The 41,212-nt window shown below is 45.0% G+C and carries 36 protein-coding genes and 1 pseudogene; 23 read left to right on the forward strand and 14 right to left on the reverse strand.

All coding sequences use genetic code 11. The features are described from left to right. The coding region (locus IGQ44_11520) for a hypothetical protein (protein ID HIK38604.1) at positions 1-1,199 on the forward strand (1,199 nt) is incomplete at its 5' end. Here IGQ44_11520 and IGQ44_11525 read toward each other — a convergent pair. Together IGQ44_11525 and IGQ44_11530 are read right to left on the reverse strand one after the other, a co-directional pair. Next, a complete protein-coding gene (locus IGQ44_11525; GenBank protein ID HIK38605.1) occupies positions 1,196-1,483 on the reverse strand; it encodes a hypothetical protein in 288 nt (95 codons plus the stop codon). The two genes, IGQ44_11520 and IGQ44_11525, sit on opposite strands and share 4 nt — an antisense overlap. 130 nt (positions 1,484-1,613) lie before the next feature. Further along, positions 1,614-4,349 (reverse strand): CBS domain-containing protein, encoded by a 2,736-nt coding sequence (locus tag IGQ44_11530; protein HIK38606.1) that lies wholly within the window; start codon positions 4,347-4,349, stop codon positions 1,614-1,616. Between the two features lie 71 nt (positions 4,350-4,420). Between IGQ44_11530 and IGQ44_11535 the strand changes: the two genes are divergently transcribed. After that, entirely contained in the window at positions 4,421-5,062 is a 642-nt protein-coding gene (locus tag IGQ44_11535; GenBank protein ID HIK38607.1) for a DUF3386 domain-containing protein, read from the forward strand. A 170-nt stretch (positions 5,063-5,232) separates the two neighbouring features. Continuing rightward, entirely contained in the window at positions 5,233-6,138 is a 906-nt protein-coding gene (locus tag IGQ44_11540; protein ID HIK38608.1) for a DUF4351 domain-containing protein, read from the forward strand. 37 nt (positions 6,139-6,175) lie between these two features. On the opposite strand, the pseudogene IGQ44_11545 reads toward IGQ44_11540, so the two are convergent. From IGQ44_11545 to IGQ44_11555, 3 genes and pseudogenes are all read right to left on the reverse strand, one after another. Further along, positions 6,176-7,475 (reverse strand): annotated as a pseudogene (locus IGQ44_11545) (glycosyltransferase family 4 protein). A gap of 294 nt (positions 7,476-7,769) precedes the next feature. Beyond that, on the reverse strand, positions 7,770-9,194 hold the full coding sequence (locus tag IGQ44_11550) for an amidase (GenBank protein ID HIK38609.1): 1,425 nt from the start codon (positions 9,192-9,194) through the stop codon (positions 7,770-7,772). 70 nt (positions 9,195-9,264) lie between these two features. Next, positions 9,265-11,043 (reverse strand): serine/threonine phosphatase, encoded by a 1,779-nt coding sequence (locus IGQ44_11555; protein ID HIK38610.1) that lies wholly within the window; start codon positions 11,041-11,043, stop codon positions 9,265-9,267. Between the two features lie 791 nt (positions 11,044-11,834). Here IGQ44_11555 and IGQ44_11560 point away from each other — a divergent pair. Next, positions 11,835-12,290 carry a hypothetical protein gene (locus tag IGQ44_11560; GenBank protein HIK38611.1) on the forward strand — a complete coding sequence of 152 codons (456 nt, stop codon included), beginning with the start codon at positions 11,835-11,837 and terminating at the stop codon, positions 12,288-12,290. Between the two features lie 655 nt (positions 12,291-12,945). On the opposite strand, the gene IGQ44_11565 is transcribed toward IGQ44_11560, so the two are convergent. The 5 genes from IGQ44_11565 to IGQ44_11585 form a co-directional block, all read right to left on the reverse strand. Then, complete coding sequence (locus tag IGQ44_11565) at positions 12,946-13,215, reverse strand: hypothetical protein (GenBank protein HIK38612.1); 270 nt, start codon at positions 13,213-13,215, stop codon at positions 12,946-12,948. Between the two features lie 70 nt (positions 13,216-13,285). Next, the gene (gene aroF, locus IGQ44_11570; GenBank protein HIK38613.1) at positions 13,286-14,344 is read right to left on the reverse strand and encodes a 3-deoxy-7-phosphoheptulonate synthase; all 1,059 of its coding nucleotides are present in this window, start codon (positions 14,342-14,344) and stop codon (positions 13,286-13,288) included. 134 nt (positions 14,345-14,478) lie between these two features. Next, positions 14,479-14,967: a PAM68 family protein gene (locus IGQ44_11575; GenBank protein ID HIK38614.1), complete on the reverse strand. Its 489-nt coding sequence runs from the start codon at positions 14,965-14,967 to the stop codon at positions 14,479-14,481. Positions 14,968-14,995: 28 nt separating this feature from the next. Continuing rightward, positions 14,996-15,265 (reverse strand): 30S ribosomal protein S15, encoded by a 270-nt coding sequence (gene rpsO / locus IGQ44_11580; GenBank protein HIK38615.1) that lies wholly within the window; start codon positions 15,263-15,265, stop codon positions 14,996-14,998. 97 nt (positions 15,266-15,362) lie between these two features. Continuing rightward, positions 15,363-16,121, reverse strand: a complete 759-nt coding sequence (locus IGQ44_11585) for a response regulator transcription factor (GenBank protein ID HIK38616.1) — start codon at positions 16,119-16,121, stop codon at positions 15,363-15,365. 219 nt (positions 16,122-16,340) lie between these two features. Here IGQ44_11585 and IGQ44_11590 point away from each other — a divergent pair, with 219 nt between their 5' ends. After that, a complete protein-coding gene (locus IGQ44_11590) occupies positions 16,341-16,970 on the forward strand; it encodes a CPP1-like family protein (protein HIK38617.1) in 630 nt (209 codons plus the stop codon). A gap of 36 nt (positions 16,971-17,006) precedes the next feature. Here IGQ44_11590 and IGQ44_11595 read toward each other — a convergent pair whose 3' ends face one another. Then, complete coding sequence (locus IGQ44_11595) at positions 17,007-17,699, reverse strand: pentapeptide repeat-containing protein (GenBank protein HIK38618.1); 693 nt, start codon at positions 17,697-17,699, stop codon at positions 17,007-17,009. Positions 17,700-17,928: 229 nt separating this feature from the next. On the opposite strand from IGQ44_11595, the gene recF reads away from it, so the two are divergent. Together recF and IGQ44_11605 are read left to right on the forward strand one after the other, a co-directional pair. Beyond that, positions 17,929-19,050 (forward strand): DNA replication/repair protein RecF, encoded by a 1,122-nt coding sequence (gene recF, locus IGQ44_11600; protein HIK38619.1) that lies wholly within the window; start codon positions 17,929-17,931, stop codon positions 19,048-19,050. 288 nt (positions 19,051-19,338) lie between these two features. Beyond that, the gene (locus IGQ44_11605; GenBank protein ID HIK38620.1) at positions 19,339-20,295 is read left to right on the forward strand and encodes a diguanylate cyclase; all 957 of its coding nucleotides are present in this window, start codon (positions 19,339-19,341) and stop codon (positions 20,293-20,295) included. Between the two features lie 37 nt (positions 20,296-20,332). Here IGQ44_11605 and IGQ44_11610 read toward each other — a convergent pair whose 3' ends face one another. After that, the gene (locus IGQ44_11610; protein HIK38621.1) at positions 20,333-20,854 is read right to left on the reverse strand and encodes a hypothetical protein; all 522 of its coding nucleotides are present in this window, start codon (positions 20,852-20,854) and stop codon (positions 20,333-20,335) included. 112 nt (positions 20,855-20,966) lie between these two features. On the opposite strand from IGQ44_11610, the gene cimA reads away from it, so the two are divergent. From cimA to IGQ44_11640, 6 genes are all read left to right on the forward strand, one after another. Further along, the gene (cimA, locus tag IGQ44_11615; protein HIK38622.1) at positions 20,967-22,601 is read left to right on the forward strand and encodes a citramalate synthase; all 1,635 of its coding nucleotides are present in this window, start codon (positions 20,967-20,969) and stop codon (positions 22,599-22,601) included. Positions 22,602-22,660: 59 nt separating this feature from the next. After that, positions 22,661-24,301 (forward strand): hypothetical protein, encoded by a 1,641-nt coding sequence (locus IGQ44_11620; GenBank protein ID HIK38623.1) that lies wholly within the window; start codon positions 22,661-22,663, stop codon positions 24,299-24,301. A gap of 83 nt (positions 24,302-24,384) precedes the next feature. Continuing rightward, the gene (gene acnB / locus IGQ44_11625; protein ID HIK38624.1) at positions 24,385-26,979 is read left to right on the forward strand and encodes a bifunctional aconitate hydratase 2/2-methylisocitrate dehydratase; all 2,595 of its coding nucleotides are present in this window, start codon (positions 24,385-24,387) and stop codon (positions 26,977-26,979) included. A gap of 81 nt (positions 26,980-27,060) precedes the next feature. Further along, positions 27,061-27,489, forward strand: a complete 429-nt coding sequence (locus IGQ44_11630) for a VOC family protein (GenBank protein ID HIK38625.1) — start codon at positions 27,061-27,063, stop codon at positions 27,487-27,489. Positions 27,490-27,541: 52 nt separating this feature from the next. Continuing rightward, positions 27,542-28,012, forward strand: coding sequence for an MEKHLA domain-containing protein (locus IGQ44_11635; protein ID HIK38626.1), 471 nt, complete (start codon positions 27,542-27,544; stop codon positions 28,010-28,012). Positions 28,013-28,074: 62 nt separating this feature from the next. Beyond that, the gene (locus tag IGQ44_11640) at positions 28,075-28,908 is read left to right on the forward strand and encodes an acyltransferase family protein (protein ID HIK38627.1); all 834 of its coding nucleotides are present in this window, start codon (positions 28,075-28,077) and stop codon (positions 28,906-28,908) included. Here IGQ44_11640 and IGQ44_11645 read toward each other — a convergent pair. Next, complete coding sequence (locus IGQ44_11645) at positions 28,905-29,891, reverse strand: Hpt domain-containing protein (GenBank protein ID HIK38628.1); 987 nt, start codon at positions 29,889-29,891, stop codon at positions 28,905-28,907. The two genes, IGQ44_11640 and IGQ44_11645, sit on opposite strands and share 4 nt — an antisense overlap. 119 nt (positions 29,892-30,010) lie before the next feature. On the opposite strand from IGQ44_11645, the gene IGQ44_11650 reads away from it, so the two are divergent. The 3 genes from IGQ44_11650 to IGQ44_11660 all read left to right on the forward strand — a co-directional run bounded on the left by IGQ44_11650 (position 30,011) and on the right by IGQ44_11660 (position 32,888). Continuing rightward, a complete protein-coding gene (locus IGQ44_11650) occupies positions 30,011-30,979 on the forward strand; it encodes a Gfo/Idh/MocA family oxidoreductase (protein ID HIK38629.1) in 969 nt (322 codons plus the stop codon). A 103-nt stretch (positions 30,980-31,082) separates the two neighbouring features. Next, positions 31,083-32,045, forward strand: coding sequence for a hypothetical protein (locus tag IGQ44_11655; GenBank protein ID HIK38630.1), 963 nt, complete (start codon positions 31,083-31,085; stop codon positions 32,043-32,045). A gap of 72 nt (positions 32,046-32,117) precedes the next feature. Continuing rightward, the gene (locus tag IGQ44_11660) at positions 32,118-32,888 is read left to right on the forward strand and encodes a hypothetical protein (GenBank protein HIK38631.1); all 771 of its coding nucleotides are present in this window, start codon (positions 32,118-32,120) and stop codon (positions 32,886-32,888) included. 4 nt (positions 32,889-32,892) lie between these two features. On the opposite strand, the gene rfbD is transcribed toward IGQ44_11660, so the two are convergent. Beyond that, the gene (rfbD, locus tag IGQ44_11665; GenBank protein HIK38632.1) at positions 32,893-33,774 is read right to left on the reverse strand and encodes a dTDP-4-dehydrorhamnose reductase; all 882 of its coding nucleotides are present in this window, start codon (positions 33,772-33,774) and stop codon (positions 32,893-32,895) included. Between the two features lie 492 nt (positions 33,775-34,266). Between rfbD and IGQ44_11670 the strand changes: the two genes are divergently transcribed. The 7 genes from IGQ44_11670 to IGQ44_11700 all read left to right on the forward strand — a co-directional run. Then, the gene (locus IGQ44_11670) at positions 34,267-34,392 is read left to right on the forward strand and encodes an AAA family ATPase (GenBank protein HIK38633.1); all 126 of its coding nucleotides are present in this window, start codon (positions 34,267-34,269) and stop codon (positions 34,390-34,392) included. A 93-nt stretch (positions 34,393-34,485) separates the two neighbouring features. After that, positions 34,486-34,848 carry a hypothetical protein gene (locus IGQ44_11675; GenBank protein HIK38634.1) on the forward strand — a complete coding sequence of 121 codons (363 nt, stop codon included), beginning with the start codon at positions 34,486-34,488 and terminating at the stop codon, positions 34,846-34,848. A 143-nt stretch (positions 34,849-34,991) separates the two neighbouring features. Continuing rightward, a complete protein-coding gene (locus IGQ44_11680) occupies positions 34,992-36,929 on the forward strand; it encodes a motility associated factor glycosyltransferase family protein (protein ID HIK38635.1) in 1,938 nt (645 codons plus the stop codon). Further along, positions 36,926-37,972: a pseudaminic acid synthase gene (gene pseI, locus IGQ44_11685; protein ID HIK38636.1), complete on the forward strand. Its 1,047-nt coding sequence runs from the start codon at positions 36,926-36,928 to the stop codon at positions 37,970-37,972. The genes IGQ44_11680 and pseI overlap by 4 nt, the downstream gene beginning before the upstream one ends. Positions 37,973-38,644: 672 nt before the next feature. Continuing rightward, positions 38,645-38,959: an AAA family ATPase gene (locus IGQ44_11690; protein HIK38637.1), complete on the forward strand. Its 315-nt coding sequence runs from the start codon at positions 38,645-38,647 to the stop codon at positions 38,957-38,959. Positions 38,960-39,578: 619 nt separating this feature from the next. Next, on the forward strand, positions 39,579-40,610 hold the full coding sequence (pseB, locus tag IGQ44_11695; protein ID HIK38638.1) for a UDP-N-acetylglucosamine 4,6-dehydratase (inverting): 1,032 nt from the start codon (positions 39,579-39,581) through the stop codon (positions 40,608-40,610). Between the two features lie 42 nt (positions 40,611-40,652). Beyond that, a partial coding sequence (locus IGQ44_11700; GenBank protein HIK38639.1) for an aminotransferase class I/II-fold pyridoxal phosphate-dependent enzyme occupies positions 40,653-41,212 on the forward strand: 560 nt, incomplete at its 3' end.

Genomic DNA, 41,212 nt, shown 5'->3' on the forward strand with positions numbered 1-41,212 from the left:
AAAGGGAGTTGTTAAAATTAGCCGCCGATAGCCAAGCCAATTTACAGGTGGCAGAAACAGGGGATATTGTCTATGTGTTTCCGCAAAATTTTAGGACAATTCTGAGGAATAAATACTGGCGACTGCGATGGGAAAAATGGCTGAAAAAAGCATGGGACATTATATTCTACCTAATTCGGATTTCTTTCGGCATTATCTTGATAACCTCTATAATAATCATGTTGATAGCAATAGCCGTAATCATCATAGGAATAAGTAGCGGTGGAGGAAGAGACAATGAAAACAGGAGAAATGGCGAAACAGCCAATTGGGCAGGAGGAGTGTGGTCTCTGCCGAGGATTTGGATTATGCCGGATTTCTTTTGGATATTTACTGGAGAATATGAGGAAAGATTCTACGAAAAAAGAAGGGAAATTGAATCAGGCAGTGGAAGCGGCCGGCTAAATTTCCTGGAGTCGATTTATTCTTTCCTGTTTGGAGATGGCAACCCAAATAAGGATTTGGAAGAAAAAAGATGGCAGTATATAGCAGCAGTAATAAGAAACAACAATGGGGCAATAATTGCAGAACAAATAGCCCCCTATTTGGACAACATTGATATTAGCAAAGAGACGAGTGAGGATTATATTCTACCAGTGTTAATTCGCTTTAATGGCTATCCGGAAGTCAGCGAAACGGGTGAAATTATCTACTACTTCCCAGAATTACAGGTGACGGCATCGGAAAGGGAAAAGATGGAAATACCCCCCTATTTGAGGGAAAACCTATGGCAATTCAGTATGGCCACAAGTGGACAAAAAATGGCGGCCATTGGCCTAGGAGGGGTTAATATTATTCTAGCTCTAATGTTGGGCAGCCTATTAACCCCAGGGGTGGTAGAACAGATGGGGGGTTTTATCGCCTTTGTGAATTCTATCTATGGCATACTCCTAACCTATGCTATAGGCTATCTCGCCATTCCCCTCATTCGTTATTTGTGGCTACAAAGACGTAACCGGAAAATTACACAAAGAAATCAACAAAGGGAAAGACAAGCTTATCTACTCAATACTTCTTCACGGTTGCAACAAAAGATTCTATATGCTAGAAACTATGGGCAACAAAAAATCCTGACGGCAGGGGACATGGTATATTCTACCGAAAAGGATATACTAGAACAAACTATAGAAAAACTGGATGGCAATGGGGAAGAGTCTTAGGGAGATTGGTTGCCGCCGATGGAACTGTTTTGGGGGAAAAAGATGCCAGAATCCCAAAGATGAGTATAACGGATACCTAAACCAAACCCAAACCCACCAAAGCCAAATACCGTGGAGGTAATAAGAAGAAAATAACAAAGGGCAAGTCTACGATTGTTGGCATCTTTGGCGGCTTTTTTTGCAGGGGAAGAAGACTGGGAAGGCTGATGTTTTTTCGCCACAGGGGGGATTTCTAATTTAGGAGATTTTGACATAATATTGGGGATTACGGTTACTCTTTTCATGATTTCCAGCAAAAAGATTACTCAATCGATCGCTATAATACATCACACTCGTGCTCATGGGTGAATTATTCCGGATTAGGGATTGGGAGTGGGAGGTGGAGCTTTATGATTGTAAACCAGTACATGGGGATTAGGGAAGGGGATATTTACGGAGGAGATAGTCTATAGCTTCCTGGCGGGAGTGGATAAGGCCATCTAAAAACAGGGCGCGGATTTCCTCTAACATCTTCTTGAAGGCTTTTCCAGGCTTGTAACCTAACTGTTTTAAGTCATCGCCATTAAGGGGCGGTTTCCGTTGACGCCAGTGCATTAAATAATCCCAAATACAACGTCTAATGAGTTTATCACTTTGGAGAGCGACCAGTATTAAAGTGAGGGGGGGATAGTTATCAAGACAGAAGACCTTTTCACTTATCCTCTCACAGGTGGGTAGGATTTTATGGATTGTTTCCCTGTCGGCAGGTAAACAACGAAGACGTTGGATACTGTCTTGGGGCAGTTGTAAACTCTCAGCCACATTTACCCCCTCGGGGAAACTAGCTAGGATGACCTCCAAACGTAACAGCCAGGGGGAAACAGCAGTAGAAGGGGGTAGAGTTTGATACAATTTCAACCAGCGCTCAAGAAAACGGAGTTGCCACCAAACAGTGGGGGTAAGCTGGCAATGACGATGGATACAACGCAACGCACCAATTTCCTGAAGCAGTCTTAAAGCAGACTGCCAGTAGGGGGCGGAGAGAATATAATACAATTCTGTCCGTAGACGGGTGGTTAAGGCGGGAAGTGGTTTGTTTTCCAAGGAAACCCTCTCAAATACGCCGCAGTGGATGGCATAGTCCATGTATCTGCGAGTCTCTTCTTCTATTGTGAAGTTAAGCCTTACGGCAAAACGTACAGCCCGATAAATTCTGGTAGGATCTTCAATAAAGCTATTGGGATGTAAAACCTTTATCCTCCTCAGACGCAAATCCCTGACGCCACCAAAGAAATCCAATAATTCACCAGAATTAGGGGAAGTGAGACGCACCGCCAGGGCATTTATGGTAAAATCCCTTCTATACAAGTCTTGACGGATAGAACTAGATTCTACCTCGGGATTGGCAGCAGGATAAGGATAAAATTCCGTGCGCGCCGTGGCAATGTCCACCCATAATGAGCCCAATTCTGGATCTTTATGCCATAATAGGGCAGCCGTTTGAAATTCTCCATGAACACTCATACGAGCCTGGGGATAGATTTTTCTCAATGCTTTAGCTAAATGCACACCGGCTGCGGGGGTTGTCGCCTGGTGATAACCGTCCACTACTAAGTCAACATCTTGTAGATACACAATCTCTTTATCCTCACTGAGGAGTAAATCCCTAACCGCGCCACCGACAAGATACAGGTGCCATCCCTGTTGTTGGGCGCATTCCGCCGCTGCTTGTAGTAGTCGCCAGAGTGGGGGAGAAAGTTTATTAGCCAGGGAGAGGAGAAGACAGGAAACCATGGGGAGATTGGAGGGGGAATGGGAGGGCCGTAGATGAGGGTGACAGGAGTGGAGATGACGCAAAACATCGGTGCGGGTGACGATGCCTACTAGTTTTCCCCCTTCCATCACCGGCAGTCTGCCGATGTCATTTTCCACCATCAACTGTTCTATTTCTGGTAAAGTGGTATTAGGATGGATAACATGGACATTTCTCGTCATATAGCCCTTTACCGGAGCATGGGCGAAACCGTGGTGTAAAGCCAAATCGATATCTCGACGGGAAATAATACCTACCAGTTGCTGTTGGGAGTCTACTACTACTAATCCCGAATGTCCATATCTCAGGAGTATCCTCTGTGCCTCGGCTATGGTGGTATCTGGTAGAATGGTGCGCACGGGGTAAGACATCAAATCCTTGGCAGTTAGGGGGGTGGGTATTGCCTTTTTTACCCGGTAGACTACTCTTTCCAGGATTTCCTTGGGGTTATGACAGCGTATGGTGAGGGAAGCGGCACTTTTATGACCCCCTCCTTGGAATTCTAGAAATATTTGGCCTAAGTTGACACTTTCCACACTGCTACGGCCGATTATTGTCAATTTTCCTGGTTTTCCGTTTTTGGCGCCGTAATAATGGGCAAAGAGGAGAATATCGGTTTCGCTCAAATCACGGATGCGGCTGACGAAGGTGGACAAACCAGGGATATAATGGGGAGTGCAAACCAGTATCCAGCCGATGGTATAACCGTGGATGGTTATAGTTTCCAGATTTTTGAGGGCACTGGGCAATAATTTTCTCAGATTTGGTGCTATTGTAGGCTCTACAAATTCTGCCAAGACTTTTAGATTGACACCCTGACTCATTAACCAAGCCAAAGCCGACGCATCCCGAGGGGTGGTTTGTTCAAAAGTAAGTGAGCCTGTGTCTACGTGGATCCCCAGCGCCATAGCAGTGGCCTCTATACTATTCAGGCTGAGGGATTTTTGTTGCAAAAGTTCACAAATAATAGTGGTACAGGCACCGACTTTTTCTATATACTTGACCACAATGGGGGTTTTTTTGTCATTATTCAGAGGCGGGGTTAAATCCTCTGTCTCTTCGTGGTGGTCATAGATAACCACTGATTCTATATTGTCTAATTGTAGCCATTCTTGAGCCTTGCCGAGACGTTGAGGTTTCTGAGTATCCACCACCAAAAGACGACGGAGAAACAGGGGATTAACGCTACGAAATTCCACTAGGGGAAACTCATCCCGGTGAAGGCTTAAAAATTTTGTGACGGAGGGATGTGCCCCATTTACCAGTAGTATTTTCGCCCCGGTATAGAGTTTGGTCAAACCGACGGCGGCCCCTAGGGCGTCAAAGTCGGCGTTTTGATGACATATTATTAAGTCCATGCACCATTAATTACCATTTAGTGATAAACAGTTATAATCGGATGGAAAAGCAGTATCATATAGGAGTATATATGACGCAAACCCTAACGGCAGAAGAGGTTTTCCGCAAAGCCTACGAGAATCGATACGTCTGGGATGAGAATTTCCCCGGATACACCTGTGACATCACACTCAAAACTCCAGAGGGTACTTATACTGGAAAAGGTCAAATCACGCCCGATCTTAAGTATAGCGTTTCTGGCATTGAGGATGGGCCGGCCAAAAAGGGGATGGAGCAACAACTGTGGGAGATTACCATTCACCGGGTAAATGATAGCTTTGAAAAGGCCCATGGAGAAAACACCTTTTCCTTTGGCCAAACTGATGCGGATGGGGCGGTAGAAATTCTTGTGGGTGGGGCTGCTGCCGGTAACAAATACAAGGTCAAGGACAATGTTGTCACTCTAGTTTACCGCAAGGTTGGCAACTTGTATGTTACCATCAACACCTTTGAGGTTTTACACACAGAAAAAGGCTATTTATCTGTTGCCTATGATTCCGTCTACACAGATGTGGAAACTGGGAAGCAAAGGGGACCAAGGAGTATTTTTCGGGATAAATTTGAGAAAATAGGCGACTACTATATCTTAACTAATCGTCAGATAACAAAGGAAGAAAACGGGAAAACGTCAGGGACAGAATATACCTTTTCCAACATAGTTTTGGGAACATAAAATTCCTAAATTAATATTTAGATATCACGCTGTTTATCTGCCGCATAACAGGTAGCGGCGTGTTTTTTTTTATTATTTCTTCTTATTTATTCCTTGCTCATTGACAGTAAAAGAGAGGAACATTTTGGGGGATAATTACTGTCACAATCAAACCACCGACACACCAACTAATGAGTCAATTTTCCCATGACGAGTTTGTAAAAGAATATATTCCCCTGTTGTATTCAGAATACGGGGAAGTGAAAGCCGGGGCAACCCTTAGCAGCCAGAGACAGGAGATAGACATTCTCTTTTATCCTAACAAGCCCCTTCCCTCTTTTCTCGGCCTGTTGGGAAGGATAGTCTTCGACTGTACAGTTTTGGAAGTATACCGCAACCCGGTAGTAGGAGAACAAATCCGCAGTTGTCTGGGAAAATTAATAGAGCTACATAATAGCCAAAGAGGACAGGCAAGACTAGACAATAGTTCCACAAAAACTCTGGCCTTCCTTTGGATAATTACACCCACCATTTCAAAGTCAATACTCAAACAATTTGGGGCTTTTTCACCACAGGGATGGGAAAGGGGGGTATATTTCCTGCCACCTGGGTTAAATACCGGCATTATTGCCATCCACCAGCTACCAGTGACAGATGACACTATCTGGTTGAGAATTTTGGGAAGGGGAAAAGTACAACTCGAAGCCATAAGAAGGCTACAACAATTCCCTTCTTCCTCCCCCTACCGGGAAGAGGTACTAGAATTGGTCTATGGCTTGTTGGCTAAACTGGAAACCAGAGACAAAAGCAAACAAGATAAAGGAGAGGAGGAATTAATTATGACTTTGAGAAGCCTTTTCCAGGAAAAAGTTACCCAAATCCGACAACAAGGGTTACAAGAGGGCTTGCAACTGGGAAGACAACAGGGGGAAAAACAAATAATCCTGCGTCAACTTGCCCGAAAGTTGGGGGAAATTCCCGAACCATTGAAGGAGAAGATAACGGCTTTACAGACAGAAAGACTAGAAAGACTGGCAGGGGATTTGTTGGAGTTTAATAGCCTGGAGGATTTAACAAGCTGGCTGGAAAAACAATGAGTCAATTTCCCCATAAGCCAAAAGCTATTTCTGGGAACTAACAATTAATCACCTGGTGGTAGAGTTGGAGGATTTTTTGTGCTTTATTAGGCCAAGCAAATTCTCTTGCTCTTGAGATTGCTCCCTCGGACATTTTCAATCTTGTTCCCTCATTTTCTAGCAAAAATTCTATTTTTTCTGCCAGTTGTTGAATTACATATTGTCTGGAAATTGGCTCTATTTTAAAGCCCGTTTCTTCAGTCACGTATTCGCCAATACCGCCATTATTAACAACAATACAGGGCAGTCCACAAGCCATTGCTTCTAACACCACAGCCCCTCCAAATTCCCTTACCGAGGGGAAACAGAAAATATCGGCCATTTTGTAAAACTGGAGGACCTTTGGCCAAGTGACCCATCCCGTAAATTGGACTAGGTTTTCCAGATTTAGTACTTTCACTAACTTTTGAAGGTAATTTTTCTCCTCCCCATCCCCCACTATGATTAGAGAAATTCGTTTTTTCCAGTGGATTTTTAAGTTAGCAATTGCCCTTATTACCATATCCGCCCCTTTGTATGGTACAAGCCTTCCTACAAATAGAATGTTGATTTTCTCATCGTTTTTTTTTTCTGCTCCTTGGTTGATAAAAGAAATCCTCGCTGACCCCATTTTCATACAGCAGTACCATTCTGTCATCAGGAAGATTGAATGTCTCTTTTAGCATGTTTAAGGTATAAGTGGATCCAGCTAGTATCTTAGTAGCTTTTGTGTAGGTTTCTCTGTATCCAGGTACTACAAATCTGCCTATATCTCTCAAAAAATTGAGGCTGGCATTTTCTTTTTTTGCCACCTCGGAAAAGCCTGGGGGAAAGGGCAAACCCCCATTAACTGGTCCAAGAATGAAGGGAATTTTGGACTTGAGACAGGCCTTTATCACTTTAAAGGGGTATCTGGGTATCACGGGGGTTATACCATGGACAATATCATATTTCTTTTCAGCAATAGCCTGTTTGAAATGCTGATAAACTTTTTGGTTAAATTCTGCATAAACGGGATAAGTAAGAGCATGACGGAGCGGCCAGTTTACACCTCCTCCAGTTTTAGAAGATATAATAGAAGCTAGTCTGTAATACATGCTAATAAATCGGCTCTCGTTAGTGTAAAATATCTTGCTGTGGTCTATATCTTTTTGTTTTTCCAATGCCCTTTTATTTCTCTGGTGAGTAACTAAAGTAACATCTGCCAGCCGGCTAATTTCTCGGTAGAATTGATAGCCCTCCAGAGGTACAGAAGATAGTTCTGGATTACACTGTTCAATGACTAATAAAACCCTTAACCTGTCCCGGCGATTATCCATGAAGCTACTGCTAAGATGAAGTTACAATTCTGTTGTTATTTTAACTGGCAGGCAGATAAAGCTGAGCCGCGAATGAGAATATATCTACCATGATTAAGGGAAAATAAAAGGAATAAAAAAGCCGATTTTATTCCCCTTTTTATTTCCCGAAATATCACAATGCAGTGTCATAAAAGACCAATTATGACATGGAGTCTGAGGCATTGGAAAACGCTAAGGGATGTTCTCCCGGGGTAATAGCCTCGAAAAAAAAAATACTACTTAAGGACTTGACAAAAAGAGAAATGTATGTTTTCATGGAGGGGAGGATAAGAATGGGGGTAGTGTGGTCATTCTCGGGGGCAGGGACATTTCTAGCTGATGGGCAAGTTGGAGGAGCAGGGAGTCCTGGGCCGGTTTAGCCACCAATTGGATGCCAAGGGGGAGTCCATCAGTGGTAAAACCAGTGGGGAGAGAAATAGCGGGTTGTCCGGTGGCGTTGAAGGGGGGACAGGGGTTAATCCAACGGATAATCTCAGAAAGGATTTCCTCTGGCGGTTTTTCGGCCCAGGCGCCTATTTTGATGGGAGGGGACAGGTAAGTGGGTAACAGTAGAATGTCAAATTCTTGGAAAAAGGAGAGTATTTGGCGGGAAATCTGATGCATTTGTGCCAAAGCCCTCAGGTAGGTGCCTAAATCGGGGGCGTTGGCTAAGAGCCACTGATTCATGGGGCTGAGAATGGAGGGGGAAATCTGTAGAGCTGCAAGGGTGGACTGCCAAATGAGTCTAAAGGGTTCCACCAGGGGGGTAAAATCGGGAGAGACGGGAATAATTTGATGCCCCATACCCTCCAAAATACGGGCAATGGACTCCACCTCTTGTTGTACTGAGGGGTGGGTTGTAGTTGAGGGCAAAACGGAGGTGGTAAAGGCGATTTTAAGGGATGAGGGGGGTTGAGAAATAGAATCCAAAAAGGGAGTGGGAGGACTAGGCAGCCAGTAGGGATCCCCTACCACATAACCGCTGAGGATGTCAAGGAGGGCGGCACTGTCGGCTACTGTGCGGGTGAGACAACCATGGGTGGCAATACCGCCGGGATATTCTCCAACTGGTGCATTAGATATACGCCCCCGAGATGGTTTCAGTCCCACTATACCACAACAAAAGGCGGGACCGCGAATGGAGCCACCTCCGTCAGATCCTGGTGCCAGGGGTAACAAGCCAGCGGCCACTGCGGCGGCTGCCCCCCCTGATGAGCCTCCTGCGGTGTGTTCTAAATTCCAGGGGTTACGACAGGGTGGTAAACCGGGGGATTCTGTGTAGGGGAGAGTGCCAAATTCCGAGGTGGCGGTTTTGCCTATGATAATAAAACCGGCGGCTTCTAGTCTTTTGGTGATTTCCTCTGAATAAGTGGCAACTTGTTTTCTGGATTGCAAAAGGGCATTGCCATAACCGGTGGGCATCCCCTCTACGGCATATAAGTCCTTTATAGCCGTGGGTATGCCGAAAAAAGGCGGCAGGGAGGACCTGTCTTTTGTTTTACCTATTATTTCTGTTTGTAGTCTAGCTTTGGCCAATGCCCCCTCTAAGTCTATATAGGCAAAACAACCTAGAGATTCCGCGTACTTTTCTATCCTACTGATATAACACTGCAACAATTCTAGAGGAGACAAGTCTTTTTTTCTGATTAAATCTGCTAGTTGTAATGCGGAAAGCTCTGTTATTTCCTCTCTTTGCATCTATTGATACCCCGAACGAATTGGTGTTAGTTTGAGCAAAAGGGAAGAAATAAAATCTTTTAGTCATAGATTAGCGGTAAAAACCAGCCATTCCCTCCAAGTGGGGTTGGACTTTTATGCGAACTAAAACACAGGTGAGATTATCATGGCCATTTATTTGATTGCCCAGGTCAATGAGTTGGGATGCCCCCTCATCTAAACTGGCCCTGGAACTGATAAGAGGCAGAAGGGTTTTCTCCCAGTGGTTTTCTAGCAAATTGTTATCATAGAGGCCATCAGAACACAAAACAAGGAGGGTGTCCTCTTTGATGTCAAAAAATTGGATTTCTGGGTGGACATGGCTACTATCCCTTGGGCCAAGGGCCTGGGTTAGCTGATGGGCGTCGGCGCGGCCATAGGCGATTTCTGGTTCTACCCCCTGCTGTATTTCCATTTGAGCTACGCTGTGATCTCTGGTCAACTGTTCCAAACCCCACTTCCTGGTAACCCGATAGACGCGACTATCGCCTACGTGGGCAATGGCCACCTTGGTATCCTGCAGCAAAACCATAGCCACGGTAGTACCCATGCGTCCGGCCCCCACTTGACCCTTATTCTGGTTGAGGGCAAAAATAGCATCGTTGGCCATTAGAATCCCCTTGCGGATAGTTTCCTCAGAGGGCAATTGATTTTCCGTCCAGTGTTGTTCAAAATAGCTGGTCAGGAATTGTACAGCGGCAGCACTAGCTACTTCGCCACTAGCATGTCCTCCCATGCCATCACAGACAATATACAACCCCCTAGCACTGACATATGTTCCTTTGGTAGTCTCCGACTTGCGGATGGAGGTTTCCATGGCAAAGTAGTCCTCGTTGTGGGTACGACGACGGCCGACGTCACTTAGGGCGGCATCTGCGACACTGAAAAGACGCATGGGGAGGACTAGAGTGGGTTGCTCGTCGCCTTCTTCGGGGAGGTTGACGCGGGTGGCCTCTACAGAGGCCGCTTCTTCTCCTCCCATGGCTTCGGCCACCGTTTTTAACACATCGTCTTCAGAGGGAATATTTAACGATTCTTCTTCGAGGAAGGATTCGATTTCCAATTGTTGGGAAAACCCATCCAACTCTGAGCGTAGTTGCTTAGCGGATTCTATAACCCCTGATTCGATTTTGGTCATCAACTCCTCAATCCAGGTTTGGTATTTCTCGTCCAAATCCAGAAGCAAGTCGGCCCAGGTTTGTACTAGTTGTCGCAAAAGGGGTGGGTTTGAGGCGGCATCCAGATAAATCCTATCCAAAAGGAGATTTTCTCCGTCTTCAGTCTTGAGGTTTTCCAACACCAGCAGGCTGTTACGGCAATTGAGTTTACTGAAGACTCGCCACAGTTTAACCATGTGTTTTAGCAAGTCCAAAACCTGTTGGGGTTTAGGTGGTTGCTGCTGCCAGTATTCACTGAGACACCGGGCATTACTGTGTTGGCCTATTATGACAATTTCTTGGTCTGATTCTTTATCTAGCCAGGCATCCAGTAGTTCTGGTACAGTGGGGTTATGTTCCGCCAGGGTAAGGTAAATAAAGGCCAATTCTGGAATCCCAGCTTGTTTAAGACTTTCTTTTTCAAAATCATCAATAGTCTCCAAATTCTGATCCAAAATGGTTTTAGCCGAGGGATCTGTGTCCAGGACAGGGATGCTAAAATACTGACGGTTGTCCACGGTGGCGTAGGGAGAAAGGGAGGAGGGGGGGAGGGGCGCCGCTAGGGTATATCGTTGGGAGGAGTCGCCGGGGAAGGGAAAGGGGATACGAAGGGGTTTACCCAGGGGGCAGGAGATAATTCCTTGATAGGTATTTGTTTCTGTGCTGGCGGGCATAGGAGTACTTCCAACTATTTACTAATTCACCTATTATAGGAGCAAGGGGGGGGGGGGGGATTAGAGATGGGGGGGAAGGAGGAGTGGGGAAAAAAGGCCCCCCGGAGAGGGTTAAAATCGGGGCATGCCGAGCCGGGGATGGATTGGATTTGCCCTATCTCCATTTTTAATCTTACTGGTCTGCTGGACGGCGAGGGGCTTTACATTTCGTAAAATATCGTCTTGTTGGGGCTTCCCGGGGGGAAGAGAGCCACGATATGCCCTGATAGAAGCCTGTTTGATTGGGATTTTGTCTGCCTTGGCGGCCTTAGTGCTAAAAGGGAGCCCAACCCGTTGGACTCTTATGGTTTGGAATTGGTATCCCATTAGGGCGCCTTTTTTGTTCTACTAGTCTAGAGTTCATTTTGGGGCCCTTTGGCGAGGCTCTTTGGCTGGTGAAGACTTTTTGCCCCAGTGCTGCTATTGTCCGTCTAACTTTATTACTCCTGTAATATAACATTTTTGTATTTTAAAGTAATAAAAGATATCCCTGGGGACGATTTTGGCATTGGGCGCGGTATTAACCCTAGGACTGTGAATATATTGGAGCAGCGGCCGGAAAGTCAACTCTTCCCAATTGGTCTCAAACGGTTTATACCGGTATGTGGGATTGACAGGACTGGGCTTGGGGAGAGCCTTCCCGTGATGCAACAGGGCTCATTTGGTACGCTGGGAACTTTTCTATGATGAAGACGTCCTGCAAACCTGGGCAAATAAATGCATGGCTTTCGCTCCTATATAGGGAGGTAGTTATGCAGTGGCAGAGAATTAGCAGATTAGTGGGCTTCTTGCTGGCCGGTTTGGTTAGTGCGTCACCTGCTTTGTCTGCTCCAATAGACATTATTCTTTACACAGGTGGGGACGACTTAAGGGGCGGCAGTTTCTTTAATTTTTACATCAAGCTTCAGGGTCAACCCCTGCGTCAGTTCAGAGATGTCAATCGTAGGGCTAACTTGCCAAACGGATCCCTAAATCGCTACCGGTTAGATTTACCCGAACTTACTTCTCCCGATCAGGTAGAGTACTGCGAGATTGAGCATGTAAGCCAAGAAAGTTTTCCCCAGACTGCAGACAACTGGAATCTCGACATGGCAATTGTTCTCTTTCGCCCCCAAGGACGAGGGCCATCGGTTGTCCTCTGTGAAAGGCTAAGTCCTCACCGGTTTACTGGTGCTAGTCGCAGATTAGTTATGCAAAGAGCTTTCTAACTCTCTAGTTTCTCTCAAGAGCTTCCTTGATGACAATACCGTTGTTTTATGACAAACGACCTTGACTCCAGGGGGATTCCAAGCAGGCTAGCAATAATGCAACCATTATCTACCTGGTATCTACCCGGGAATCTCCCCTCCTCTTCCTGGGCTTGTACTGGGTTTTGAAGAAAAACTCTAGAGTAATCAAGAAACAGTGGGCAGTTTGGTTAGGAAAAGTTATAAGTTGGGTTTAAAGGCGAATCGGGTGGGCACATCAGAATATTCGGGATTGAAACACACTATGGATGTGTGGTCATGAGGCTTTTGCAGTGGCGTTTCACCAAACCCTTGAAGCAACTTTCTAGGGTGTCATTGGGTGCTGGGGTGTTCCTATGGTTGTTCACTCTGCCCGGTAACAGTAGCGCGGCAAAAACTTTCCAAATATACGATGTTTCACTTTCTGCGCGTGTCATGCACGCAAGACCCGTAACCTGCGGACGCCCCACCCATGCCAGCAAATCGCTGGTTGTCATCGCCGTGGATAGAGACACACGTATTCTTTCCCCAGATGGGAGGCAAATACATCTTCGCCAGCTTCGGCCTGGTATGCATGTCCGCGTTAGGGGCGAGCAGACCAGTCCAGGAAGTATTCTTGCTGCTGAAGTAAGGCTAGCTAAAGGGGAAAATTTAATATGTAACAAGCAGATATAATGCTATATCCCTTGCCTAACAACCTTTGAGGATTATCATCTACAAAAGCAATCTCTGTAGTACCGTGTTTCAGCGGGCAGGGTTGGCGCACAATTTTCCCGCCCTTGGCCTTAATTTTTTCACAGGTGCCGTAGGTGTCCTCGAATCCCAGTCGTAGTTGTTTTGCCCCCATTTGTAAGTCAGTTAAATTGCGGCAATCTTTTAATCTTTGTAATAAAAAGAATCTGGGCAAGTTCCTCTCCCCGGTTACTCGCCCAGAAATTAAACACCACGGTTATGATTGTTGCTTTGCTACCAGAAGCTCAGAGACAGACGGGCTGTGGAGTCTCCCAGCGATTGAGGGTTTTCCCGATTACCGCCAATTGTTGCATTAATTCGGAAAATGCCTGTGGAGTCAAAGACTGAGGGCCGTCAGAAAGGGCTTTGGAGGGATTGGGGTGTACTTCTATCATCAAGGAGTCGGTTCCCGCTGCTACGGCCGCCATAGCCATACTAGGTACAAATTCTGCCTTGCCGGTGCCATGACTGGGGTCGATCATGATAGGCAGATGAGTAATTGAACGTAATACTGGTATTACTGATAGGTCGAGGACATTACGAACGTACTCGGAATCAAAGGCGCGAATGCCTCTTTCGCAGAGGATAACATTAGGGTTGCCGGCGGCAAGGATATACTCGGCGGCCATTAGCCATTCGGTTATGGTAGCAGACATCCCCCGTTTAAGCAAGACAGGTTTAGACTGTCTCCCCACCTTTTTCAGCAGGGAGAAATTCTGCATGTTTCTAGCGCCTATTTGAAGGATGTCGGCGACTTCTGCAATTTTTTCCAAGTCGGCAGCGTCCATCACCTCAGTGACTACCCCCAGGCCAGTGGCTTCCTTGGCGGCTGCTAGTAGTTCCAGGGCACTCTCGCCGTGTCCTTGGAAGGCGTAGGGAGACGTCCTAGGCTTGTAGGCCCCCCCTCTCAACAATTTGGCTCCCGCCTGTTTTACCCTTTTGGCGGTTTCTATGATCATTTCTTCATTTTCTACCGAACAGGGGCCAGCCACTACTACTACAGGATGCCCCATACCGAACACCACATCACCATTTGGGGTGGGCACTACCACTTCGCTGGGTTGTCCATGACGGAATTCGAGGCTAGCACGTTTGAAGGGCTTTTCTACCCTCAAGACACTCTCTATCCAGGGGCTAATCTCCTGGATGTGTTCGGGGTTAAGGGTGGCCGTTTCGCCTACCAGGCCGATAACCACCTTGTGTTTGCCCACTATCTTCTCCGGTGTCAACCCCCAACCGGCTAACTCTTCGCTCACCCTTGTGATTTCTTCTTCGGGGGTTCCTACTTTCATTACTACAATCATACTGACAAACCTCTGTTAGCTAGTTTAGTCCGCTAAAATACTGGTCAATTTATCGAGGGGTTCATGGCGGTAGCCGGCGACTACTGCTACTACCACTGGTTGCAGTTCCCCTGTCTTCCCAATTGTTTACTATATTAGTCCTTGTTCACGGCTTTTTGACGATGTTCTCGCCAGGCCGACACGAATCTGCCAAAATTGAGCTTAAATTCCGACCATCCCCACCAACTGCCCACTCTGTCTTCATCCCAACTGGCAGAAAAAATCCCATAACTGAGGCCCAACACCCCCAGCCCAAACAGGCCCAACGTCACCAATAAAACCGCCGTGTTGGGCACTTTAAACCATTCCTGGGACACCAAGGCATAAAAAACGAAAAAAGAAAGAACCCCCATACTAGTGGGGACTCCACTGAACAGTGCCATTCTTCTTACCATTCTTTTGCTTACCACCTCAGGGATGCCGTAGGTGAAGCGGTTGTACCGGTGTTTACTTTTTTCTTGTGCTACCCCGACATTCTCCCTTTGACTTTTGGTCGGGCTGCCAGCCTTTTTGTCTCCTGCTTTTCTTTTTTTGTTGCTTTTCGGCTCAAAGGGTAATGAATTTTTAGTATTAGGAGATGACATGGTCTTTAGTGGACTATGGAAGTGGATTTTAACCACGGATACCCAGTTGTTGGATTAGTTGTTGATGTTGTTGTGGATTTTTTCTTCTGAGGTAGTCTAACAAACCCTTTCTCTTACCGATGAGTTTCATTAACCCCCGGCGGGAAGCGAAATCTTTTTTATTGTTTTTCAGGTGTTCGCTGAGCCGATTAATTCTCTCCGTAAGCAAGGCGATTTGTATGGGGGATGAACCGGTGTCAGTCCCGTGAATTTGATACTTGTTAATTATCTCCTGTTTTTGCTCTTGGGTCAGACTCATTTTTTCCTTTCTGGCACACAAAACCTAAAACACTGTGATCTAGGATTATATCACATATTATGGTCAGGCGGTTAGGGTGCAGGGATGTAGTAGGGGGTTAGGACGTGGGGGGGTTAGGATGTGGGGTAGACGAGGGGTTGTTGTCATCCTGTTTCCCGGGATAGTCGAACTTGTAGCCCACACCGCGAATGGTAGTAATAAACTTGGGATGGGAGGGATCTTCTTCTATTTTGCGACGAATCTGGCCGATATGCACATCTACCACCCGATTGTCACCCATTGGTGTACTTTGCCATACTTGTGCTACCAATTCCTCTCTTGTCCACACCCGATTTGGATTGCAGGCCAGAAAGTATAATAAGTCAAATTCCAAGGTTGTCAATACCACTGGATTTCCTCCCACGGTGACTTCTCTGGTGACAGGATTGATGGAAAGTCGACCAAAATCCAACACTTTAGACTTGGTTTGTTTTAAAGGGAAATTGCGTCTTCTTCTTAGAATTGCCTGCACCCTAAATTCTAATTCTTCCAGGTCAAAAGGTTTAGTAAGATAGTCATCTGCTCCAGTTAGAAAACCTTTTTTTTTGTCTTCCAAGTCGGTGCGACTGGTTAGCATTAGAATAAATACATCACTGTTTTTCTGCATCTCGGCGCAAAGATTGTAACCGAGTGTATCTGGCAGATTTATATCCAGGATTACTAAATCCGGCTGGAATTTTTTAAAGATTTCTATGGCGGTTTGTCCGTCATTAGCCGACTCGACTTGGTATTTTTTTTGACTAAGGAAACGACTGATTAAGTTGGCGATGTGAACATCATCATCCACTACAAGAATCTTGGCCGAGGTTGTTTCCATAGGGGGTTGGAAAATCTAGTTTTGCTTGCTAACACCGGTGATAGCAGTTGGCTTTTTTGTGTGTTCCGCCGCACAATATTAAACCCACTAACTATCCTACAACATCTAGCCCTATTGGTAAACAATTTGTTAACTAAAAGAGGCCATAGGGTGATTCAAATATAATGGATCTTAATACGGCTTGAAGCCAAAAAACCGGCAAAGGAGGTAACTGTTAGTATGAACAACTTGAATCCTTACGAACAGTTGGGCGTTAGGGAGGATGCTTCCTTCGAGGAAATACAACGGGCTCGCAAAAGACTACAAGAGCAGTACAGCAATAACCCCCAGGTTTTAGAGTCCATTGAGATTGCCTATGATGCCATTATTATGCAGAGACTGCGTCTGAGACAAGAGGGGAAGATAAAAGTGCCTGATCAGATTCGTTTTCCGGAAAAAATGCAGGAAAATAGGAATATACCCCCTCTTGTTGAACCCATTAATGTCCCTAGTTTTCCCGTTTTTTTAAGGGAATTATGGGAGCCTAGTTCTGGCAGAAACCTATTAATAAGCGGCCTAATTTTTCTAGTTTTAATTTACTCCGCCTTCTCCTCCGCCACGGGGGAGAATCTCCCGCTTTTTTTGACGGGGGGAGTAGCAGCCTGTCTGGTATTTTTGTTTCTGAAGACCAGGCTTTTTTGGCGAGCATTCTTCGTCACTTTTATCAGTTTTATTGCCTCTGTTGCCGGAGGTTATTTGTTATTTCACCTAATAGCCAATACGGGCCTTCAGTTAGGCATTTCGGCGGACGCTTTTGCTACATTATTTACCCTGGTAACTATGTGGTTTGTGGGTAATTTTCTCCGCTAAATACGCTAAAAACGCCAATATAAATTATCCCTTTTTTTACTGGTGAATAGAACCATCGGGCATGATGGCGCCTTGTAGATTGCAATCTTCAAGGTTAGCCCCCATCAAATTTGCCCCTTGTAAATTGGCCTTTCTCAAATCTGCATGAGAAAGATTGGCATATGTTAAAGAGGCGCCCATCAGATTCACTTTCCTTAAGTCCGCACTAGTAAAATTGACATAACTAAGATTTGCCTCTGCCAAATTGGCCCGTTGTAGTTTTGATTTTTCCAGGTTACTTCCTTTCAAATCCGCTTGATAAAAATTGGCTCTTTTGAGATTGGCATTGACGATATTGGCTTTTACCATTCTACTCCCCACGAAAGAGGCCCTGGCAAAATTACTCCTATTTTTCTTCTCTTCCCCACTGAGGTTAGCAAGGGTTAAATCTGCATGTTCAAAGTTAGCTTTCCTAAAATTACCCCCTCTCAAATCCGCCCTAACCAGTTGGCTGAAGGAAAGATTTGCCCTTTCCAGATGGCTATTTCTTAAATTGCTACCCCTGAGATTACTCCCAATTAAAGTTGCCCTCCTTAAGTTAACTCCTGCTAAGTCTAGGTGTTTTAACTTAGCTTTGTTCAAATTGGCTCGAGACAGGTTTTTTCTTCCCAAAGATAGTCTCTTGTCGTTAAAATTATAGGCGGAAAAATCACATTTCACACATCTATTGCTTACTTTTATTTTTTCCACATCCCCCCTGTCATAAGCCAGAGCAGGGTAGGCATTTCTTGCATTTATAAATAGGAAGATTATCAAGAGTAATAACGCCGTTGTTTTCTTCACTTTTACCTCCATAATATATTTTTTGAAATTCTCTATTTTCTGTCTCTTATATCACACTTTTCTCAGACAATTTTATCATTTAACAAAAATTAACATATACTGGATTAGAGACTGGCTAGAAACTTTTGTGCAGGGAATGTTTCTGAGGAGATTGAATTTAAGTCACTTCCGGAATTACAGAGATGCGGAATTGTCTTTAGATAGTAGAAAGGTGATAATTGTAGGGGATAATGCCCAGGGAAAATCTAACCTATTAGAGGGGATACAATTCTTATCAACTCTCAAGAGTTATCGCACCAGCCGGGAGCAAGATTTAGTTTATAATCAACAAGGTAATGCTGAAATTGGTGCGGACATTATTCGCCATCATGGAGATTATAATTTGGGGATAAGAATTCCCGTAAAAGGGAAAAGAGAATTATGGGTAAACGGGCAAAGACTGTCACGGCATATCGATTTTTTGGGAATAGTGAATACGGTGTTGTTTTCCAGTCTTGACACAGATTTGGTTAGAAACGCGCCGGAATACAGAAGAGAGTGGCTCGACAACTTGCTGTTACAATTAGAGCCAATATACACTGCTATTCTGAGAGAGTATAACCAGGTAATAAAACAGAGAAATAGTCTTTTGAGATTGTGGAGAAATAGAGGCATAACTAACTCGGAGATGTTGGAAATGAGAATATGGGAAGAGAAGTTAGCGGAAAATGCTTGCCGGGTTATGAGGAGGAGAAAAAGGGCGATAGAAAGACTAAAACCCCTGGCCCAACTCTGGCACAATAAATTGAGTGATGAGAAAGAAAAGCTGGAAATAATATACCAACCAAATGTAGAATTTGAGGAGGAAGAGGAGGTGGAGAAAATAAGGGGTAGAATAAGAGAAAAATTAGAGATGAAAAGAAATACAGAAATTCAATTTGGCGCAACTTTAGTAGGGGTGCACCGGGACGACATTGGCTTTTTTATCAATGGGAAAAGTGTCAGACATTATGGCTCTAGTGGACAACAAAGAACTCTAGTGTTAGCCTTGAAACTGGGGGAAATACAACTGATTGAACAAGTGGTGGGGGAAACACCATTATTACTGTTAGACGATGTGATGGCCGAGTTAGATTTGCAACGCCAAAACAACTTATTACACTGTCTTGGCAGCCGTTTTCAAACCTTTATAACCACTACCCATCTCAACCATTTCTGTGACTCCATAATACAAGATGCACAAATTGTCAAGGTTGAACAGGGGCGTTTATTATACTAGTGGGGATGAAAGTGTTTTTATGTCATGGAGGTCTATTCTACAGGGTTATATTCGCCTTATGCTCTAAACTGTAAGACAAGTGTATCTCATTACACCCCAAGGGGAACGTCTTATAAAATATGGGCAAGAGGGAATAACAGAAACACAGATTGGGCAGTTTTATTCTGCAGTGCAGTTGCCTTAGTGACGTGAGGGGGGTTAGGAAAAATGCATTCCAGGCAACCAGAATCTGAATCCCAACCTTTGGAGGAGGTATTAGCAGGGGAAGAGGAAGAAAAACAGACTCCTATGAGTAGCTATAATCCCAAAAATTGTTTGATTCTGGCAGTGGATGACAATTTGTTGAGTAGGGCTCTGTTGGAGAACATTTTACAGGCAGAGGGGTACAGGACTAAAATAATGGCGGACAGCGAAGAGGTGTTGGTGTATCTAGAGTATCATAATCCCGACCTAATTTTGTTGGATTTAGTAATGCCAAAAATTGACGGTTTAAGGCTATGTAGACAGATAAAAAGTAATCCAAAGTGCAAGGATATACCCATAATTTTCATCACCGCTAGTGAAGAGAAAGAAAACCTCCTTCAGGCCTTTAAGATTGGTGCGGTGGATTATATAACAAAGCCTTTTCACCCTCAGGAATTGTTGGCGAGAGTGAGAACCCATTTAGACCTAAAATTTACCAGGGATGAGTTGAGAAAGGCCCTCAGGGAGTTAGAGAAGTTAGCCACCACTGATGAGTTAACCGGGGTAGCCAATCGTCGCCACTTTAGCAGCATAGCTGAGAGAGAATTTAACCTAGCAAAAAGACAAAAAAGACATTTTTCAATTCTGGTTTTAGATATTGACTTTTTCAAAAAAATAAACGACACCTATGGACATGCAGCCGGGGATTATGTAATCAAGTCAGTGGCCTGTTACTGTAACCAAACCATAAGGAAAGAGGATATACTAGCCCGTTGGGGAGGGGAGGAGTTTATTATCCTCTTGCCGGAGACCGCGTTACAAGACGCAGTACGGACTGCCTGTCGCCTGCGGGAGGGGATTGCCAATCTAAATTTAGAATTTGACTCTCATCCCATCGCGGTGACGGTTAGTATAGGCGTGTCCTATTTTCATGAAGCAGATGCCAGTCTAAATGATACCATCATCAGGGGCGACCAAGCCTTGTATAGGGCAAAGAATCTTGGCCGCAACGTGGTGGTAGACGAGAATGGGATTCCCTACAAACGTTGGTACGGGGATTAGAGCACAGGGGGACGTCACTGGCTCTTGTAAGAGCTTACTAAACATCCGCACTATCGTTGCCCATGTCAATGTCCAGAAAATTTGTTTTTTCCCCGTAAAAAAGGGACAATTTTTCCTTGAGACGGTGATAGGTGTCCCAGTCGGATTTTCTTTCAGCTTCCTTCATCCCCATAAAAAGATACTTGAAAGCCTCCTCACGGGCCTCCAGATAGCGGTGTTGACGCCATTTTAGGATAAAGAGACAGCCGGCATACATATCCATGAAGACATAGGCTTCCTCGGGGCGTGTCTCCATGGCCTTTTTTAGCCACTGATGGGCTGCATTATACTGCTCCAGGTGGAAACGAATGATGCCAATGAAGTAGAGACAGAGGAATTTTTCCCTTGAATCGTCTGCCAGTAGTTTTTCGAGGCGGATGAATTCCCGGGCAAACTGGTTTAGTTTTCTCCTGTTTACTACTCGTGGCGGATTGTCTTCCGAAAGGCAATCGGAGGTGAAGTACCTGTGTACTAACCGGTGGAACAACTCCCGGTTTGCCTGTTGAGATAAACTGACCATGCTAATTGTTTAATTCGGTTTTATTCATTCTAACCCATTTGCCAGTCTAGAAGAAAATCAGAAGGGAGTTTTAAGTTAAGATAAATTATGAGACGACACAGTTGAGGGGGCGATGAGGGAAAAAAGAATTTGGGTATATGACACAACCCTGAGAGATGGCGCCCAGAGGGAGGGAATAGCACTGTCTTTGACGGATAAACTCAAAATTGTGCGCAAATTGGACGAAATGGGCATTCCCTTCATCGAGGGGGGATGGCCAGGTGCCAATCCCAAGGATGTGGAGTTGTTTCGGCAGTTGCGAGTCACGCCCCCGAAGAAAGCGGAAGTGGTAGCCTTCTGTGCTACTCGTCGTCCGGGAAACAAGTGCGAACAGGATTCCCTCCTACAGGCCATTTTGGAGGCCGAAACCAGATGGGTGACTGTTTTTGGTAAGTCCTGGGACCTCCATGTTACTCAGGGACTACAGACAAGTTTAGAAGAGAACCTGGCGATGATCCAGGAAACCATTGCTTTTTTTAGACAAAGGGGGCGCCAGGTGATATACGATGCGGAACACTGGTTTGACGGTTATAAGGCCAATCCGGACTACGCCTTAGCCACCTTAAGGGCCGCCATAGCCGGTGGAGCCCAATGGCTAGTATTTTGTGATACCAATGGCGGCTGTCTTCCCCACGAAGTTTCTTCTATCATCAGTGAGGTTGTGGCCAAACTCTCCTCGGATTTGACCCACAATATAGGACTAGGTATTCATACTCATAACGATAGTGGAACGGCAGTGGCCAACGCCCTGGCGGCGGTGTTGGCAGGGGTGACAATGGTACAGGGGACCATTAACGGCTATGGGGAAAGATGTGGCAATGCCGACTTGTGTACCCTGATACCCAATCTACAATTGAAATTGGGGTATAAATGTTTGGAGGACGAGCAACTACAAAAGTTGACGGCAACCAGCCGTTATGTGAGTGAGATTGCAAACCTAGCCCCGGATGACCATGCGCCCTTTGTGGGGAAGTCAGCCTTTGCCCATAAGGGGGGCGTCCACGTGTCCGCAGTACTCCGTAACCCTGTGACTTACGAACATATTGAACCAGAAAGGGTGGGCAATGCAAGAAGGATAGTGATTTCCGAGCAGGCAGGCCAAAGTAACGTAATCTCCAAGGTGAGGGAACTGGGTTTGAATCTGGACAAACAAGACCCGCGGCTGAGGGAAATATTGCAGAAATTGAAGGATTTGGAATATGAAGGGTACCAGTTTGAAGGGGCTGAGGCAAGTTTTGATTTGTTAATTCTCTCCTGTGTGGGACTGAGAAAGAAATTCTTCACCATCAAGGGATTTCAAGTCCACTGTGACTTGTTGGCCCCAGAGGATAACTCTTCTTTTAGCCATTCCCTAGCCACCGTCAAGGTATTGGTGGACGGACAGGAGTTATTAGAAGTGGCAGAAGGCAATGGGCCAGTGTCAGCCCTGGATCATGCCCTGAGAAAGGCTCTTATGCAGTTTTATCCGGAAATAGGCCAGTTCCACCTCACCGACTATAAAGTCCGCATACTAGACGGATCAGCCGGAACTTCTGCAAAAACAAGGGTTTTGGTGGAATTCAGTAACGGCGAACAGAGTTGGACCACCGTGGGGGTTTCTACTAACATAATCACTGCTTCTTATCAGGCGGTGGTAGAAGGGATTGAATATGGTCTATTGCTCTCCCATGGGACAATCAATAACCCTGGCAAACAGCTTGCTCTGTAATACTTTGTGACACTGAGATCCGGTTTTCCTCCGTTGTATTGTTATTATTTTTCTGAACTATGACCTCTTTACCTGAATGCACTAGACACAGACTACAACGTCTACCCCTTATACCCCATGTGTGGGAGGGTGGTCGTCTTCCTGTGGAGGAACTAATGGCCTCCCCCCAACAAGGAGTCTCTGGCCAGAAGAGTGATTGTATTATATGGTTGGACGGGTCGGAGGGTTTAGTGCGTGCCATGGACATTGTCAAAGCCAGTGTGGGGAAGGAGGCAGTGGTAAGGGCCCTACTAAAAGCTATTGAAAACCCCCATAACCCCGCCAAACCTGGACGCCCCAAGAAAATTGTAGTCAAAGACAGGGAGTTGCAGTTCCTTTTACGAGGCGTGTTGCAAAACCTGGACATAGAAGTAGACTGGAGCCCCCAATTGCCCCTTTTAGACGAACTTTGGCTTAATTTCCAAAATAGTCAATCACAATGCTGTGCCTACATTTCTCCCGAGTTGTTCAACAGGTTAGGGGAATTAGCCTCCTCCCTCTGGCCATTACAACCCTGGCTACTGTTGTCAGAAGATGAAATCCTCCGGGTCGACATCAATCGTTGGCATGTAGACTCTTTATATGTGAGCGTCTTGGGAATGATGGGGGAAGAAAGGGGCATAGTTTTATATCGCACCTTGGATTCTTTAAAACACTTCCGCCAAAGAATAGCCCATTTGGCATTGGAAAGATACAGTCTACCTCAACAGGAGGAGGATGATGACGAGTTGGAGTCCATTTTCCTACAACAAGACTGTTGGTTTGTCAATTATAACCCCTCCCAAGAGGAACAAACAAGTACAGTGTGGAGGTCGGACTATCACGGGGAGGAGGTGTCTATAGTTTTTGGCAGCATCCACCCCTATGAGGGAATTCGTCCCATTAAGGAGGATGAGGAAATTTTCCCCATCTACGTTGCCCTATCCGCCTTAGCCTCATTTATTGAACAACATGAAGACGATTTGGCAGAGGAGACTATTAGACTCATCCGGGAAAAATACCCCATACAATCCCCCGAAGATGACAATTCCACCTGTTGGGTGTCCGTGTCTACTATGCCCGATTTAACTAGGGAACTAGAACAAATTCTAGATGATGTCCAACAGGACTGTAAACAGGCCTTGGGGGAAGAAGAGGAGGAAGGGGGAAAAAATATAGCCCTCCAAGAAGACCTAATTCCCGAAGACACTATTGTACTTTTAGAAACAATCCCCAGTTTCCTACTATCTCGTCTCCACAATAACTCTTATACAGATACTAATTGTCCTTCTTCGCTGTCCGCCCAAACCCTCGCCTGGATTCACAATCTTGCCGCCAAAACTGACTTCCCCGTAATTATCCTCCAAACCACCAAACCAAAGGCTAGACAACTGTTATGCCGTCTGGAAGCGGAAAAGGGGATTGTTAAAGTCATTTTCGCCAACGGCGGAGCGTCAGACCATGAGACTTTAGGTGTATTACAGACAACCATAGGGAACTTTTACGTCTTTGCCCAGTTTCCTGAACAGGTTTCCTACCCCCTTGGCCGTTGGCAGAAAAGAGTAGCCAAATTCGACGGCTATTGCGGCGTGGTGGTGGCTATGGGCGCTAAAGGCTCATCCCGTGGTAATCCCCAGCCCAAAGACTTTTTGTATCTGTTCTACACCCGTGTGGAAAAGTAGTGGAAGATGTAGTGTAAGCTCTGGTGTTTGATATTCCTGATATGCTAGAAATATGAAACATACAACAGCTAAACAGAAATAAGATGGACTGGTTGGCAGAATATCATCAACACGTAGTAGAAAGAGCTCGTCTAGGCATTCCCCCGTTACCACTAAACCCTAAGCAAGTATCGCAACTGTGTGACAGTTTGTTAAACCCACCAGAGGAATTAAAAGAGGAATTACTAACACTGCTAAGAGAAAGAGTCCCAGTGGGTGTGGATGAAGCGGCTTATGTCAAGGCGGGGTTTTTAACAGCTATTGCCAAAGGAGAGTTAAACTGTCCTGTAATCCCCCCCCAAGAGGCAGTGCGGCTGTTGGGCACCATGATGGGGGGTTATAATGTTCAATCCCTTATAGACCTTTTACAGTTCCCAGACTCTAGTATAGCTTCAGAGGCCGCCATCGCTCTATCTAAAACTCTGTTGGTGTTTGATGCCTTCCATGACGTGGTAGAATTGGCCAAAGACAACCCCTATGCCAAACGGGTGTTAGATTCTTGGGCAGCAGGAGAATGGTTTACCGCCAGGCCAAAAGTACCAGAAAAAATCACCGTAACCGTATTCAAAGTGCCCGGGGAAACCAATACTGACGACTTGTCGCCAGCTATCCATGCCACCACTCGTCCGGACATCCCCCTCCATGCCCTGTCCATGCTAGAATCCAGATTCCCAGAGGCATTGGCAATTATCGCCCAGTTAAAACAAAAAGGCTATCCCGTTGCCTATGTGGGGGATGTAGTGGGTACAGGTTCTTCTCGTAAATCAGCAATAAATTCCCTTCTGTGGCATATAGGCCATGATATACCCTTTGTACCCAACAAGAGAGCCGGAGGCTACATTTTGGGCGGCAAAATAGCCCCCATCTTCTTCAACACCGCCGAGGATGCCGGTGCCATGCCCATCGAGTGTGATGTCACCTCCCTAAACACCGGTGATGTTATTAATATCTACCCCTACCAGGGGAAAATTACTAACGAGAAAGACGAACTCCTGACTACCTTTACCCTCAAACCCGTCACCCTCCTCGATGAAGTCCGTGCCGGTGGGCGCATCCCCCTGTTAATCGGTAGAGGCCTAACTGATAAGGCCCGTCAGGCTTTAGGCTTAGAACCCAGTAACCTGTTTATAAGACCTACGCCTCCCCCAGATACCGGCAAAGGATTCACCCTAGCCCAGAAAATCGTAGGTAAGGCCTGTGGCGTAAAGGGGGTACGTCCTGGCACCGCCTGTGAACCTGTAGTAACCACTGTAGGTTCTCAAGATACAACGGGACCTATGACCCGGGACGAGTTGAAGGAATTGGCCTGTCTGGGTTTCAGTGCAGATTTGGTGTTGCAGTCATTCTGTCATACAGCCGCCTATCCCAAACCAGTAGACATAAAGATTCACAAAGAGTTGCCTGATTTCTTTGCTAGCAGGGGAGGTGTGGTGTTACGTCCCGGAGATGGTATTATCCATTCCTGGTTAAACCGCATGTTGCTGCCCGACACAGTGGGCACTGGTGCCGATTCCCATACCCGTTTCCCCCTGGGCATCTCCTTCCCCGCAGGCTCGGGTTTAGTGGCCTTTGCCGCCGCCTTGGGCTCAATGCCTATAGACATGCCCGAGTCGGTGTTGGTCAGGTTTAAGGGGGAGTTACAGCCGGGTGTCACCCTCCGAGACATTGTCAATGCCATTCCCTGGGTGGCCATTCAACAGGGCAAATTGACAGTGGGCAAGGAGAATAAGATAAACGTCTTTAATGGCCGGATAATGGAAATTGAAGGGTTGCCTAATTTAAAGGTGGAACAGGCCTTTGAGTTAACAGATGCCACGGCTGAACGCTCCTGTGCCGCCTGTACCATCAAACTGAGCGAGGAGACAGTGGCGGAATTTTTGCGATCTAATATCAGTCTTTTGAAAAACATGATTGCCAGGGGGTATCAAGATGCCCGCACTCTCCTCCGTCGCATTGCCAAGATGGAGCAGTGGCTGGCCAACCCCACCCTCCTTTCAGCAGACGAAGACGCTGAATACGCTGATGTTATCGAAATTGACCTAAATCAAATCAAAGAGCCCATTGTGGCAGCCCCCAATGACCCAGACAACGTCAAACTCTTGAGTGAGTGCGCTGGCGACAAAATCGATGAGGTATTTATAGGGTCTTGTATGACAAACATAGGACATTACAGAGCCGCCGCCAAGATTTTAGAGGGGGCAGGCAGAGTAAAAACTGTGTTGTGGATATGTCCTCCTACCCGCATGGATGAGCAGCAGTTGCGCAACGAGGGAGTATATAGCATTTTTGCTGCCGCCGGCGCCAGAACCGAAATGCCAGGGTGTTCTCTGTGTATGGGCAATCAAGCCCGTGTTCAGGATTATGCCACCGTCTTTTCTACCTCCACCCGCAACTTTGACAACCGTATGGGTAAGGGGGCAAGGGTTTATCTCGGTTCGGCCGAACTTGCTGCCGTTTGTGCCCTTCTTGGTAGAATCCCCACTGTGGAGGAATACATGGAAATTGTTAAAGAGAAAATTGACCCCTTCCGCGGCGAATTATATCGCTATTTAAACTTCCATGAAATTGAGGGATTTGAAGACGAAGGGCGCATTATACCCCCTGAAAAAATGCCAAAATTAGAAGAAATAAAAATTTAAAATTATCACAAATAGAGAGTCTTTATGGCTCTCTTTTTTCTTGGCAACCAGGTTATTATCCTGCAATCTTTAGGAGGAAAAATGAGTAATTTTATCTTCCATTTGGCTATTCCTATTACTGATGTTGGCGAGGCAAAACGGTTTTATAGCGAATTGTTAGGCTGTCAGGTAGGTAGAGTTAACCAGTCTGCTATTATTTTCAACTTTTATGGCCATCAACTGGTAGGGCATATTACTAAAGAAGTATTATCGCCTCCCCAAGGCATTTATCCTCGTCATTTTGGTATTATCTTCCCAGAAAAATCAGACTGGGATACCTTGTTGTCCCGTTGTGAAAAGTCTAATATCCCCTTTTATCAGCCGCCAAAAATTCGTTTTCCCGGCCAAATTACTGAACACCACACCTTCTTTTTACAGGATCCCTTTTTCAACATACTAGAGTTCAAATTTTATGTCCATCACGAGGCAATTTTTGGGGCTAATCATTTTGCCCAAATAGGTGACAGATGAGAATTAAATATGTTAAAATGTAGACCACAAATAAGCCAAAATTGTCCGAGATATGCCCCAGGAAATTTGGCAACAACAAGAAATAGTAAGATGGACAAAAATCCTCCTGGACAGTTATAAAGATTTGTTTGGGAAAGAACTAATCGAACGTAGCAAAGATGCCTTAAAAGATTCTGAAAATTTATTCCATGCCGATTTTGTAGTTTTCTCCCACAATACTAACCCAGACCCTCTATACAATTATGCCAACAAAAAGGGACTACAATTGTGGGAGATGACTTGGGAGGAACTGGTAAAAACCCCCTCCCGCACCACCACTGAGCCTCTGCTGAGGGAAGAAAGGGAAAGACTGTTAAAACAAACGGCGGAAAAGGGCTTTGTCTGCAACTTTAAGGGAATTAGAATATCTAAAACCGGCAAAAAATACTACATAAAAGACATAACCCTTTGGAATCTGAGGGACGAAAAAGGGCTATTCTGTGGCCAAGCAGCCACCTTCTCCCAGTGGGAAAAAATAGAATAAATTGGCGAACTTGGTAGAACAAAAGCGAGAAGAGAAAGTCGAAAAAAATGATGGGGATATTCATGGAATTTAAGGAACAAATAGAAGCCGATAAGAGCCAATGTTCGGGATGGTCGTTGGAGGAAAGGGACCCAAAAGTAATAGAAAAATTAATGCCCTTTTGGGGGTTTTTATATGAGTACTATTTTCGGGTAAGAACTGGCGGCTGGGAAAATATTCCCGAAGGACAAGTGCTACTGGTGGGCTCCCATAATGGCGGTTTGGCAGCCCCCGACATGATAATGATGATCTATGACTGGTTTCGTTTTTTTGGCACCGAAAGACTGGCCTATGGATTAATGCACCCCCTGATCTGGGACATATACCCCCAAGTGGCAAAAGTAGCGACTAAAACCGGCGCTATCCGAGCCCACCCCTCTATGGCTATAGCCGCCATCGAAAAAGGGGCAACCGTCCTAGTGTACCCTGGAGGAGGCGAAGATGTCTTCCGACCCTACTGGGAAAAGCAAAAAATTAAATTTATGGGGCGTAAGGGTTTTATTAAACTAGCCTTAAAATACCACCTACCCATCATCCCCCTCCTCTCCAAGGGAGCTCATGATAGTTTGTTTGTAATAGCAGATATATATAGAGAACTGAAAGGCATAATACCATGGGCAATACAAGAAGAACCACGGGTCTTCCCCATATATTTGGGGTTGCCCTGGGGATTGGCAGTGGGGCCCTTGCCTAATATACCCCTGCCAGTACAAATCACCACCCGTGTCTGTCCACCTATTTATTTCCCCCGCTATGGGGAGTCTGTTAGTAAGAAGCGAGATTATGTACAACAGTGTTACGATTTGGTAGTAAGCAGGATGCAGGCAGAATTGGACAGGTTGTATCAGGAGGACTAATTGTGAGCCTGCAACAGGCTGACCAGTTTGGCTATCTGTTCCTTAGTAAACACCTTAGAAAGGGTATCGGCGGCAATAACTGGATCTACTGTCACCAACACCTGGGGCAATTTAGAATAGGCCAGTTGTTCTAGTCCCTGAGAAGGTATAATTTCCGAGCCCTTGCCCACATCTAAACAATCCCCCGCCAATTTGATTTCCTTGATAACCACTGGTGCTAAAAGACGATAGGAGTGTTTGGGGTTAGCTATGGCTTGCTTGGCACATTTGATTAGATTCTGCCAACCACTCTCCCCTGGTGCCAGTTGGGCCAGTTTATCGCATAAACCTTGTAACTGTTGACGGTTGTTGGGGGTAGGCTCTTGTTTGAATATAGCCAACATTTGTTGTAGAATTTGTTTTACTTTGACAGTAATCTTCTCCTCTGCCGGCGGAGCTTGCCGTGTTACTTCTGTATTCTCTGTATTTGACTTGGAGGTGGCAGTAACGGGGTTAGATGACGCTTTGGCAGCAGTTACAGAGGTTAGTGTAAGTTTTTCTGTGGTGGGAGGCGGCACATCCCCACTGGCTAATTGTTCTATATAGTTAAGTAACTCCACAAAGCGGGGCTCGGCTTCTTTCATGATTTGTTCCCCTTCCTCAGGCGACAAGCCAAAGGGACCTTGCAATCGTTCGATCAAATCCTGTAAAGTATCGTAGGCTCTTAGGAAAAGACTTTCTAGGGTGGGGTCAGGCTGAATAGGTTGATCCCTGAGGATTTTGAAGGCGTCTTCCAAACGGTGTGCCGCCTTCTGAATTGCCGTAAAATTGAGCATTGCCGCCCCCCCCTTGATGGAGTGTGCCGCCCGGAATAATTCATTTATTCTCTCTTTGTCTTCTACTGCCAATTCCAACTCCAAAATCCCCTTTTCAATGGTTTCCAGGTGTTCCTTTGCTTCTTCGATAAAATAACCTACTATTTTTTCGTTGTTGCCACCGTCCATAATTTCTTCTCCTCAATTCATTGACTCTTGCCATGGCCTCATCTTTAGTATATACCCCCGGGGATAGGTTAGCCTTCCGGTGTTATAATTCCCCTAGCCATTGACGGGAGAACAAATAAATGCTAAAAGTAGGCTTAGTGGGCACTGGACATGCCGCCCAGAGAAGGGCTGAAGCCTTTCTGGCACATCCTTTGACTACATTGGTGGCAGTAGCAGGAAATACCCCTGAGAAAACTCAGTCTTTCAGTCAAACCTATGGTATCCCCTCCGTATCCAGCTGGCAGGATTTAATTGAAGACACCACCATCGATTTGATTTGTATTTCTAATGTAAACAAAGAGCATGGGAAAATCGTTAGGGCGGCGTTACTGGCTGACAAACACGTGGTAGTAGAATACCCCCTCACCATATACCCCCAAGAGGCGGAGGAGTTACTACAACTAGCCCGTAGCCGCAACAAACTCCTCCACGTAGAACATATTGAAATACTAGGAGGAGTACATCAAGCTATCAGAAAATATTTATCAGAAATAGGTGAGCCTTTTTTAGCAAGATATAGTACAATCACCCTCAAAAGTAGACTAACCCCCAATTGGACTTTTAACTACTCCTGTTATGGGTATCCCTTCATCGCCGCACTTTCCCGCATCACCCGCTTTACTGACTTGTTTGGCAGGGTAGACTCAGTAACCTGTTATAGCCGCTTTTGGGATGCTCCTCAGCCGGGTTATTTTTCTTCCTGTTATTGTCAGGCCCAACTGTCTTTCAAAAACGGAATTTTGGTTTGTTTAACCTATGGCAAAGGGGATGAGTTTAAGAGTGGCGAAAGGGTTTTAGAAATTTACGGCAACAAGGGCACATTAAAATTCGAGGGGGAAAAGGGTAAAATCATCCGTGGTGAGGAGGAGGAAGAAATTGAAGTTGCTGGCAGACGTGGTTTATTCAACAAGGATACAGAGGCAGTCATCGACTATCTCACTCGAGGAAAACCCCTTTATTTTACACTGGAGGCCAGCATTTATGCCCTAAAAGTGGCAGAGGCAATCCAAAAGGCAGATCAAACCAAAAGCCTAGTTTTCCTACCTTAAAAATCTTAATAACTCCCCCGGCTTTTTTTATTCCTATACCGCCAGAAATGTTCTATATTAATTCCTAGAATATAACGCCATTGTCCCTCCATTTGTTGATAGTATGGTTTCCATTGACATAGAAGCTATAAGATTAGAATTTGACCGGATTGTGGCCGCTTTTGGTACGCCCAATGACATTTTCAGACTACAAACAGAGAGATTCATACAAGAAAATTCCATTATCCTCCAAGAAGTAGGCAGCGGCAACAATATCGAAAAGGTGTTTTTGACAGTTACCACCTTTGAAGATCAAAACGATGGCAGCTATACTGGAGGCTTATCCCTTCGGGATGCCATTTTAAGAGCCAAGGCCGATTCTAACAAAGAATATGTAATCCGACTACCAGCAGGTGTCTATCAGCTTTCCATCCAAGGCAATGAAGACACCCTCTCCCCAGCCACCAATCCTAACCTCCCCGGCATAGCAGATGACATTGTCATTCGCAGTGGGGATTTAGACATTAAAACAAGGATAAGGATAGTCGGTGCCGGCGCCAATGCCACTATTATAAACGCCTCTGGACTAGGAGATCGTATTTTTGACGTGGGGGAGGGGGGTTTATTAATCCTAGAAGGTGTAACCCTGGAAGAAGGATTTGCTAATAACACCACTACAGCCAATGGCACTGCTGGTGGGGCAATCCGCATCCAACAGGGGGGAGGGGCTATCATCAGCAACAGTATAATCCGTAATAGTAGCACTCCCCTGAGAGGAGAAGCCAAAGGTGGTGGTATTGCCAACTTCGGTGACCTAGAACTTGTCAATACAACCATATCTGGCAATGTTACCGGGCTTGGGGGAGGCGTTTACACCACAGGTAACTTCAAAATTCTTAACAGTTCCCTGGTAGGAAATGTGGGGAGTGATGGGGGTGGTGGTATCTATGTTGGTGGCAACGCCTCTGGGGTAATTTTAAATAGTACTATCTCTAGTAATCTTACGGAAAAGAGTGGGGGTGGCATCCTCAGTGAAAACGCCACCGTTTCTGTAGTCAATACCACCATCACCAAAAACTCCGCCTAGACTGGTTCCGGTATCATTGCTGTAGGGCCTGATAACCCCCTGTTGTTGCAAAACAGTATTGTGGCCGGGAATTTGGAAAGTGCAGACATAGAGGGATTCTTTGCAGCCAATAGTGCCTTTAATCTGATTGGCAATGGCAATGGGGTTATGGTAAACGGTCTTAACGGCAACATAGTTGGTGATGTTCTTAATACCATAAATCCCAGACTTGGTCCTCTGCAAAACAATGGGGGTATTACACCCACTCATGCTCCACTCCCAGATAGTCCCGCCATTGACCGAGGTGACAATCAGATTTCAAGCCAGGTAGGCCAGACAGATCAAACTGGTGCCAATCGGATCAGAAATCGGCGAGTGGATATTGGCAGTGTAGAAGCTCAAATTAGTCCTCATCCCCTTCTTACCTCACCCATTTATCGTTTTCAAAATAGAGAAATTCCTGGCACATACTTATTTGTAAATGAAAGTGAGCGTCAACGAGTCCTAGCCAACTTCCCCCAATTCCAGGAAGAGGGATTTGCCTTTAGTGTCGCCACCAGGGAAGCAGATGGTTTAATTCCTATTTATCGTTTTCAAAATAGGGAAATTCCCGGAACCTATTTATATGTCAACGAGGAAGAAAGACGGAGGATTCTTCGACAATTTCCCCAGTTTCAGGAAGAAGGATTAGCCTTTTATGTTTTCCCCGGCAATTCCACTGAGGGCGAGACTATTTATCGTTTCCAGAATAGCAATCTCCCTGGCACTTATTTGTTTGTAAATGAAGCCGAAAGACTGAGTATTCTCCAAAATTATCCCTCTTTTATCCAGGAGGGTATTGCCTTTTCTGCTTCCCTTCTATAAGTTACTATAGACCGTTATAGGAACTATAAAAATACCTCTCCAGACTCTCTAACCAGTAGGGGAGAGTCAAATTGTATTCTTTTCTTATTTTGCTGGTATTCAAGACAGAATAAGCCGGACGTTTTGCTGGCGTAGGATATTCCTCTGTTAGAATTGGCAGGAGCTCTTTTACTTTTAAATCATACCCTTTTTGACGGGCATTTTTGATTATATTTACAGCAAAATCATACCAGCTACATACTCCTAAATCTGTCAAGTGATATATTTCTTGTTGCGAATCCTTGCCCCGGGTTTCTATCAGTTTTTTTATCACAGTAGCAATGTTTTCTGCTAACGTGGGACAACCAGTTTGGTCCATCACTACTCTGATTGTATCCCTTTGTTGCCCCAGTTTTAACATAGTTTTGACAAAATTGCTCTTACCATATCTGCCATAAACCCAAGCAGTCCTTATGATAACAAAATTGCTGCTGATTGCCTTTATATTTTCCTCCCCCTCCAGTTTCGTTTTCCCATAAACTCCCAAGGGGTTAGTGTCATCTGTTTCTAAGTAGGGTTTATTCGCCCTGCCGTCGAATACATAGTCGGTAGAGATGTGGACAAATTTTGCTTTTATCTTCTCCGTCTCTTCAGCAATTATCTTTGGAGCTAGTCCATTTATTTGTTGTGCCAATTCCGGTTCAGATTCCGCCTTGTCCACAGCCGTATAAGCCGCGGCATTTATGACAATATCTGGTTTGATTTCTCTTATGCATTCCTGAATTTGTTGAGGGATATTTAAGTCAACTTTCTGGCGATTTATGGGTAAAAATTCAGGGGAATTTTGAAAAACATATGTGATTTCCCTCCCCACTTGCCCATCACAGCCAAATAAAATTATTTTCATTCTCCTCCTCCATAGATAATACTATACAATCCGGCTACGTCGCCGCCCAAAGCCCAAGTAGCTCAACCAAAATAAGCCTAAATGAAAATGATAGGCCTAAACAATAAGTAAAGCACAAACGGGGAGGCTTTGAACCCAATGGAATACAAATTAGAAATAGATATTAGAAACAGATGATAAATGATAAAGGAATATGAAAGACATTAAACTAAAATCATTTCCCCATCCAGGTTCTATACTACAACGAGAGTAAAACAAGGGTAAAAAGGAGAATAACTCTTCCTACACCCTAGTGCCATGGAATCTAGGTATTTAACACCAAAGGGCCTGCCGCGGCACACGAGAAGGTGGATTAAATTCTAGAAATTCAGGTTCCACAAGCCCGTGTTCAGGGATGTGTGGTATATTATTGGGTTTATAGGGTGGGAATATGGGCCAGAAACTTCTCATTAAAAAACTACAAAAAAGTACAAAACTCTGTTTTAAGGATCTATTGGGGCACAAGGCTTTGAAAAGATAAGAAAACAAGGACAATCTTTTGTGGACAAAAACCACATTATAGCAAAGCTTATTGGGGAGAAAGTTTATTATTTCCTCATCAAGGCCAAAAATATTTAGGACATCCCCATTCATTGACATCCTAAAGTAGACCTTAATAGATAAAAAAGAACTTTTTGAAAAGCTGTATCTAGAGGAAAACTGAGATAACTCTTGGAACCTCTAAAATTGGAATTTTTAAAAAAAGAAAGGTTCAATTACTGCAAAAAGCATCCAACTTTATTTTTCATTAACAGGCTGAACTCCCAAAATGCTGGCCCTACCTGTACAGAGTTGAAAAGCCCGTCTGAAACGGGTAATTCTCGAACATATTCTTTAAAAGATTACTGTATAAGAGGAATTTTTTGTGGAAATAAAAAAACAGAAAAAAGCCCAACAAATGAGAGGGGCTACAGGAAAATGCACCTAGAGGGCGGGGACGAAGAAAGAAACGGGCATATTCTCGGAAACAAATTCTATAAAAACTGCCACATAATGGCTCTCTCTGACAAAGAAAAAATGGAATATAAGAGCTAGTAGAAATTCTAACCCACCCAAAAGGTGATGGGACTGAGTGTAAGTTATGGTACGATAACCATAGTGCGGTTCCAGCCCGGGCACCCTGTTTGCCCCGATTCAAATTATTTAATAAAACGACAATATTACAATACCCCTAGTCTATGAAATTTACAGAAGACCAAATAAAGCAATTATTCATCAAAAACAGTGCAATATTGCGCAAAAAAGCCCCCTACCTTTGGCAAATAGCATCTTCAGGGGAGAAAGGTTGTGAGGTGAAGGTGGACGGAGAGGGGAGGATAAATGCTATACTCCGTGGCAACCCAGTATACAAGACTGATGCCTTACAATTATCCCTTTCCCAGGTGGAAGCCTTTGAAGCCAAGCCCGCAAGACTGTTTGCCGACTTTGAGAATATCGGCAGAGAAATAAACCCACAGATAATCGCCCATAGGTATAGCTTTGAACTACTGGAAAGACTACCGAACAAGATATCCCCCCCCTCCTGCCGAAAGACAAAGCACATACCTCTTCTGCTGATGGTGGGGCTTGGTTTTGGTCTTCATTTAAAACTCCTATTGGAAAGGTATGAAATCCAAAACCTCATAATTTTGGACGTACCAGTCTTCTTTAGGCTTAGCCTTTATACCCTGGACTGGGAATGGTTTTTAGAACACTATAGTCAACCCGGGAGAAGCTTAAACGTCATTGTCCACAACAAGCTAGTATTGGAAAAGGACTTGGACATAGCCTTTGCCGAGTTAAGAAGTGCTATTGGTCAGCTAAATCCAGGACTATTTTACTGGGGCTATTATTTTGAGCATATCCACCACAGTCCCCCCATGAAGGTGAGAGAGTGGTTTGGCCAGTCTCCATTATTTTTTGAATTTTTCATGGGCTACTTTGACGACGAGCTTTGGTCTTTAAAATGGACATTGGAGAAATTCCCGAAAAAAATACCCCTATACTACCCTCATAAGAGAGTATCAGGGGGGGCTGTTGCCTTTGTACTGGGGGCAGGCCCCTCTTTAGACTATGCCCTTGACAAGATAAGGAAATATCAGGATAAGGCCGTTATATTCTCCTGCGGTTCCACCATATCTTCTCTGGAAAGGGCGGGTATAGTCCCAGACTTCCACGTAGAAATAGAAAGGACTAAATACACCTACGACACCCTTGTAGAAATAAGCGGAGACTTTCTAAGGCAAATTATTCTTATAGCCGACAACCCCCTCTGGACAGACTGCTTTGACCTTTTTAAAAAGGGCTACATGTTTTTAAAGCTCAACGACACAGGGGCATTCCTTTTGGAACCCACGGGCTCGCCCTTCATTTGGTATATCGGACCCACTGTGACTGCGGCGGGGGTAGCTTTGGCGGCGGAGTTCGGCTTTGATACCATATTCCTCTTCGGCGTTGACTTGGGCACCAGGAATCCCCAACAACACCACTCCCACCTCAGCAATTATTACAACCCCAAAAGTATGCTTCATAAACAAAAAGTGGACTTCCCTCTAACCGCACCTGGCAATTTTGGTGGGGTGGTGCACACCAATTTACTTTTCGCCAAAACTAAGTATGCCATCGAGCGGGTTATAAAGAAAAAAGGCGTAAGGGTATACAACACTTCCGACGGTGTTATGATAGAGGGGGCGAAACCTTTGCCAATAGAATTTTTCAGGGTGGAAGGGGATTTTGACAAACAGTCGGCCATAGAAACCATTGAAGGAAACTTTGACACCACCTACATAGATCTGGTAAACCCTGCTGAAGTATTAGAGAAGCTGTACAGTGATTTTGAAACCCTGGCTCAAGAGGTAGGGGAATATGCCAAAAAGTTCGACGGCACTAAGCTCTACGATGTAATTCATGGTATTAGGGTGTTGGGAGGGGATATATCTTCTAAGAAAAACACCCTTTTGTACAACCTCCTATTCCACAACGTCTATTCCTGGAGTAGACTGGCATTAGGATATGCTCTTAGCCTAGAAGACAAGGAGAGGGGGGAGTTTATGGGCTTTTTCTGGGATATGTGCCACCGGTTTATAGAAGAGGCTAAAGGGGAAATCAAAAAGGTCGTGGAGGAGTTTGGAAAATGATAGAAATAGCAAATAGGAAGGTAGGAGAAGGCCTGCCCGTTTTCACAGTGGCCGAACTTTCCGCTAACCACCTGCAGGATTTGAACCTGGCCATGAAGACTATAGAGGCCATAAGGGAATCCGGTGCAGATGCGGTAAAGCTACAAACCTACACCCCGGATACTATAACCATAGATGCAAGGAATGAATACTTCATGATAAAAGAGAGCACTCTATGGGATGGCCAATATTTATACGACCTTTACAAAAAAGCCTACACCCCCTGGGACTGGCATGACAAACTGTTCGAGTACGCCAAAAAGCTGGGGCTTGTATGTTTCTCCTCGCCTTTTGATAAGACTGCTGTAGACCTTTTGGAAAAACTCAACACGCCCGCCTACAAGGTGGCTTCTTTTGAGATAACTGACATACCCCTGATAGAATACATAGCCAGCAAGGGAAAACCCGTTATCATCTCCACGGGCATTGCTACCCTATCAGACATAGAAGAGGCCGTCAACGCCTGCAGGAGGATGGGCAACGAGCAAATAGTACTTTTGAAGTGCGTATCCGAATATCCTACCCCACACGAGGATGCCCACCTGAGAACAATCCCCAACATGAGGGAAACCTTTGGAGTGCCCGTGGGACTTTCTGACCACACTCCGGGCATATCCGTGCCCGTGGCCGCAGTGGCATTAGGTGCGGTAATGGTAGAAAAGCACTTCATCCTGGACAGAAACCTAAAAAGCCCAGACAGTGCCTTTTCCCTCACCCCAGCCGAATTCAAAGCCATGGTGGAGGCCATCCGTCAGGTAGAAAAAGCCCTCGGAAAGGTGACTTATGACCTCACACCTAGGCAAAGACAGATGAAGAAATTCTCCCGAAGTCTGTTTGTAGTAAAAGAGCTAAAAAAGGGTGAGGTTTTCACTGAAGAGAATGTCAGAAGCATCAGGCCTGGCTACGGGCTGGCACCTAAGTATTTGCCCCAAGTGTTGGGGAAGAAGGCAAAAAAAGACATCTCTAAAGGAACACCCCTTAGCTGGGAACTGATAGAAGAATAGCCCTTTTGTCCAGTAACATTTCCCCTACTTTTTTTTCTTCCTAAAGACAAAAAACTACAAAGATATCAATATTCAAAGTCAGGGCGGAAAACAAAAGGTGTAGTGTTTACTAGGGGAAAAAGCAAAAAGATATTTGTTGAGGAGATGGAACTGAAATGAGTAAAAAACTGCCAATAGACATACAAACTTTGGAAGAAATTAGAACAGAGGTTTTTTATTATGGACAAGACTAATTTTGTTCCCCCGCTTGTGTAAGAAGGTAAGTCTTAGTTTTTGTCCCGGCCAGGATATTTGGCAACCTTTTGTTTTTAGATGCCTTAAAGCAGGCATTTCCGAGAGAATTGGAACAGGGGAAATGTACTGTGATTCATAGATTTTCGTGGTTTGATTACAAAATGCTCACTATCTCAAAAACCGGGTTTAGAATAAATAAATCTCAACCGTTCAATGAATTTAAATATTACAAAATAATATGAAAGGAATATATTAGTTGATAAATTTATCTACACATTCCCGCAGAATTAAACCCAATTATCCGGTAATAAAAACGTTTCGTTAAGGGAATATAAAGGTTGTATTTTAAATAGATGAAGGGTTAATTTTGATATATGAATATGAAGGGCAAATTATTGAGAAAAAAAGCCAAAAACACACAAAGAAGAGGTAAAAGCCATCAGAGAAATCCTAAAAAACCTGTACGGCGTCATCAAGCCCCTCTATACCTATATGAAATTTGTTATCATAACGGGGGAATTAGATTTTTTAAAAGTTCCATTGTTTTCCGGCCCTAATCAACTCCAAGATATAACACTAAACTCCAACTACTCTACTATCTGGGGCTACGGGGAAAAAACTACAAACCGTATTCGAGGGGAAACTTCAAGGACGAGAATTATCAGAAATAAAAAAGTGGTACAATGGCCATTCTTCCTGTGGCGAAGAAAAGGTTTATTACACCTCTCAGAAAAACAGTTTAAACCCCACTAGTTTGAAACCGGCACCCCTAAAACTGCTGATAGCAAACAGAGTATTCATTCCCGAACTCGAAAATCTATATGTTTCCCACACATCACTTGACGGCTTTGACGTCGACTACATGCAGCCGGAAAATATACCCTTCTAAGCAGGACATCTAAGAGGGATTAGCTATATCCTTACATATCCAAACAAGGAGGTGAAGGGCTTATTAAATGAAAGGCTACTTAAATGAAAGGCTACTGAGGCACTTTACAAATTGGCTCCCCCTTTAGGGGACAAAAGATAAGGTGTTACCTTGGTAGTATTTTAATTTACAAAGTTTATTTTTAATCCCTGATGTACAGTCTTCTGTCGTCCACAGGCCTTGAAATATCCGCAGCCAACAGGGGCAGTTCTTTGTAACACTTTTAAAGACAAAAACCCCAGGAGTAGAATTCAGGACTATGAAGAACAAGCCAGGGAGCTATGCCTTGACGCAGATAGAGGGGAACAGGTACCATTAGGAGTATGTGGTAAATATAAGGAGGTATGCCGGGTTGGAGAACAGTTCAGTGAAAAGGAGGAGAATGTAGTTGGTTTTGGCGGAAAAACGGTGAATAATTAGGTTCCTGCCCTGGAGGGGAGAGGAATGGGCTTTCTGGACAACAAGGTAATACTCATAACAGGAGGCACCGGCTCTTTTGGAAAGGCCTTTACCCATTTTGTCTTGAAACACTATAACCCTGCCAAGCTGATCATCCTCAGCAGGGATGAGTTCAAGCAGTGGCAGATGCAAAGGGAATTCCCAGAAGACAGATATCCCCAGATAAGGTTTTTCCTAGGAGATATACGGGACAAGGACAGACTAAAATTCGCCTTTGACGGTGTGGACTATGTGGTACACGCCGCCGCTCTAAAACACGTCCCCACCCTGGAGTACAACCCCTTTGAGGCGGTTAAGACAAACATCCTTGGCTCTCAGAACATTATAGAGATCGCCATCGAGAAAGGGGTAAAGAGGGTAATAGCCCTCTCCACCGATAAGGCGGTAAGTCCAGTGAATCTATACGGTGCTACAAAGCTCACCATGGAAAAGCTCTTCGTTGCAGGCAATGCCTACGCGGGCTCAAAGGAAACCTCCTTCGCCATAGTGCGCTACGGCAATGTGGTGGGCAGTAGGGGAAGCGTTATACCCCTGTTTTTAAACCTCCTAAGAGAAGGCCGTAGGGAGTTTCCCATCACTGATAAGAGAATGACACGCTTCTGGATAACCTTAGAGGAGGGGATTAGACTTGTGCTTTTTGCCCTTGAATACGGAGAAGGCGGCGAAGTATTTGTGCCAAAGATACCCAGCGTAAGGGTTGTAGACCTTGCAAAGGTCATGTGTCCCCATTGTTCCCTCAGATACATAGGCACACGCCCTGGAGAAAAGCTTCATGAAAGCCTAATCTCCCCCGATGAGTCAAGGGACATAAGACTTATAAAGCACGAAGGTAAAGAATACTTTGTTCTACTTCCTCAGTTTAGCTTTGAAGCGAGGGCATTGGAAAAGTGGAAAAATTCCCCAAAGATGCCAGAGGGCTTTTTCTACAGGAGCGATAAAAACGACTGGTGGCTAGAAGGTGAGGAACTGAAAGACTTCTTGGATAGGGCTCTGAGTAGCCTTGAGGTAATATATTGATATCTATATAGAGCAAAGCAATTTTAAACGTAATTTTAGACAATGATACCCTACGGCAGGCAGTACATAGACGAGGAGGACATAAAGGCGCTCCTTGAAGTTCTAAAGTCCGACTTTATAACTCAGGGGCCAAGGATTCAGGAGTTTGAAAGAGTTCTTGCAGATTACTGCGGGGCAAAATATGCGGTGGCTTTCAATTCTGGTACTTCGGCTCTCTACTGTGCTTACAAAAGCCTTGGACTGGGGGAAAAAGACCAGTTCATCACAAGCCCCATAACCTTTACAGCCACAGTCTCTGCGGGAGTTATGCTGGGTGCAGAGCCGGTATTTTGCGACATAGAGCCAGACACCGGCAATATGGACATCAACCTACTTCAAAGCCTGATAACAGACAGAACAAAGCTCATAGTTCCAGTCCACTACGCAGGACATCCTGTTGACATGGAAAAGGTTTGGGAAGTGGCTCAAAAGTATGGTCTCTATGTGGTGGAGGATGCCTGCCACGCCCCTGGCTCTAAGTATAAGGGCTACAAGACAGGCTCCTGCAGGTTTTCCCATGCGGCTATCTTTAGCTTTCATCCCGTAAAGCACATAACTACAGG

The organism is Geminocystis sp. M7585_C2015_104, assembly GCA_015295805.1.
GTDB lineage: Bacteria > Cyanobacteriota > Cyanobacteriia > Cyanobacteriales > Cyanobacteriaceae > DVEF01.

Coding starts and splice junctions, on each gene's coding strand:
- IGQ44_11680 (HIK38635.1), top strand. CDS start 34,992: ATGAAATTTACAGAAGACCAAATAAAGCAATTATTCATCAAAAACAGT.
- acnB (HIK38624.1), top strand. CDS start 24,385: ATGGACTGGTTGGCAGAATATCATCAACACGTAGTAGAAAGAGCTCGT.
- recF (HIK38619.1), top strand. CDS start 17,929: ATGTTTCTGAGGAGATTGAATTTAAGTCACTTCCGGAATTACAGAGAT.
- IGQ44_11555 (HIK38610.1), bottom strand. CDS start 11,043: ATGCCCGCCAGCACAGAAACAAATACCTATCAAGGAATTATCTCCTGC.
- IGQ44_11645 (HIK38628.1), bottom strand. CDS start 29,891: ATGGACGGTGGCAACAACGAAAAAATAGTAGGTTATTTTATCGAAGAA.
- IGQ44_11620 (HIK38623.1), top strand. CDS start 22,661: ATGACCTCTTTACCTGAATGCACTAGACACAGACTACAACGTCTACCC.
- IGQ44_11655 (HIK38630.1), top strand. CDS start 31,083: ATGGTTTCCATTGACATAGAAGCTATAAGATTAGAATTTGACCGGATT.
- IGQ44_11630 (HIK38625.1), top strand. CDS start 27,061: ATGAGTAATTTTATCTTCCATTTGGCTATTCCTATTACTGATGTTGGC.
- IGQ44_11550 (HIK38609.1), bottom strand. CDS start 9,194: ATGCAAAGAGAGGAAATAACAGAGCTTTCCGCATTACAACTAGCAGAT.
- IGQ44_11590 (HIK38617.1), top strand. CDS start 16,341: ATGAACAACTTGAATCCTTACGAACAGTTGGGCGTTAGGGAGGATGCT.
- IGQ44_11530 (HIK38606.1), bottom strand. CDS start 4,349: ATGGACTTAATAATATGTCATCAAAACGCCGACTTTGACGCCCTAGGG.
- IGQ44_11540 (HIK38608.1), top strand. CDS start 5,233: ATGAGTCAATTTTCCCATGACGAGTTTGTAAAAGAATATATTCCCCTG.
- pseI (HIK38636.1), top strand. CDS start 36,926: ATGATAGAAATAGCAAATAGGAAGGTAGGAGAAGGCCTGCCCGTTTTC.
- pseB (HIK38638.1), top strand. CDS start 39,579: ATGGGCTTTCTGGACAACAAGGTAATACTCATAACAGGAGGCACCGGC.
- cimA (HIK38622.1), top strand. CDS start 20,967: ATGAGGGAAAAAAGAATTTGGGTATATGACACAACCCTGAGAGATGGC.
- rfbD (HIK38632.1), bottom strand. CDS start 33,774: ATGAAAATAATTTTATTTGGCTGTGATGGGCAAGTGGGGAGGGAAATC.
- IGQ44_11605 (HIK38620.1), top strand. CDS start 19,339: ATGAGTAGCTATAATCCCAAAAATTGTTTGATTCTGGCAGTGGATGAC.
- IGQ44_11610 (HIK38621.1), bottom strand. CDS start 20,854: ATGGTCAGTTTATCTCAACAGGCAAACCGGGAGTTGTTCCACCGGTTA.
- rpsO (HIK38615.1), bottom strand. CDS start 15,265: ATGAGTCTGACCCAAGAGCAAAAACAGGAGATAATTAACAAGTATCAA.
- IGQ44_11635 (HIK38626.1), top strand. CDS start 27,542: ATGCCCCAGGAAATTTGGCAACAACAAGAAATAGTAAGATGGACAAAA.
- IGQ44_11640 (HIK38627.1), top strand. CDS start 28,075: ATGGAATTTAAGGAACAAATAGAAGCCGATAAGAGCCAATGTTCGGGA.
- IGQ44_11650 (HIK38629.1), top strand. CDS start 30,011: ATGCTAAAAGTAGGCTTAGTGGGCACTGGACATGCCGCCCAGAGAAGG.
- IGQ44_11560 (HIK38611.1), top strand. CDS start 11,835: ATGCAGTGGCAGAGAATTAGCAGATTAGTGGGCTTCTTGCTGGCCGGT.
- IGQ44_11535 (HIK38607.1), top strand. CDS start 4,421: ATGACGCAAACCCTAACGGCAGAAGAGGTTTTCCGCAAAGCCTACGAG.
- IGQ44_11525 (HIK38605.1), bottom strand. CDS start 1,483: ATGAAAAGAGTAACCGTAATCCCCAATATTATGTCAAAATCTCCTAAA.
- aroF (HIK38613.1), bottom strand. CDS start 14,344: ATGATTGTAGTAATGAAAGTAGGAACCCCCGAAGAAGAAATCACAAGG.
- IGQ44_11585 (HIK38616.1), bottom strand. CDS start 16,121: ATGGAAACAACCTCGGCCAAGATTCTTGTAGTGGATGATGATGTTCAC.
- IGQ44_11575 (HIK38614.1), bottom strand. CDS start 14,967: ATGTCATCTCCTAATACTAAAAATTCATTACCCTTTGAGCCGAAAAGC.